Source organism: Collinsella aerofaciens (assembly GCF_019131995.1).
Lineage (GTDB): Bacteria > Actinomycetota > Coriobacteriia > Coriobacteriales > Coriobacteriaceae > Collinsella > Collinsella aerofaciens_S.
On record NZ_JAHONA010000001.1, the window covers coordinates 57,672 to 115,342 of the forward strand.

The following is a 57,671-nucleotide window of genomic DNA, read 5'->3' on the forward strand; positions in this document are numbered from 1 at the left end:
GTGTGGCTCAAGAGCCGCCGCACGAACATCCACGTTAAGCGCAGCGACCTGCGCCCCCAGCCCGAGGTGCTCGGCAGCATTCTTAAGATCGGCGTGCCCGTGGCCGTGCAGGACGGCTGCATCCAGGTGGCGTTTATGTTTATCACCGTCATCGCCAACCACCGAGGACTCGTCGACGCCGCCGCCGTGGGCCTGGTCGAGAAGATGATCAGCTTCTTGTTCATTGTGCCGAGCTCCATGGGCGCCACCGTCAGCGCACTCACGGCGCAAAACGCCGGCGCAGGCAAGGGCGATCGTGCACGTCAGGTACTCAAAGATGCCATGACGATCTCGGTAGTGTATGGCTGCCTGATCACAGCGCTGATGTGGCTGGTGGCGCCGGCGTTTATCGGCTTTTTTGCCAAGGACGCTGCAGTGGTCGCGGCCGGTACCGGCTATATGCGCAGCTACATTTTCGACGCAATCTTTGCCGGCATCCACATTTGCTTTAGCGGCTTTTTCGCTGCGTACGGCAAGAGCTACATCGGCTTTGCGCACAACGTGCTGGCCGTGGCGCTCATTCGCGTGCCGGGCGCGTGGCTGCTGTCGAACGCCTATTCCAACACGCTGTTTCCCATGGGCATCGCCTCGCCGTGCGGATCGATTTTGTCGGCAGTCATTTGCGTGATGGCATTTACCGTACTCAACCGCCGCGGAGCTTTTGACAAGCTGATGGCGTAGAGGATCGTTTGCGTCGTACGACCTCGGCGCCCCTTCCCCGTCCATTGAAAGGAGCGGCGCCATGACCGACTCGCCAACTGAACATACCGAGGGTCTGCTCCGCATTGGCGAGGTGGCGCGCTTGTTTAACCTAAGCGTGGGCACGTTGCGCCATTACGAGCAGATGGGCTTGCTGGACCCGGCACACATCGATCCGGCGAGTGGGTACCGCTACTACGGATCGCGGCAGCTCTCCACTCTCAACACCATCAGCCACCTGCGTGTTCTCGACTTGCCGCTCGCGCTAATCCGTGAGTTTGTGACCACGCGCGACGTGAACCTTATGCAGCGGCAGCTGGCTCAGCAGCAGGAGCTCATCGAGCGCAAGCGCCGCGAGCTGGAGCGCGTGTCGCGCAAGATCGACAACCGGCTTGCCCTGCTTCACAATGCCCTGAACACCGAGCTCGATACCATTTGCGCAATCGATGCGCCCGAGCTTCGCTGCGCCGTATTGCGCGAACGCGTCAAGCCTACCGACGCCTATGCGCTGGAGTGGCAGATTCGTCAGCTGCAGAAGGGCCAGCACGAGACCTTTGTCTTTCTGGGCAACTTGGGCGTTGGGATTAGCGCCGAGCGCCTCGCCGCCGGCGACTTTGATGGCTACGACGAGGTCTTTTTGCTGCTCGATGACACCGATGATTACGTGGGCGACCTCGAGACGCGACCCGCCGCGCGCTGCCTGACCATTAGCTTTCGCGGCACGCACGGGCAAGCAACCCCACGCTATGAGCAGCTGCTCAGCTATATGCGCGAGCGCAACCTGACACCCGCCGGTCCCTCGCGCGAGATCGCCCTGATCGACGACATCATCAGCGACGACCCGGGGGCGTATGTGACGAGGATCGCGATACCGGTCCGCTAATCACTACCATTTATCGAGCAATTCCATCCATTTACCTTAATCCGAATTAGATTGTATTATGTAGCAAATAAAATGACAGCATATTGCCCCCCATAGGCAGGAGACATTATGCCCAGAGTTCAATCACGTCGCTCGTTTCTTCTCGGCCTAGCCTCGATCATCGGCTTATCCGCGTCACGCCCAACAAGAGTATTCGCTGCCGACTCAAACTCATCCGTCGCTTTTACATCAGACCTAGCACAAGACTACGCGCTTTCCCTGTTGCCCATCGTCGACGGATCCGCGAACTTAGAGATCGAGCAAATCGTTCCCGTATGCCAACAAATCGGCCTTATCTGTGGCTATGAAATCAGTGTCACAAGGGAAGGAAGCCCTTACGGTTATTTAATACTTGACGCATCATATCCTGGGCTTCTGAAGGAGATAACCCTCGGCGATACCATTCTTCCGATTTCAGCTTCTCTATCAAACGCCATTTCAACTTATTCCGGCCAACAGGCCACAAACCCAACCGTACTAATTTCGTACAACGATATTGAATATGGAACTTTGGTGCCAGGAACTAGAGACTGTGTAACCAACTATAACAATATACGGTCTGTCCCAATTGTCACCGAAAAGGGTATAGCACCTCAAAGCAATAACCCAACTTCATGGGATGCAGTCATTATCAATGAAGATGACTTGATGTTGCATTTCCAAATAGACGATTTAAACGGAATACCGTTCCGAGGAGTCTCGGAATCATTAGTTGAAGCCCGCACTAATAAGTATGCATGCGTCGTTTCTGCCTTGTACGCTGTATCAATGCATTACGGTCTCACCAGTTCAAACGCTAATCAATTTAATCCCGATTATTATAAAGAAATATGGAACGTCACTGGCACAACAACGTATAAGACCAATGATCAGGGCGTCGAGTACGGAAGCACGATCATCCCAGATGGAATTGTTCCGTTTAAAAGTCTTGCCGCTCAAAAGGGTAGAGCACTTAATACTCAATTTTTCGGTTATCAGCCTCAATTCGCTCAGTACAGAGCAACTATCGATCAAGGGAATATCGGCTTGTATCATATGTGGATCAACAGCCGAAACAGTGAAGGATCCGTCGAGCTATCAGGTCATACAGTCACGGTAACTGCCTATTTTACTGGGCATAATGGAAGCTCTGGCATCGAACTGCAGTGGCTCGAAGTATTCGACGGATGGAACACTTATCCCCGAGCGATTAACTATGCAACGCCCAATATGGTCAAATTGAACGGAACAGTCTTTTGGTAGACCGGATGGCACCATCAAAATGCTATGGCACCACGGCCTTTGCCCTGGTTACGATATTGGTGATTTTCGCTATGTTTGCATCCGTTTCTTCATGCACAGATAGAGCCCGCTATAGCGGAGGAGATGATTACCTTGTCTTTGGAGCCGGCAGCGTTCATTCTATTGAGGGAACGGAACTCGTAATCCAAACAGACAACAGTCCCCGCTACACCGACGCTGGAAAGCAAACCCGGATTACATTCCCCTCATCTGGCCGAATCAAAGACAAGCTTTCCCAAATCAAAGTTGGGACAAGAGTTTCCTACTCACGCTTTGAGTCGGTAGACGCATCTGGATCATACGAGGGAAACGATATCGAAATTGAACAGGCAAACACTATAAGGAGATGTTGAGGAACTGAGCCTCTGCGCAGTTCCTCAACAAATCATTATGCCTCCGGGACCCTACCCGTCGCCAAAATCTGTTCAAGTGCCGCCTCATCCAACACGGGCACACCCAGCTGCTCGGCCTTGGTGAGCTTGGAGCCCGCCTTGGGGCCGGCGACCAGATAGCTCGTCTTCTTCGACACACTGCCCGAAACCTTGGCACCGAGCACCTTGAGCGCCGCGCCCGCCTCGTCGCGGGTGCGGTTGACGAGCGCGCCGGTGAGCACGAAGGTCAGACCCGCAAGCGGCTGTGCGTCGGCGAGCTCGCCCGCCACGCCAGCGTCGGCCGCGGCTTGCGCGTGCGCGGCGCCCAGGTCGACCTCGAGCGACAGGCCCGCCTGGCGCAGGCGCTCCAGCACGGCAAGGTTCTCGGGCACGGCCAGGAACTGCTTGACGCTCGCCGCAATCTTGGGACCGATGCCCTCGCACTCGGCGATGTCCTCTTCGCTCGCCAAGATGAGCTTGTCAATCGACAGGAATCGCTCGGCGATGACCTCGCCCACGCTCTTGCCCACGTGGCGGATGCCCAGGGCAAACAGCACGCGACCGAGCGGCTGGCTCTTGGACTTGTTGAGCTCGGCGATGATTTTCTCAGCCGTCTTGAGGCCTACCGGAATGGGGTCGCCCTTCTTGACGCCCTTTTTGCTGTTGGAGCTGGCATAGGTGCGCCCCGTGTCCAGGCCTGCAATGTCGTCGACCGTGAGCTGGTAGAAGTCCGCGACATCGTGAATCAGCCCGGCGGCGATCATCTTGTCGACGATCTCGTCGCCCAGGCCGTCGACATCCATGCAGCCGCGACTCACCCAGTGGAGCAGGCGCTCCTTGAGCTGCGCGGGGCAGTCGATGGACACGCAGCGGTAGGCGACCTCGCCATCCTCGTGGACAACGGGGCTGCCGCACACGGGACAGACCTCGGGCATGTTCCAGTCGACCGAATCGGCCGGGCGTTTATCGAGCACCGGGCCCACGACCTCGGGGATCACGTCGCCCGCCTTGTGCACGATGATAGTGTCGCCCTCGCGCACGTTTTTGCGACGGATCTCGTCGATGTTGTGCAGCGTGGCGCGCGCGATGGTGGAGCCGGCAACCGTCACCGGGTCGAACTCGGCGACCGGCGTGAGCACACCGGTGCGGCCCACCTGGATGCGAATTTCGCGCAGGACGGTCTGCTTTTCCTCGGGCGGAAACTTAAAGGCAATGGCCCAGCGCGGCGCGCGGGCGGTAAAGCCCAGGTCGAGCTGCTGCTGGAAGCTGTCGACCTTTACAACCACGCCGTCGATGTCGTAATCCAGGTCGCCGCGGTGCTCGAGCGCCTGGGCACAGAACTCATGGACCTCGGCCGGCGTGGCGCAGCGTGCCACGTTGGGATTGACACTAAAGCCGGCGCTGCGCAGCCAATCGAGGAACTCGCGCTGGCTGTGGACGTGGAGCGGGTCGGTATCGGCGATGGCATAGATAAAGGTGGCCAGGTCGCGGCGCGCCGTGACCTTGGGATCCTTTTGGCGCAGGCTGCCGGCGGCGGCGTTGCGCGGGTTGGCGAAGGGGTCGCGACCCTCGGCATCGGCCTCGTCGTTCAGGCGCACAAAGCTGCCCTTAGGCATATAGACCTCGCCGCGCACCTCGATGGTGCGCCCGCGGTCGGCGCCCATGTGAGCGAGCGCCGGCTCGGACAGGTGCATGGGCACGTCCTTGATGGTTCGCACGTTGAGCGACACGTCCTCGCCCGTGGTGCCGTCGCCGCGCGTGGCCGCGCGCACAAAGGTGCCGTTTTGGTAGGTAAGCGCCACGCCCAGGCCGTCGATCTTAAGCTCGCAGGTATAGGTAACGCTGCCGGCACCGAGGGCATCCTCAGTGCGCTGGAGCCATGCGTCGAGCTCATCCAGATCCATGGCATCGTCCATGGAATACATGCGCGCCATGTGCGTGACCGGCGTAAACTGCTCGCTCACATAACCGCCCACGCGCTGGGTATAGCTGTCGGACGTCACCAGGTCTGGGTAGGTGGCCTCGATTTCCTGCAGTTCAACGAGCATTTTGTCAAAGGCGGCGTCCGTGATCTCGGGCGCATCGAGCATGTAGTAGCGATAGGCGTGGTAATCGAGCTCGTGGCGCAGCTCGGCCGCGCGCGCTGCCGCCCGGGCATGGGCGTCGGTCGGTGCGGCGGCATCCGCGCTCGCGGGCGTTTCGGTATCGATGTCCACGCCGTCACCAAACAGGCTCGATTGCTCCATAGCGGCACTCCTTCGCTCGATTTCAAACGGATACAAGAGTACCACCGGTCGCAACGGGGTCGAATAGCGGTCTCAAACCGCACCGAATCGGCAGCCGCCAGACCGGGGTGGACAGCTAGTTCAGATACGTATAATTCTGCAAGCCTGGTCGTGTTCAGACGTCATCATTCCAGCCAATTTGGCCGCCCCGGGGGCTGCACGACCGACTCGTTCCCCCTTCTAGACTCCCATCCGAACCCCTTCCCCATCCCCAAACAGCTCAAAACGCATGCTGAACCGCCTCGGATTTATACGTATCTGAACTAACTGTCCAGGCTCACCCAGAATCGAGCAACTTCATATGCTCCTTTTTTAACTCAATTTATCGCAGTTAATATTTTATATTGTGTTTGCAATATATTTTGGTATTATCAACGTGAGGTGATTGAAATGAAGAATCAGTCCAAACGTTTCCTAACCATCCTCGTCCCCCTTGTCCTTATAGCAGCCGCTTTGCTCGGCTTTTTCTGGAAGGACATTCCCTTTTCGAAAGACCTTTCCTTGCGGGGCGAAGTCGTTGCTGTGTATCACCCTTCCGCCAGCGGGGCAAGCGAAGGCCGCTTCGTTATCGCAAGCGAGCAATTCCAATCCGCACCGCTGCACCTCAACTTCAAAATCGATTCAACCATCCCCATTAAGGATCAGGATGGTAAGAAGGCAGAAGTCGGAGCCATCAAAGAAGGTGTCTACGTTGACGTAACCTGCACCGTCAACACCAGCAGCGATCCCGATCCCACAAAGCTGCCCGCCCTCATAACGCCAACAGCCATCATGATTACGCAAAAGGAATAGCTCGATGTCAGAAAGGAGTTTAAAAAATAATCACCAGACAGTTAGGAGCCAATGATGAAATAGGTTGCTTATTTACTCGCCGTCTGCCTTGTTGGGTTATCGTGCATGACCGCGCAGCCCGCCTTCGCAGCAGAAACCCATTCCTCTATCATTTCACCAGTTGCCGAAAGTCGTTCAATCTACACCGCCGAAACCACCCTCGCCTATTCGAACGGCGTCAGGCTCCATGTTACTTACACTGTTAACGATACCTATGGAACGATAACAGGCATCAAATCCATAAAGAACTGGACCTCCAATTCTCGAGTAAGCAACATCAGCTGGACTTATAGATACGGACTCAGCAACGGAAGCGTCGTCGTAACTGTTACTTACTATTACAACGGCAGTTGGCATTCTGAAGCAAGAACTATCTATGCTTAGGATTTTTTGGCTGCGGCATTGCCGCAGCCTTTTTGGGGTTAATTATGGAAAGCTCAGATAAACGATGCTGTTTTAGCAATGTGATGTTGCTCGCCACTTTGTCTGTCGCAGCAATCATGGCGGCCTTCTCAGCGTTCAGCGTTGCCAACGAGGCGCGGGAGGTGCTCTTTGCACCCACTCCCTTCTATATTAATGGTGAGTCCATTCCGAGCGCCGTCCTTACCGCACTTGCCATCCGCGATGTTCTGGCCCTGGCGCTCTCAATCGCATGCCTGATTGTCTACTTGAACTTCTGCTTTGACGTCGTCAGTACTCAGTCGATATTCACGCGAAAACAATGCCGGCGTTTTCTGGTTGTTGGGCTTCTGCTGCTCATTTCTTCAATTGTCTCGATTACCTTCGATAACCTGTGTGCCGTCCAGCTCCCCAACGACGTCAGTATTACTGCAATTGGTATCTTTGGTTTTAACGCTTGGACACTGGTTCTCGCTTTGTTTGCGCTATCCCTTTCGGCTATCTTTGAGTACGGGCGACTCTTGCAGTCGGACGTTGACGCCATTATTTAGAAGGAGGGCAGCATGCCAATCGTCATGAGACTCGATCGCGTCATGGCGGATCGCAAAATGTCCTCTCAAGAACTTGCCGACATTATCGGCATCTCGCCCGTTAACGTTTCGCGCATTAAAACGGGGCGGCTCAAGGGCATTCGCTTTTCGACGTTGACCGCGATGTGCGAGGCACTTCACTGCAAACCTGGCGACATCATTGACTGGATGTCAGACGAAGAGTACATCGAGGCATTTGGAAGCCTTCCCAGCGACGAAGACTAACCAAAATGATCCGTTTTCCTCCATCCCCAACGGATCGATGAGAAAAGAGGGGGCTGTCCCGCATTGACGGGACAGCCCCCTCTGGCATCGGTATGTGCGGCTCGTTAGTAGCCCTGGCCGTAGCCCTGGCCCTGCTGGCCCAGCAGCTCCTCCAGATACTGGCGCAACTGCTCGTCAGTAATGCCGCCGTTGCCGGTGTCGGTCGCGCTGTCGTCCTGCTGCTGGCTCTGCAGCTCCTCGTCAGAGCCCAGCTCAACCGTGACCTTCTTCTCTTCCTTGCCGCGCATGAGCGTGATCTCGACCTTCTCGCCCACCTCGTGGCTGCGCAGAGCGATGATCAGGCCATCGGCGCTCGTAATCTCATCGTCGCCCAGCTTGGTAATGACATCGCCCTCTTGGATGCCGGCCTTGGCAGCGGGACCGTCCTCGACGACGCTTGCCACGTAGGCGCCGCTATCGGTGCTGAGCTTGTTGGTACGGGCATTGAGCGCATTGACGCTCGAAAGCGTGGCGCCCAGGTACGGATGAACCGGCGTCTTGCCGTCGATGATCTGGTCGGCAATGTTCTTGGCATAGTTGACCGGAATGGCAAAGCCCACGCCCGAGCTGGAGCCCGAATAGCTCTCGATGAGCGAGTTGATACCCACGAGCTCGCCGTTGTCGTTGACGAGCGCGCCGCCGGAGTTGCCCGGGTTGATGGCAGCATCGGTCTGGATCATGTTGGCGTAGATGGTGTTGCCGCTGGTAGAGCTCATGGCCGTGGAGCGATAGAGCGCCGACACGATGCCCGTGGAGACGGACTGCTCGTTGCCGAACGGCGAGCCGATCGCCATGACCCACTCGCCCACGTTGAGCTTGGAGGAGTCGCCGATCTCGATCGGGGTGAGCTTGGAGGCGTCAGCATCCTTGAGCTTGATGACGGCGAGGTCGCTCGAGGCATCGTTGCCCACGAACTCAGCCTCGTAGGTGGTGCCGTCGTCCATGGTCACCACGTACTGGTCGTAGCCGTCGACCACGTGGTTGTTGGTGAGGATGTGGCCCTCGGTATCGAGCACCACGCCCGAACCGACGCTGCCCGAGCTATCCGACTCATCGGCAGACTGCGAAAGCGAGCCATTCTGGCTACCGCTCGAAGTGGCGGTGATGGAAACGACGGAAGGCAGGGCCTTGGCAGAAACGGCCTCGGCCAGCGTGGTGTCCTCGGAGTCGATGGTGATCTTTTGCGTCGATGAACCCGAAGCACCCGCCGTCACGGCATTCTTTCCGCCGCCAATATTGAGCGTGCCACTCATAATGAGCGCGATGACCAGCAGAGCGCCGCACGCACAGCCGGCGAGTGCCGTAATAAAGATCGGCAGCTTTTTGGTCTTGGTCTTGACCACCGTGTGCTTATTTACAACCTGCTGGCTGCCTAGCGGCTGGCCGGTCTGCGTGTCGTAAGCCTGCACGTAGGGAATGTTGCCGTCGGCAGGCGTCGACTCCACCTGCACACGCGGCTGCTGCTGGGTCTCGCCAGCGCTGCCCGCATCCTGGGGACGCTGGGAATCGTTCTCGCTCATGGCTGCGATCCTTTCGTCAAATAACCAAAGGCCCGCCAAACATGTGGCGGGCCATCATTGTTCACGTTGATTTGTACCCCAAGCTGGGCAGTCCCGAGCACTAGATGCCAAGATTTCAGCTTTGCTTAAGTAATGACATGCTTATAAGCCAATTCGTTTTATGCCGTCATGTCTATTCAATATAACAGTCGATAGCAAAATTATATGTTGAATCGTTAATAAAGTCCGTAATCGTCGCACCCATGCCTGATCCGCACGTCCATTTATCCTTCTCCGCGTCGTATGGCGTTGGCCCCCACCCCGTTTCATATGATGCTTCGCTTTCTGTGAAGTAGTTCATCACATATTTATCTTTCTGCATGAGCGCATACCAAGCGTTTGCGTACATCACAAGCGGATCGATTTGGACTATCGAGTACTTTCCGGAACGAATCTCAATTTCTGTTTTATCGTTATAATAAGCGACTGTGAGCTCAATCTTGGCAAGCAGCGGCAACGTTTCATCTGATTCCCTCTGGATTGTTATGACATCACCGGCCATAGCGTCGGCAGACACAGTTTTGCTCTCTGGCGTGAAAATAGTCTCTCTGCTTCTTGTTCGCGTTTTTTCATTGCCATTTTCATCTCTGACCACCGTGTCGACTACGAGCGTCAATCGCTTCTGAGCGTCCGGCAACTCCACGGCTTCTGCCATCCCGGCTCGCATCAAAATAGGAGCCCCCGCCATCAGACCTAAGAACTGCTTTCTGTCAATCATTCTTCATTCCCCTTGTCTACTTGATTTGACTTTCTCAGCTGAATGGGGATACAGAACAGTCCCGTCAAGTTCCTTATCTTCCACAAAAACTAGAATCCATTTATCACCTGCTTTCAACCCTGAGACATATCCGGAACTTGACTTACGGCGCATATCGATTCTCTTACGGCAACCACTTGGCATAAGCGCCTCAAATTGCCCGTTATGAACATCCGATAGAGCACGCACCTCGACTGCAACAACCGTGTCGTTTTCTCCCCCATTAGTCGCCCTTAACAGAAAGAAGCTCGCTGCGGTGAGCAAAGCAAAGGAAAGCACCAATAGGAGCATTGCCCTTCGAATGAACTTGTCGCCGTTCACGAGTACAATCAACCCTTGCAATATGTGCCATCGTGAGACGTGTAAATTGATACGTCATATGGAAGAAACTGTAGCTGGTTTGTCCATCCATTCCAAACAACAAGCAGGTACTTCTTGGCATTCGAGTATGTGTTATGCATTGCCACGTAGCCCACAACTGCCATTGCGTGCCCGCTGCCATTTGACCGGAGCCTTCCAGAGAAAATACTCAGATTCCCCGAGTCGGTATTCACCCTAAAGGAATCCCATGACGGATACCAAACGAATGACGTCTCAAGCTCCTTGCCTCGTCTTGCACAAAACTCCTTTAAGGCCGGAGCGGGTTTGTCAGGAGAAGTCTTGCCTTGAGTAAAGTACAGACCAGTCGCTTGATCATATTTCTTTCCTCCTTCTTCTTCCCATGTCCCCGACAGCCTCCAAAGCTCCGAGTATAAATCGGACAATTTAAGGCGGTTCAAAGTCACATAGTGACTGCTAACTGCAAACATTGCCGAAACAGCGCAAGCATAAGTCCCCGTTTCTTTGATAACTTCTGTTTGCGTTGGCGTTATTATTCCCGAAACCGTTTTGCTCGCATCAACAACATATCCCTGTTTATACAAATCCTTGGCAGATACAAAAACGTCATCGAAATGTTCCGGCGATCCGCTGCGATTGCCTCCCGAGGACAATTTATTTGGTACTTTTTTTCCACTTGCGTCTAAAACAATGTTTTTATCTAAGTCGGCAACGCCAACAGTTAGCTCGTCAATCTTTAACGCAACGACGTTATCCGAGGATGCGAGGAGTGCAATTTCTTCGCTTGCACTCTCGATAGGTAAAAGAGCGTTCGGAGCCAAGCAGTATTCGCTGATCCACCAAGATCGCTCTGAATCAAATACGACGTAGCCATAGTTAACGTCATCCCGCTTCGCGCGAACGATATACCCGATTGATTCCCCATCGGAATTCACCATTTTTACTGGGTCACAAGCGGTCACCGGCTCATCCGATACGTCATCAAAGAAAGCTTGCGCTTGCTCCACAGCTATTTGCGATGTGACACGAACCAAGTCGTCGTCTCCAAAAACCAACCTTGGAGACATCAGGGCGGCAAGCAATACTATGAATCCGACAATCACCTTTCTCGAATAACGCATTTCTTCCTCCATCCGTGCAGTAGGGAGATACGGTAACTAAATGATATTCGTGAGATAGTTATACGTTTGATATTGTTTTTACTGACCCACTTTAAATCGGTGAAAGGTCTTCTTTTCGCCCTAAACGAGAAAAGGGTACTGGAGAAATCTCCGGTACCCTCACATTCCTCTATTTACTTGCTAGTCCTTAAACAGATAGCCCACGCCGCGGACGGTGGTGATGTGCGCCGCGATCTGCGGGCCCACCTTGGAGCGGATGCGTCGAATGTGCACGTCGACGGTGCGCGTGCCGCCGCAGTACTCAAAGCCCCACACGCGGTGCAGCAGCACTTCGCGGCTGTAGGCGCGGTTGGGGTGCGTCGCCAAAAAGCTCAGCAGCGAATACTCCATCAGCGTCAGGTCAATGGGCTCGTTATCGAGCGTCACCTGGTAGGTAGCCAGGTTAATCTCGAGGTTATCGATGTTGAGCACATCGTCGGCGGTGACGGTCTCCTCCTCGCCCATCAGGCGCTGCGCGCGAGCCTTAAGCTCGTTGGGCGTCGCCGTGGGGCATACAAAGTCGGCATGCGCGTGATTCGGCAGGCGCAGGGTGCCGAGCGCCTCGTCGTCGACAATCACCAGCATGGGGACGCCGCCGCGATCGTCGAGCCACTTGGCAATCTGATCGATGCGGTCGCTGCGGATGCCGTCGGAATCGAGGATCAGCAGGTCAAAGTCGTGCGCCGCAGTCGGCGAATCGGGAGTGGCCAGGCTCACCTCGACACCCAGGGTGGTCGTCAAGCTGCGGGCAAACTCGTGGAAGCGCGTCGTGCGCGCCATGAACAGGGCACTCTTTTCGGACATATCGGCCTCCAAAGAAATGAGCTCAATCGTACTGGAACAAGCCAACGCGATTAGGAGTTCGCCAGGTAGTGCTTGATCTCCCACTCGGTGATCGTAGACTCAAACTTATGCCACTCGTCACGCTTCTTTTTGAGGAAGAAGCTGTGGATGTGCTCGCCGAGGGCATCCTTCATAAACTGCGAGTCCTCAAACACGTCGAGCGCCTCTTTGAGCGAACGCGGCAGCGGCGTGTAGCCGGCCTCGACCATCTGGCGGTCGGTGAGCTTGAGCGTCTCGGCCGTGGCCTCGGGCGGGAGCTCCAGCTTGCGCTCGATGCCGTCGAGACCGGCCGCCAGCGTGACGGCGTTGACCAGGTACGGGTTGGCCATGGGGTCGGGGCTACGAAGCTCGATGCGCGTGGACAGCTGTTTGCCGGGCTTGTAGACCGGGATGCGGACCATACTCGCGCGGTTGCGCAGGCCCCACGTGGCGTACTGCGGCACGGAGTCGCCACCCGTGGTGATGCGCTTGTACGAGTTGACCGTGGGGTTAGTGATGGCGCTGATCTCGCGGGCATGCGCCAGAATGCCGGCCATATAGTGCTTGGCGATATCGGAAAGATGGTACTTCTCGTCGTCCTCGCCCCAAAAGACGTTGTTGCCGTCGTGGTCGAATAGCGACTGGCACAGGAACATAGCACTGCCGTCCTCGCCTGCCAACGGCTTGGGCATAAAGGAGGCGTGGCAACCGCTCTCGTAGGCCTGCTGCTTAATGATGAGTTTGGCCGTGGTGATGGCGTCGGACATGCTCAGGGCCTCGGCGTGGCGCAGGCTCATGCCGTGCTGCGAGCGGCCGGCGGCGTGGAAGGTGTACTCCACGGGTACGGACATCTTCTCGAGCGTGAGGACCGTGTTGCGACGCAGGTCGCGGGCGGCATCGCTCACCGAAAGATCGAAGTAGCCCACGTTGTCGAGCGGCTCGGGGGTGTGCTCGTCGGGGAAGTAGTAATACTCCAGCTCGGCGCCCACGTTGAGCAGGTAGCCAGCCTTCTCGGCCTTATAGAACATGCGGCGCAACGCATCGCGCGGATCGCCGGCGAAGGGCTTGCGGTCGGGGGTGCACACATCGCAGAACACGCGGGCGACGCCGTTGTGGCTCGGGCGCCACGGCAAAATCTGGAAGGTCGAAGCATCGGGAAACGCCAGCATGTCGGCTTCCTCGGGCGTGGCAAAGCCCTCGATGGCGGAGCCGTCAAAGCCGATACCCTCCTCAAAAGCGACTTCGAGGTCCTCGGGGCTAATGGCAAAGTTCTTGAGGCGGCCGAGAATGTCGACAAACCACAGACGCACAAAGCGGATGTCACGCTGCTCTACGGAGCGGAGTACGTAATCGATGTTCTGCTGGTTCATGTCGCTCCCCTTTCTTTCGGGCGGGTTTCGACTGTTCTATATCGCAGATACTATCGCAGAAAAATGTTTCCGCAGGGTTAAAGCGTGTCAGGCGTTCAAAAAACGTGCGAGGGCGGGTGACGATGGCAAGTAACTAACGCTCGGATTCGGAGACAATTTGCCTACAGGCTCGTTCCAGTGCGGGAAACTCCATCGTCACTGCATCCCAAACAACCAAGCGGTCGACATTGCCGTAATCATGCGCAAGATAATTTCTCATGCCGATAATTCCACGCCACTCAATTTCGGGATGAAGACGCTGCGAGCGCTCCGACAGCTTGCCCGCTTCTTCCGTCACCCTAAGCGCACACATCAAAAGGGAGTCCGCCAACGCCCTCGTCCGCACATCATTCGCATGCAGAAACTGGTCCTCGGTGATATCAAAAGCCTTGATGCGCTCGTTCGTTTCGAAGATAGCCTCCAAGACCTCTTGCGCGCGAAGGCTGTCTGACTTACGCGCGATCATAAACAATCACTCCTTCGCGCTCGATTGCCGCGGCAAGATCGCTATCAAGATGATCACTCGAGACGAGGTCAACCTGCCTTCCAGTTTCTTTGCGCACCGCCTCACCAAACGCCGACAACGCGAAAAGACCAAAGCCATGCTCGCGATCGACCTCGAGACGCAAATCGATATCGCTATCGACACGCGCCTCACCACGGGCATACGAGCCAAAAAGGACCACGGTTTTGATGGCGGGAATCGGGCTGGCCGCCTCGCGGACGGCGGACTCAATCTGAGCAATATCCAAAATGTCTGCAACGACGTTTTCGCTCGCTTGGTTTTTACCAAGTGAAGGAACAAACGGCAGCGAACGCTCGCGCAGCATCTGCCTCATAAACATATTGACCGCAACAGACGAAGTCATGCCGAGTTCTTCGCATAGCTCGGCAAATGAATCTTTAATTGACGAGTCCACTCGCACACTCAGTACAGACGCAGCCATGGATACCTCCTGTATGACATTGTCTATATATTATCACACAGGCTAGCGTGAGGTTGAGGCGCGGTGTTCGATATGGCCGGGGATCTCGATGCGCCTAGGCGCCAGTCTTGCTGCCTCGCCTACCGTGGTGGTGACGACGTCGATGCGCTCGGACAGGCGCTCGACCACGCGCTCGGCAATTGCCTGGGTGTCCTGCGCGGCTGTAGTCACGCCGCCAAAGAGCACGTGGTTCCAGGGATAGTCATCGAACGTCGCGATCTTTAGGCCCGCCGGCAGCGAGGGGCCAAGCTGGGCCAGCGCCTCGGTCAAGCGCAAAAAGACCAAACCGTTGACGGCGATAAGGCCGAGCTTTTTACCTGCGTAATCGCGGATGGTCTCGTCCAGGCGACTGATACCCTCGGCGCCACCGTCGGTGAGGGTGACAACCTCGCCGGCAAGACCGCGACGAGCGAGCTCGTCGGTAAAGGCCTCGGCACGCTCGCGACGGACAGGACTGTCATCGCTTGCCTCGGTGAGCAGGCACAGGCGCTCACTGCCCGCAGCAGCCAAGGCGTCGACCAGCCCGGCGACGAGCTCACGGTTGTTAGACGTCACCAAGTCGATGCCGCCGTCCTCGATGTCGCGGTCGAGCAACACGACCGGCAGGCGCCCCGCAGCCGCAGCGATCGCTGCATCGTTGCCGCCGCAGGTGTTGACGACCAAGCCATCCACGCCCGCATCGATAAGTCTGGTAAGCGATTCGGCCTCCTTGGCGGGGTCGTTGCCGCTAATGGCCGTCATGAGCGAGCAGCCGCGTGCGGCGGCGCTGGCGGAAAGGCCCTCGAGCATGGCACTCGAGAACGGGTTGGCGATATCGGCGAGGATGACGCCGATGAGGTTGGTGCGCGAGCTGCGCAGATTGCGCGCGGCGGCACGCGGGCGATAGCCGGTGCGCTCGATAACCGCTGCGATGCGAGCACGGGTTTCCTCGGTCATCTGCCCGGGGCGGTTATTGAGATAGCGCGAAACCGTGGCCGGACTCACGCCCGCCTCGGCGGCAATGTCCTTGATTCTCATCTGCGCCATAGCGCACCCCGTTTCCCAATTGTCGGCAGCCTGAGCCATTTTAGGCATTTTTTTAAAAATCTCGGTTGCAAAACGCTGTAGGTGAGTATACTACAACTCGAAACGAAACCGATTTCGTAAACCGATTTCGGCGAGCGTTGGCACGGAGGTGCAAAGATGTACCCTACCGTCTTGGCACCTCCGTGCCAACGCCATATCAAAGGTGTACGCACGAGTAAGAAGGAGCTGCGCGACCATGGGTAAAACGGTTCTTACCTTCGGCGAAATCATGATGAGACTCTCGCCCAAAGATCACCTGCGTATTGAGCAGGCGACCGAGTTTGACGTTCGCTATGGCGGCGCCGAGGCCAACACTGCGCTTTCCCTGGCCTACCAGGGCGACAAGGCCGCTTACGTCTCCGTTGTCCCGGCCAACCGTCTGGGCGAGTGCGCCCTGCGTTCGCTGAAGGCCTACGGCGTCGACACCACGCGCGTCGTGCGCCAGGGCGACCGTCTTGGCTCCTATGTGTTTGAAGTCGGTGCCTCGCAGCGCGGCAACGGCTGCGTCTACGACCGCAAGTATTCCGCCATCAACATGGCCAAGCGCGACGTCTTTGACTGGGACGAGATCCTCAAGGGCATCGATGTCTTCTATTTCTCCGGCGTGACCCCCGCCGTCTCCGACGAGATGGCCGCTGCGTGCAAGGATGCCCTCACCGCTTGCCGCGCCAAGGGCATCACCACCGTGTGCGACGTCAACTATCGCGGCAAGATGTGGTCGCCCGAAAAGTCGCAGGCCACCATGAAGGAGCTCCTGCCGCTCGTCGACATCTGCATCGCCAACGACGAGGACGCACCCGCCGGCCTCGGCATGACCTGCGTCTCCGGCTCCCTTGCCCACGGCATCGAGGAGCGCGACACCTACGTCGAGATGGCCCGCCAAATCTGCGCCGAGTACGGCTGCAAGAAGGTCGCTTCGGTCGTCCGCAACATCTCCTGCGTCGAGCGCTCCATCTGGATGGGCATGCTCTATGACGCCGAGAGCGGCGAGCACTGGTTCTCCCCTGCTCACGACGTTCACGTGCTCGAGGGCGTTGCCGCCGGCGACGCTTTCAACGCCGGTTTGGTCCATGCCCTCATCAACGACTTTGGCCCGCAGGACGCCGTCAACTACGCGATTGCAGCCTCGATCCTCAAGCTCACCATCAAGGGCGATTCCAACTTGGTGACCGCAGGCGAGATCGCAGCCGTGGCATCCGCCGCCGACGGTGGCACCCGCGTCGCGCGCTAGTCCGTCTCCATTCCGCGGGCCGCAGCTTTCCAATCCCATACCCCTGCGACCCGCTCCCCGATTCCTCCGGCCGGGCAAAACCACCAGTCCCATTCCGGTTTTGTCTGGCATTCCCTACACGACTGGTCGAGCAGCCGGTTTTGGAATTGCTTGAACCCCAAGCAGTGCCTCCGATAACCAATCCAAAATCGGCTCCTGACCAGCATATTTGGCAATCACGCGCCTATGCGCGCCATACATCGAAAGGAACATTATGTTCGATCAGTTCTACACCACGCTTGAGTCCCTGGGTATCGTGCCGGTCGTTGTGCTCGACAAGGTCGAGGACGCCGCTCCGCTCGCCCACGCCCTTATGGCAGCCGGCATGAAGTCCGCCGAGGTCACCTTCCGCACCGCCTGCGCCGCCGAGTGCATCGCCGCTATGGCCGAGGCCGAACCCAAGATGTGCGTTGGCGCCGGCACTGTCCTGACCGTCGAGCAGGTTGAGCAGGCCCGCGCAGTCGGTGCCAAGTTCATCGTCTCCCCGGGCTACAACGAGGACGTCGTGAAGCACTGCATCGACATCGACCTGCCTGTCCTTCCCGGCACCGTGACCCCCTCCGAGGTCACCGCAGCCGAGAACCTGGGCCTCAAGGTCACCAAGTTCTTCCCCGCGTCCCAGTATGGCGGCCTGAACACCATCAAGGCCCTCGCCGCTCCGTTTGTCGGTCACCGCTTTATGCCCACCGGCGGCGTGAGCACCGCCAACGTCGAGGAGTACCTGAGCTCCTCCGCCATCATCGCCTGCGGTGGCACCTGGATGGTCAAGCCGGCCCTGTTTGCCGACGGCGACTTCTCCAAGGTCGAGCAGATCGCCCGCGAGGCCATGGACGTCGTCAAGAAGGTCCGCGGCTAGATTTAGCTCTCTATCGTGAAGGGGGGCGTGCCCTAGACCTCGCCCCCTTTCTTTTAAAGCGGCTCGGAAGCGCGCCGTTTCCGTCACGAACAAGAACCAAAACCGTCTTGTATGCTGATAGAACGTGACGGAAGCGACACGCCCCCGAGCCGCTTTGCCTACTCGACTGGCAACCGCGCCCAGTTGAGCCACATCGACAAAAACCGAGCCATCAAAACAGCTGCGTTGCCGTCTGAAGGAATGGACCCTTGCTTCCGGTCTTTTCCTCCAAGCGGCGCCGTAGCTTTTTTGTGCCCCGGTAGCGTCTCGCACTTGCGGTGAAATACGGACTGTTTACGCCACCTAGGCCGCAAAAGGGGGTGCGGACTATTTCTTGGACCGCGCCTAGGCGTATCCAAGCTTCCTGCGGTACTCCGTCGGGCTCAGCCACCCGAGGGACTTCTTGATGCGCCCATCCCGATAGTACACGAGGTAGGCCTCGAGCCTCCCCATGAACTCCTCGGCCGTCACGCCCTCCCAGTCCCTGTAGCGGAAGAACTCGTTCTTGAGGCGCCCGAAGAAGCCCTCGCAGGCCGAGTTGTCCGGGCTGCAGCCCTTCGCGGACATGCTCCTGACCAGGCCGTTCTCCTCGCAGATCCCGATCCACTCCGGCCAGCGGTAGTGGCCGCCCCGGTCCGAGTGGATCGTCGTGCGCGCGCCCGCCGGCCTCGCCGCGCAGGCCTTGAGCAGGCTCGAGTTCGCGAGGCGCTTGTCGGGGTGCAGCCCGATCGACCAGGCGACGGGCATCCCGTCGAAGCAGTCGATGACCGGGCTCAGGTAGACCTTCTCGCCGCCCGGTAGCCTGAACTCGGTGATGTCGGTGAGCCACAGCCGGTTGGGCTCGTCGGCGCGGAACTTCCTGTTCACGAGGTTCTCCGGCGCCTTGGAGACCTCGCCGGCGTAGGAGCTGTAGCCCCGGGCGCGCCTCTTGTTGTAGACGACCTCGAGGCCCTCCTCGCGCATCACGCGGGCCACGCGCTTCTCGCTGGCGCGGACGCCCTCGCGGCGCAGGCGCGCCCAGACGGTGCGGTACCCCCAGCACCCCGAGCCCTCGCGGAAGATGCGCACCACGCGGCCGCGTATGTCGGCGTCGCGGTCGCGCGGCGCGGCGACGCGGGGCCTCCAGTACTCATAGGAGCTCTTCGATATCCTCAAGAAACCTGTGATCGAGCGGAGGGGCAGGGCGGTCGCCAGCCTCAATCTCTCGCCGAGCTCGCACTTGCTCCTGTTCGAGATCGAAGCCGGGTCCCACCCTTCCGCTTTTAGGTCGGCCAACACCGCCCTGAGCAGCAGGTTCTCTATCTGGTCCTCGTTGAGCCCGGCGAGCGGGCCGGTCGCGGGCGGGGCGTAGATCGACTTGTCGGGGCCCAAGCTGGCCTCCTTCCGTGGCGGCTTCCTCGACACGATTCTACAGCCCCCGCCGGTGTAGCTGCGCGGGAGGTGCCCCGTCGCCCACTTCTTGGCCGCGCTCACCGTGACCCCCGCGAACTCCGCGGCGGCGGTGGGCCCCATGCCGTCCTCCGTCGCCAGGAGGAAGAGCTCGACCTTCTCCCTGCTGTACATGCGAACCTCCAGTCCGGACCGCCCCGCGGTCCAACTTTCTGTCCGCACCCCCAAACAGTCCCTATTTCACCGCAACTTTATATGGGGATTGATTAGATGAACGAGTCTTTGGACAGCTCAAAATAGTCGGGATGCAAGGCGATAACCGGGCCCTGCTCCTCGGGCATCAGATGCAAGTGCGTCTCGGCCAGATAGCTCGCCGTATCGGTGTCGCCTTCCTTAATGGCCTCCAAAATCCGACGGTGCTGACGACGAATCGGCTCCCAATCAAGGTCCTGAGATACCGCGCGCAGCCAGTTATACCGCTCAAAATGCGTATTGACGCTCCTCATCCAATCCCACAACATATGGCGGCCGGCAATCTCAAAGCACGTCTCGTGGAACAGGTTATCCAGGTCAAAGAAGCGACGCGTCTCGCTGTGGTCGAGCGACTCAGACTCGGCAAGGATCTGCTCAAGCTGGCGCTTTTGCTCGGGCGTGGCAGCCGAGCAGCATTTGATCAGCACGCTTCTCTCGAGCTTTTCGCGCAAAAAGCAGGCGTTCTCGGCACGCTCCATGCTAATTTTTGAGACATAGGTGCCGCTCTTGGGGCGCGTTTCCACCAGCTCTTGCTCGCGCAGGCGCACAAAGGACTCACGAATGGGCGTACGCCCGATCCCCGTCTCCTTTTCCAAGCCAATCGCCGAAAGGCGCGTGCCGGGCTTGAGCTCGGCATAGATGATCTTGGAGCGCAATGCGTTGTATGCCTGGTCTTGCAGGCTCTGATAATGCTGGTGTTGTTCCATAAAGCCCTCGGATAAACCCTCGGTTAATCGAATACCACCATGCAATACTATCGCATCCCCCGCCCCCTCATAAGTTGCGGTGAAATACGGACTTTGGAGCCAGCTAAGCCGCTAAACAGTCCGTATTTCACCGCAACTTATGGGGGACGAAGGGGTTTTACAGGTTGGCGATGATTGCTTGGGCGATTTCGTCGTACTGAGCCGGCTCGAGCGTGACGCGACCGGGGTTCATGGCGAACACGTCACCAAACTCAAACGGGTCGTCCTTGTACTTGGGGACGATATGCACATGCAGATGATGCATGGTGTCGCCATAAGCGCCAAAATTGATCTTGTCAGGGTTGAACGCCTTGTGCAGCGCGGCTGCGACGTGACGAACATCAGCCATAAAGGCAGCTGCGTCCTCCTCGGACATGCAGGAGATGTCGTCGACATGCTGCTTGGAGGCCACGATCACGCGGCCTTTGTGGCTTTGCTCCTTAAACAGGATAAGCTTGCTGGCGGGCAGGTCGAGCATGGGGATGCCAAAGGCATCGACGAGCGTGTTGTCGGTCCCGCACATGCAGTACGAGCAATCGGTGTGCTGTTCCATGGTGATCCTTTCGATCTGGACAATGATGAATGCCGCTTTTGCGGCAGGTGTAACCCCTCGTTTACACCACCAGATAATGGACAGATACAACGCATGCGTAGTCGATACGAAATCGGTTTCGTATCGACTACCGCCATGATACAGCCAACGAGTTGTTACGATTAGGTGAACGTTCACTTTTTATTGTTTTTCTCTTTGCAAATAGAATCCCGTGCGTATACTAAGGCTCAAACGAAACCGATTTCGTCGAGCGTGAGCAATAGGATGCTAAGACGCACCCTACCATCTTGGCATCCTATTGCCCACGCAATGTCATTTGCTTTCCTCCCGTCTCGCTGGCTCTTCAGTCCGATTCCGGCACAGCGAGACACTTCCTAGACAACTGACCGTGGGGCCGGCTTTTCTGCTTTAACAGCAGTGCCTCCGATAACCCTCTTTTGCCGGTCCGGGTCAGTTTTTTCACACAACCGAAAGGACGGGTAGCAACATGCGACCGCTCATCATCATGAATGGCGAGAAGATCGATTGGTTCCATACCGTCATCAGGATGCTGATGTATCTGGCGGGCGTTGCAGTACTGGCACTCGGCATGAGTCTCCAGACGGCATCCGGCCTGGGCATCGCCGCGCTCATGTGCTTTGCCACAACCCTATCCATGCTCACGGGCAAGACGCTCGGCTTTTGGATCACTGCTACCTATGTCGCCTACATCGTGGCACAATTCACTATCTTGCGACGCGAGTTCCAGCCGCGCATCCTGCTCGAGCTGTGCTTCTCAACGCTCATTGGCGGCTTCACCGACTTCTTCATGGCGGTCAACCCGCTGCATCCCGCAGCACTCCCCATACAGGTTGAGACCATGCTGCTCTCCCTCGCTGTCACTGCATTTGGCGTAAGCCTCGTCGTCAACATGGGCGTTGTCCCCAACGCGCCCGACGGCCTGGTGCAGGTCATTGCCGAAAAGATTAAACGCCGCTTTGGCGACGTAAAAGTCGTGTTCGACTGCTCGCATGTCGCCGTGTCTCTCGTTCTGTCGCTCGCGCTCATGCACAACCTGGGCGGCTTTGGCGTGACCACCGCCATCTCGGCGCTGTTCTTGGGCCATGTCATCAACATCGCTAATAAGCTGTTCGCCCAGCGCTTTGTGCGCGCGGCATTCGGGAAATAGCACCACCGTAAGAACCCGCAAACAGCGCTATACGTTGCTATATCTCACTATACTTTGCTATATCTTGCTATACTTTGCTATATCTTGCTATACTTTGCTATATCTTGCTATATCTTGAGCAAAGGTGGCTCACATGCAAACAAACCCTTTTAAGCCCACAGCAGGTAAAACACCTCCCACGATTATCGGCCGCGAAGATGTGCTCGAAGAATTCAATGAGGGCCTCACCAACGGGCCTGGTGCCCCTGGGCGCCTAATGCGCATAGCCGGCGTCCGTGGAACGGGCAAGACGGTCCTCCTTGACGAGTGCTCACGTTTGGCGCAAAGCCGTGGCTGGACGGTCATAAAAGAGGTCGCAACCGAGGGACTTTGCCAGCGCATTCTCGAACAGCTGCAGCCCAAATTCCAGGCCAAGCACGCCAGATTTGAGCCCACCGTAGCTGGCATATCCATCGGCAGCATAGACATTGAGCGAATCGGCCCATCGCTACGCGACGCCATGAGACAGACAATATCCAAGAATGGAAATGGCCTGCTCATCACTCTCGACGAGGTTCAAGACGCAGAGCTCGATGAGGTCCGAACGCTCTCCATTGCGATTCAGCAGGTTATCGGCGAAGACCTTGATATCGCCTTTGTTTTTGCTGGGCTGCCTTCGATGATTGAAAGCATCATCAACGGAAAGACACTTACGTTTTTGCGCCGTGCCCTCCCCTTTGACCTGAAGGCTGTGGCAGTAACCGAAGTGTCGTACTCCCTCGAGGAAACCATTGAAGCGTCTGGCATGGAGTTGCAGCCAGGTATTGCCGGCCAACTTGCCGAGGCAACGCAAGGCTATCCTTTCATGATCCAACTCGTTGGATACTACGCATGGCAGTTGGCAAGACGCGCACATACAGCGATTATTGGAGAAGAAGAAGCCGAGCGTGGCATTGCAACGGCACGCGAACGCTTCTGCGGCATGGTGATTGAGCCCGCGCTGCAGCGCATTCCGCCCACGTGCATCGCTTATCTGCTGAGCATGGCGTCTTTGGGGCAGACGAGCTCGACCAGCATGGTTGCCGACGCCCTAAACAAAACGCCTCAACAGGTGAGCTCCGTCCGCAGCCGCCTGTTAAGAGAATCGATTATCGAGGCTCCTTCGTACGGCAAGGTCTCATTTGCCATCCCCTACATGCGCGACTACCTCTACGAGCACAAAGCCGAACTGGAAGCTGAACTGTAGAGGCGCCAATATCCCAGAGGACAGCAGGCCCCAAGCCGGTGTAGGCTTGGGGCCTGTTTTGTAGCTTTGCTCTTTTGAGCTATGCGCGCTCGTATTTCGTGGCGCGTCCTGTCCCCCGCCTTACGATCGAGTTTCGGTTGAGCAAAGATTCAAGCGCCGTCAACGTGCGCGTGCGGCTCAATCCTGTCTGTTGCTCAATCTCGCCCCGCGACAGTATTCGTCCGCCTGACAAAGCCTTGAGAACCTGGACCTCTTCCTCAGACCCTTCAAAGGCATCGATAACGGGCAATGTGACGGCCACCATGCCGCCGCGAACATCAAATACCGGCTGGCTCAAAGAATCTCGATACGCACGCCTGATTCGCGCGATTCCCGTACCAAATTTCTCGATGTAATCCAGCTTTAGAAAGACCTCAGCGACAATTGGGTTTCTGAGCACGGATATCTGCCCATACAGGTATTGTTCCGTCGTCAAACCGGCGGGCAGCGGTCCGGGTGAAGTCACAACGACGCGATCGTCGTACAGGGCAATTTGAACGTTCGCCCGAACGTCCCATGTCCGATGCACCAAAGCGTTTGCGACAGCTTCGCGGAACGCCTCAAGAGGAATTCGATCGGTTTGGACGCGTTCCATCCCCTCGATACGTTCATAACGGTAGTAGCGTGCAAACATAGCAACCGCCCTGTCCACCTGCTCAATTGCGGATAGACCTGTCGCCGTCTCGCGATCCAAGATCACATCCTCGGTATCGCCAAAACGGACGCAGTCAATGCCCGGAAAATCATTCTTATCCGCCAAAATCGCCGCGGCATTGGTATAGCCATCCTTGCCGAGCAAGCGGAGCGTACGCATGATATCCGGCGTTAGCTCGGAAATGCCGAGGTGTTCAACACACTTATGCTCAAGCGTGTGAAAACTCAAGTCCTGGCGAGCCGACGCGAGCGCGTCGAACGTTACGTTGCTGCCTTCGAGCGTCAGCCTGCCATACTCAAACCGGTCGACCTCCACCGTCGCCGAATCGTTTCGTCTGTAGGCCTTTCCCTTGCTTCGATAGGGTTTGTCCTGGCCCTCATAAACCGTAAGGATTACGGTCCCGTGTTTCTCATCGGGCTCAAGCGAGTAACGGGGCGCGGGATCCAAGCTGTCATTAATCATATTTTCGATGCGCAGACATTCAGCAACCGGATCTGCAAGACCGACGGCAATACCCTCGTCATTAACGCCAAACTCAATCTTGCCCGTCCCGTAGTTTGCATAGGCGCTCACCGTTTTAAGAAACGTCGGCGTAACGCTTTCCTTGTATTCGACTGTAGGGCCCTCTCTAACAACCATATGCATAACCCCTTCGTTTCGTACTTTTCACGACCGTATTATAAGACGAAAACCGTTTGCGTACGGATTTAAGCCAGACGTAAACGGTTTTCGTCTTGATTTGCGTCCTGATTTAAGACGCAAATTGCGCTTTCGTACGATTTTACCCCAGACGCAACACGCTTTCGTCTGGCAATACGTCTGCAATCCAAACGAAAAGAGCCCCGAGCTCGTATGAACTCGGGGCTCTTTGTGCCACGCATCTATGAGAGGAAAAATTCGATGCGCACGGGCGCTACTCCATGTAGCCACCCTGGATGGCGGAAACTGCATGCTCGGTAAAGAGCTTGAGCGTGCCGAAGGTATAGCGGTTAGCCTTGGGCTTCCAAGCGGCGCGGCGCTCGGCCAGAACGGCGTCGACCTCGGTCGGCTCCATCTCCTTACCGGCGATGCCCACGATGGACAGCGAGCGCTCGGGGATGTTGATCTGGATAAGGTCGCCCTCCTCGATCAGGGCAATCGGACCGCCCACGGCAGCCTCGGGCGAAACGTGACCGATAGCCGGGCCCTTGGAGGCACCGGAGAAGCGGCCGTCGGTGATCAGGGCAATGGAAGCGCCGAGTTCGGGGTCGCTGGCGATAGCCTCGGTGGTGTAGAACATCTCGGGCATGCCGGAACCCTTGGGGCCCTCGTAGCGAATGATGACGGCGTCGCCGGGCTTGACCTCGTGCGTCAGAACGGCGTGGATAGCGTCCTCCTCACAGTCGAACGGACGGGCCTTGAGCGTAGCCTGGAACATCTCACGCGGAACGACGGTGTGCTTGACGACGGCGCCCTCGGGGGCAAGGTTGCCGTGAAGGATGGCGATGGAACCATCGGTGCCGAAAGCCTGGTCGAACGGGCGGATGATGTCCTCACGCTTGAGGTTCCACTTCTCCAGGTAGCGGCCGCACTTTTCGTAGTAACCGTTGTTCTTGAGGTCCTCGAGGTTCTCGCCGAGGGTCTTGCCGGTGACGGTCATGACGTCGAGGTGGAGCATCGACTTGATCTCCTCCATGATGCGCGGCACGCCGCCCGCATAGTAGAAGAACTGCGCCGGCCACTCGCCTGCGGGACGAACGTTGAGCAGGTAGTGGGCGCCACGGTGCAGACGATCGAAATCGTCAGCGGACATCTCGATGCCAAACTCACGGGCGATCGCGGGTATGTGCAGCAGCGAGTTGGTGGAGCCGGAGATGGCACCGTGGACCATGATGAGGTTCTCGAAGGACTCCTTGGTCACGATGTCGCGCGGGCACAGGTTGTGCTCGGAGAGCCACACGGACTGATGACCGGCCTCGCGGGCGAACTCACGCAGGTCGGAGCTGGTGGCAGGCAGCAGAGCCGTGCCGGGGAGCATGAGGCCCAGAGCCTCGGCCGTGACCTGCATGGTCGAGGCGGTGCCCATAAAGGAGCAGGCGCCGCAGCTGGGGCAGGCGTTGTGCTTAGCGAACTCGAGCTCCTCGCGGGAAATCTCGCCGCGCTCGTAGCGGGCCGAGATAGCGCCGAGCTGCTCCAGGGTCAGCAGGTCGGGGCCGGCGTCCATGACGCCGCCGGTGACGACGATGGAGGGGATGTTGATGCGGCCCATGGCCATGAGGTTCGCGGGCAGACCCTTATCGCAGCTGGCGACAAAGACGCCGGCGTCGAACGGGGTGGCCTTGGCGTGGATCTCGATCATGTTGGCGATCATATCGCGGCTGGGCAGAGAGTAGTTGATGCCGTCGTGGCCCTGGGCCTCGCCGTCGCAGATATCGGTGCAGAAGTAACGGGCGCCGTGGCCGCCAGCCTCGGCAACGCCGGCGCGCACCTCCTCGACCAGCTCGAACAGACCGGTGGAGCCCGGGTGCGAGTCGCCGAACGTCGACTCGATGATGACCTGCGGCTTGTCCAGGTCCTCGATGCTCCAGCCAGAGCCCAGACGCAGCGGGTCCATCTCGGGGCTGATGGTGCGGAACTTACCGGAACGCGGCTGCAGCTTGGCAACCAGCTCGGCGGCCTCCTGCTGAATCTGCTCTTTAGTCTTGTCGTCCATGGTGTACTCCTTTGGTTCAAGGCTTACTTGGTTTGGTATCGATTGATGTACGTGCTGATGTAAAGCGTTTGCTTGCGATTAGGCGAAGAACGAGATCACCAGGGCGCAGGCGAGGCCCGAAAGACCGATGATCGTCTCCATGATGGTCCAGGACTTGAGGGTGGTCTTCTCGTCGATCTCGAGGAACGAGGAGCACATCCAAAAGCCGGCATCGTTGACGTGCGAGAGCGCCGTGGCGCCACCGCAGATGGCAAGGCAGATGGCAGCACGCATGAGCACCGAGGCGCCGGCGACCGCGGGCATGGCGGCCATAATGCCCGAGGCCATAGTCATCGAAACGATGGAGCTACCGACCGAGGCGCGAACGAGCGCGGCGATGAGGAAGCCGACGACCACAAGGGGCAGCGGGCAGCTCTCGAGCACGGGCCCGATAACCTGGCCCAGACCGCAGTCCTGCAGCATCCAGCGGATGACGCCGCCACAGGCAATAACCAACAAGATCATGCCGACGGGCTTGAGCGAACGGTCGAGCAGGGCTTTGAGTTCGGCACCGGTGTAGCCGCGACGAGCGCCCAGCAGGTACATGGCGACAAGTGTGGCGATGGTGAGCGCGACGAACGGCTTGCCCAGGAAGGCGAGAATCGAGGCGACCTCGGCGGGCATGGGGATGTACGAGGACAGCGTGCCCAGCAGAATCAGACACAGCGGGGTGAGCACGATGGCAAGGACCATGCCAAAGGAGGGAAGCTCCTTGTCGTCGCTCGCGCCCTCGGCGGAGGTGAAGTGCTCGGGGACGTCCGTGAAGATGCGGCCACCCACGTTGCGGCCCCAGACGACACCGGCGACAGCCATGGCGATAAAGGCGGTGGGGATGCCGACGAGAATCATGGTGCCCAGGTCGACGCCGAGCGTACCGGCGACGAGGACCGAACCGGCCGAAGGCGGCACGAAGGCATAGCCGGCTGCCAGTCCCGCGAGCAGGGCGATGCCATAGTAGAGGGTCGACTTCTTGGTCTGCGATGCCACGCTAAACGCAAGCGGGATCAAAACGACCACGCCGGCCTCGAAGAACACCGTGGTGCCAATGACCAAGCCGGTGATGCCCAGCGCCCAGCTGGAGTGACCCTGACCAAAGGTGTCAATGAAGGTCTGGGCGATCTTCTTGGCGCCGCCGCTCTCCTCCAGGATCTGGCCGAACATCGAGCCCAGGCCAATGAGCAGTGCGATGTTTTGCAGCGTGGTGCCCACGCCCTTGGTGACGGTATCGGCCACCAGGTCGAGCGGCATGCCGGCACCGATGCCGATCGCAAGCGCCGAAACCATCATCGACAGCACGGGGTGCAGCTTGAACTTAATGATGAGCGCAAGCAGCAGCGCGATACCCACGATGGCGGCGATGACCAACCTGGTGGGATCTGCCATAAACGTTGGGTCTGACATCTTTCCTCCAATTCATCAGACCTTTTGAATTCGTCTGATGACTATAGCGTGTTTTGGAAAGGTCTGACGTTTCATTTTGAAATTTATTCGAAATACGTCTGATGTATTTGGCGAACGGTCATCTTTTCGCTGTAAACGGTATATCTGAGCCGTTCGATTCGGTCCCAACGGCCAATACCGTGCCCGTGGTGCGCTAAAATAGCTCAGATGTATTTTGTAATGAGAGGTATAGCTATGGCCCGCGCCGAATCGGGGCTCCCCGAGCAGATTTCCGAGAAAATCATTCAATTGATTCTTGATGAGCACCTTGAGCAAGGCGATCGCCTGCCCAAGGAGGCCGTACTCGTTGAGCGCCTGGGCGCCGGCAGGAGCACCGTGCGCGAGGCCATGAAGCTGCTGCAGTCGCGCAACATCGTGCGCATCAAGCAGGGTTCGGGCACGTACGTGGCCTCGAACCCCGGCGTTGCCGACGATCCGTTGGGCTTTACCTTTATCGGCGACAAGCAGCGCCTGGCGCGCGACCTGCTCGAGGTGCGTTTTATGATCGAGCCGCAGATGGCGAGCATGGCCGCCGAGCACGCGACCGAAGATCAGATTATGTGCATCCGCGAGCTCTGCGATGAGTCCCAGCGCCTGGCCGAGGCCGGCGAGGACTACTCCGCCGCCGACACCGCATTCCACAACGCCATTGCCGAGAGCTGCGGGAACCTCGTCGTCCCTCGCCTGATGGGTGTGCTCAAGGCATCCGTTCCCCTCTTTATCGACGTAACGGGCAAAAAGCTCGTCGAGGAGACCATCCGCACGCACCGCGGCGTGGCCGACGCCATCGAGGCGCGCAACCCCACCGCCGCGCACGACGCCATGTATCTGCACCTGGTCTACAACCGCAACATGATCGCGGAAGGCGCGATGGCGAAAAGCGAGTAAGGGCATCGCGACAACCGATTTCAACCGTTCACCTTTTAAAAGTGAACGTTCACCTATTTTTAGGAGAATAGGGGCGTCAATTCCTCCGTTTCTCCTATACTGAGCTTGTATTAAAAGCAAGACTTATATAGATGAACGTTTCTTTTGAAAGGATCGCTATGTCTGATCTTATGGACAGCTTCCGCCTGGATGGCAAGGTCGCACTTGTGACCGGCGCCACCTACGGCATTGGCATGGCCATTGCCGAGGCGCTCGGCGAGGCCGGCGCCAAGATCGCCTTTAACGCCCGCCACGCCGACAAGGTCGCCGAGGCCGAGAAGCACTACCGCGAGCTGGGCTTTGAGGCTCACGGCTACGTGGCCGATGTCACTGACGAGGCCGTCGTCGCCGAGCTCGTCGCCAAGATCGAGGCCGATTTTGGCACCACGCCCGACATCCTGGTCAACAATGCAGGTGTTATCCAGCGCACCCCCATGCTCGACATGAGCGCCGAGGACTTCCGTCGCGTCGTCGACATCGATCTTAACGCCCCGTTCATCGTCTCCAAGGCCTGCCTGCCCGGCATGATCGCCAAGGGTCACGGCAAGATCATCAACATCTGCTCGATGATGAGCGAGCTTGGCCGCGAGACCATCGCTGGCTACGCCGCTGCCAAGGGCGGTCTGAAGATGCTCACCAAGAACATCTGCTCCGAGTTTGGCGAGGCCAACATCCAGTGCAATGGCATTGGGCCTGGCTACATCGCCACGCCGCAGACCGCGCCGCTGCGCGAGACGCAGCCCGACGGCAGCCGTCACCCGTTTGACCAGTTCATCATCGCCAAGACCCCGGCCGCCCGTTGGGGCACGCCCGAGGACCTGAAGGGCCCCGCTGTGTTCCTGGCCTCCGATGCCTCGAACTTCGTCAACGGCCACATCCTCTACGTCGACGGCGGCATCCTGGCATACATCGGCAAGCAGCCCCAGTAGGCGCTGCGCGGGCTTGAGACGGGCATCTTGCCTTTCAATCGTCGGTCGCGTACCCAAGTACGCTTCCCTCCTCTTTCAAGGCAACCTGCTCCGTCTCAAGCCCGCTCGCTCACCGCGCTCCCACATTTAGGTTCATTTAGTAGTTGCGGTGAAATAGGGATTGATTTTGACTTCTACCAGGCAAGACGGTCCGTATTTCACCGCAAGTTAGAAATAGGAAAGGTATTTCGCAATGAAGATCGCTCTCATCAACGAGAATTCTCAGAACTCCAAGAACCCCATGATCGAGGCTGCCCTTAAGAAGGTTGTCGAGCCCATGGGGCACACCGTCTTTAACTATGGTATGTATGCCGACGCCGACTCCAAGCCCCTCACCTACGTGCAGAACGGCATCCTTGCCGCCGTGCTGCTCAACTCCGGCGCTGCCGACTACGTCGTGACCGGCTGCGGCACCGGCGAGGGCGCCATGCTCGCCTGCAACTCCTTCCCCGGCGTGCTGTGCGGCCACGTTGCCGACCCGCTCGGCGCCTACACCTTTGCCCAGGTCAACGATGGCAACGCCGTCGCCATGCCCTTCGCTCTTAAGAACGGCTGGGGCCAGGAGCTCAACCTCGAGTACACCTTCGAGAAGCTCTTTGGCTTTGGTTCGGGCAACGGCTACCCCGCCGAGCGTGTTGAGCCCGAGCAGCGCAACAAGAAGATCCTCGACGGCGTGCGCGCTGTGACCATGCGTCCGCTCGTCGACGTCCTGGGCGAGATCGATCAGGACCTGGTGAAGGGCGCACTTGCCGGCGAGCACTTCCAGGAGTACTTCTTTGCCAACGCAACCGACGAGGCCATCATCACCAAGGTCAAGGAGATCCTGGGCCTCTAATCGCACGACTCATTGCAGCTAACGCAAGCGGCGGTCGTCCCACGTACGGGACGACCGCCGCTTTTTGCTATCTACCGACTGACGCCGCGGGGATAGGCCTCACATGCACCAAGGGGTTGACTAGAGCTCGCAGGCAACCTTGTAGCCATCGCCGATGGCATCGCGGATGTTGCCACACTTCTGGGCATCGCCTAGCACGTGGACAGCAACACCGGCAGCGGCAAGGTCGTCGACCAGCTTGGTATTGGGACGATAGCCCATGGCAAGCACCAGCGTATCGGCATCGGTGATGGTGTGGACCTCGCCATCCTTCTCGTAGCTGATGGTGTCCTCGGTGATCTCGGTCACCTTGGCCTCGGTCAGAACATGGACGCCCTTGGAGAGCATGCGCGTGATGAGCACCGCGCGACCGGCACCGCCCTCGTTGGCAGCGAGCGTCTTGGTCATCTCTATGACGGTCACATCGCGATTGGCCGGCGACAGGTCGTTGACCAGCGGGGCCAGGTAATCGGCCGTCTCGCAGCCAACGGTACCGCCGCCCACGATGACGATCTTCTTGCCCGGGAAAGCCTTGCCGCTCAGCAGGTCGTCAGCCGTCATAACCTGCTTAAAGCCCTGCATAAAGGCCGGGGCGATGGGCTCGGCGCCATAAGCCAGGACAACCTCGTAGCCGGCGTAGTCACGCTGAATGTCCTCGGCAGTAAGCTCGGTGCCAAATACGCACTTCACGCCGACCTCGGCCAGGCGACGGTACTGATACTTGATCACGCGGGTGAGTTCCTGCTTTGCCGGCGGAACGGCCGCGATGCGCATCTCGCCACCCGGCTCGCCCTGCTTATCCACGAGCACTACGTTGTGGCCGCGCTTGGCAGCAATGTAGGCTGCCTCCATGCCCGCAGGACCAGCGCCCACAACCAGCACGTTCTTAGCCTCGGCGGCAGGCTCGTAGCCGGCCTCGTCGCGCTCAACATCGGGATTGACGGTGCAGGAGATGCGCTTGCCAAACATAATGCCGTTCAGGCAGCGCAGGCAGCCAATGCAGGGGCGGATGTCGTCGGCGTTGCCGGCGGCTGCCTTGTTGCAGAACTCGGCATCGCACAGATTGGCGCGGCCCATCATGCAGATGTCGGCAGCACCGTCCTCGATCAGCTCCTCGGCAATCCATGCCTCGTTAATGCGGCCGACCGTGGCAACGGGAATGTTGACGTGCTTTTTGATCTCTCGCGAGCAGGCGGCATGCGAGGCCTGCTGCGTGCCGGCGGCGGGAATGGCAGAGCCGCGCTTGATAGTGGTGCCGCCCGACACATGAATCATGTCGACGCCGGCCTTCTCCAGGCGACGCGAGACGTAGATCATGTCGTTGAGGGTCAGGCCGCCATCGGTGTATTCATCGCCCGAAATGCGGACGTCGATGATAAAGTCCTTGCCGCAGCGCTCGCGAATCTCGGCAATGACCTCGAGCAGGAAGCGCATACGCGCGTCGAGCGAGCCGCCGTACTCATCGGTACGCTTGTTGTAGAGCGGGGTCAAAAAGCCGCCGAGCATGCCGTGGGCGTGCGCCGCATGGACCTCGACGCCATCGACGCCGGCCTTCTGCATACGCACGGCAGCGTCGCCAAACTGATGCGTGAGCTCGTGGATCTCATCGACCGTGATAGGACGCGGTGCCTCGCGGGCATAGGACGGTCCCACGAAGGACGGAGCGATCAGGCGCGGCGTGCCCGGAATGTTAAAGGCCATGTAGGCGGGGTGGAAGAGCTGCGGCATGATCTTGCAGCCGTACTCGTGGACGGCTGCGGCGAGCTTTTCCCAGCCGGGGATAAACGTGTCGTCGTAGCAGCACATGTCACCCGGCAGATAGGTATAGGTGGGCTCGACCGTCACGACCTCGGTGATGATGAGGCCCACACCACCCTTGGCGCGGGCGCGGTAGTGGTCGACCAAGTCGTCGGTCACATAGCCATGATCGGCCAGGTTCGTGGATACCGGCGGCATAAAGACGCGGTTCTTGACCTCGGTCGTACCGACCTTGATCGGGCTAAAGAGCATCGGGTAGGCGGATGACTCCATACAGGCTTCCTTTCGTTTGAGCCGCTCGGCGGCAGTTGCTAACGTACCTATCGTATCAGTATCCGCCGCATTCGCACTCGCTCGCACTCCCCACCTTCAATCCCGACCCTCACAAAAAAGTTGCGGTGGAATACGGAGTAGATGAGGCTTTTGACAGGCAAAACAGTCCGTATTTCACCGCAACTGATGGGCGGAGTGGAATTGAGGGCTCAGGTAGTCAGTCATGCCCTCATCCGCCACTCCCTCACCTACAGCGCGCCGTCCAGCATAAGGTTCACCTTGAGCACGTTGACCGTGGGCTCGCCGAAGACGCCCAGGAATCGGCCCTTGGTGCACCGGGCGATGATCTCGCACACTTCGCCTTCGCTCTTGCCCGTGGCCTTGGCAAGGCGCGGGACCTGGTACTCGGCGGCATCCGGAGAGATCTCCGGGTCGAGGCCGGACCCCGAACACGTCACCAGGTCGACGGGCACAGCGTCCATATCGGCATCGGGGTTGGCGGCGCGGATCTTCTTCACGCGCGCATCCACAAGCTGCCGATACTCATCACTCGCCGGGGACAAATTGGACGGGGCACCATACGCCATGAGCCCGCCATCTTCGCCTTCGACAATTGACACGTTCTGGATACGACCCCACATGTGGGCTTCGTCATCGAAGTTCTGGCCGATGAGCTCGGAACCCACAACCTTGCCGTCGACCGTAATGAGCGAACCGTTCGCCTGATACGGGAACGCAACCTGGGAGATGCCGGTCACGACGAGCGTATAGCCCAGGCCGCAGACAACGGTAAACAGCGCGAACACGCCAAGTGCGCGCGATGCGATACCTTTGAACATACATACCTCCGTCTACATCATGCCAATGCCGAACAAGGCCAGCAGCATGTCGATAATCTTGATGAATACGAACGGCGCCACAATACCGCCCAGGCCCCACACCAGCAGGTTGTGGGTCAGCAGCTGGCCGGACGAAAGCTCGCGGTACTTCACGCCTTTCGGGGCGGCAGGAATCAGCGCGACGATGACCAGCGCGTTGTAGATAATGGCGGACAGCACGGCAGTCAACGGGCTGGTGAGCCCCAGGATGTTGAGGGAGTCCAACCCGGGGTAGATCGGCGAGAATAGCGCCGGGATGATGGCGAAATACTTGGCGACGTCGTTGGCGACCGAGAAGGTCGTGAGCGAGCCGCGGGTCATGAGCAGTTGCTTGCCGATACGCACGATATCGATGAGTTTGGTGGGGCTGGAGTCGAGGTCGACCATGTTGCCGGCCTCCTTGGCAGCCTGGGTTCCCGTGTTCATGGCCACGGCGACATCCGCCTGCGCCAGTGCCGGCGCGTCGTTGGTGCCGTCGCCGGTCATCGCGACCAGATGGCCCTCATGCTGGAACGCGCGGATCTTATCGAGCTTGCCCTCGGGCGTCGCTTCGGCCAGGAAGTCATCCACACCGGCCTCGGCGGCGATTGCCGCGTCCGTCAGCGGATTATCACCCGTCACCATTATGGTCTTGATACCCATGCGGCGCAGGTCGGCGAACTTTTCCTTCACGCCAGACTTGATGATGTCCTTAAGGTAGACGACACCCAGCACACGTCGGTCCTTTGCCACGACCAACGGGGTGCCACCCACCTTCGCAATGCGTTCGACGGCCTCGTCGCACTCCTTCGAGAACACTCCTCCGGCAGCCTCCACATAAGCGCGAACGGAATCGGCCGCACCCTTGCGAATCTCGCTGTCGGCGTAGTTCACACCGGACATGCGGGTCGCCGCGGTGAAGGGGATGAACTCCATGCCCTTATCCTCGAGTGTGCGGCCGCGCAGCCCAAACTGCTCCTTGGCGAGCACGACGATAGAGCGGCCCTCGGGGGTCTCATCCGCCAGAGAGGACAGCTGCGCGGCATCGGCCAGCTCCGCGGGATCGACGCCGTCGACCGGGATGAACTCGGCGGCTTGGCGGTTACCCAGGGTAATGGTGCCGGTCTTGTCGAGCATGAGGATGTCGACGTCGCCGGCGGCCTCGATGGCGCGACCGGACATGGCCAGCACGTTGGCCTCGTTCAGTCGGCTCATGCCGGCGATGCCAATGGCGGACAGAAGGGCACCGATGGTTGTGGGAGCCAGGCACACGAGCAGCGCCACGAGCGTGGTCACGGCCGTGGGGTTCGCCATACCGTTGAGCCCTGCAGAGAAACTCGAGTAGCAGTACAGTGCGAGCGTCACGAGGATGAAGATGACGGACAGAGCAACCAGAAAGATCTCGAGCGCGACCTCGTTGGGGGTCTTCTTGCGGGCGGCGCCCTCGACCATGGCGATCATCTTATCCAGGAAGCTCTGGCCAGGCTCGCTGGTAATTTTCACCACAATCCAATCGGAAAGCACGGTAGTGCCGCCAGTGACGGTAGAACGGTCACCGCCAGCCTCGCGAACCACAGGTGCAGACTCGCCGGTGATGGCCGACTCATCAACCGAGGCGGCACCCTCGATGACATCGCCGTCTCCCGGAATCTGCTCGCCGGCGCGCACGACCACCAGATCCCCGCGTGAGAGCTCGGTACCGGGAACGACCGTGAAGCGGTCCTTATCCTCAACGGACTCGATGCGATGGGCCTCGACGTCCTTTTTCGCCGCGCGCAGGGAGTCTGCCTGCGCCTTACCGCGGCCCTCGGCAAGTGCCTCGGCAAAATTTGAAAAGAGGTCGGTCAGCCAGAGAATGACGGCAATGGCGATCACATAGTACGTGGGGACGTCGGCGTCCTGTACCCCAAAAATAGAGGCGATGGCCAGAATGGAGGTCATGGCGGCCGACAGCCACACCAGGAACATGACCGGGTTTTGGACCTGGACACGGGGGTCAAGCTTGGCAAATGAATCGCGCACCGCGCGGCTCATCATGTCTTTTTGCATAGCCATAAATCTGCGACTCCTTTACGCAACCATCTGGAAGAATTCGGCAACGGGACCAAGCGCCAACGCCGGGAAGAAGCTCAGGGCGCCAATCAGCAGAACGACGAATACCAGCAGGAACACGAACATGGCATTGGTGGTGGAAAGCGTGCCGGCGCTCTCGGCGACCTTGCCCTTCCCGGCCAGCGAGCCCGCGATGGCGAGCGTGCCTACAATCGGTAGGAACCGCGCGAACAGCATCTCGATACCCAGCAGCACGTTGATCCACGGGATGTTGCAGTTCATACCGGCGAATGAGGAGCCGTTGTTGCCGCCAGCCGAAGTAAGGGTGTACAGGACCTCGGAGAAGCCATGCGCCCCACCGTTGTTGAGTTGATCGACAAGACCGGGCACCATGCAGGCGATAGCGGAGCTCACCAGAATGGCAAACGGGGTGGCGAGACACAGAACCACCGCCCAGCGCATCTCGGTCGGCTCGATCTTCTTGCCTAGGAACTCGGGCGTGCGGCCGACCATGAGGCCGGCGATAAACACCGTGAGGATGGCGAAGCCGATCATGCCGTACAGGCCGCAGCCAACGCCGCCGAACACTACCTCGCCCAGCGCTATCTGGAGCATCTGGACAAACCCGCCGAGCGGGGTGTAGGAGTCGTGCATGGAGTTGACCGAGCCGTTGGAAGCAGCCGTCGTGAAAGCGGACCAGGTGGAAGAGGAGGCGATGCCAAAGCGGCTCTCTTTGCCCTCCATGTTGCCGCCCGCCTGGCCATCGGTCATCTCGATGTTGACCGCGCCGCCATCTGCCAGCTGCGGCGTACCCATATGCTCGTTAACGGCGATGATGCCGGTAAAGACCACAAGCAGGATAAGCATCGCCGCGAAGATGGCCTTGCCCTGCCCGGCATTCTTGACACCGATGCCGAAGGTGAAGCAGCAGGCGACCGGAATCAGCAGCAAGCTGGTCATCTCGATGATGTTGGTGAAGGCATTGGGGTTCTCATACGGATGCGCAGAGTTCGCGCCAAAGAAGCCGCCGCCGTTGGTGCCGGACTGTTTGATGGCAACCTGGCTGGCCGCAGGACCCTGAGGCAGGAACTGCTCGGTGATCACGCGCGCGCCCTCGACAACCTTGCCGTCGACCTTGACCGTGTCGCCCTCGATCTGGGCGCCGTCGATGACGCTCCAGCCGCCGTCTGCATTAGGCTGGACAGCGACGGGCTCTACGAGCTCAGCCTTCTGAGCCGGCTGGAAGTTGGAGATGACGCCACCGGCAGCCAGGCAGATACCAAACACGAGGTTCAGCGGGATGAGCACATACAGGACGGTGCGGGTGAGGTCGACCCAGAAGGAACCCAGACCCTGCTCCTTGACCTGACGGAAGCCGCGGATCAGCGCGAACATGACCGCGATACCGGTACCAGCGGAAACGAAGTTCTGCACAGTGAGACCCATGAACTGCACAAGGTAGGACAGGGTGGTCTCACCGGAGTAGGACTGCCAGTTGGAGTTGGTTATGAAGGAAGCAGCCGTATTGAACGACAGGCCCCATGACACACCCGGCAGGTGCTGGGGATTGCCTGGCAAGAAGGACTGAAGCGCCTGGAGTGCCACAAGAGTCACGAGGCCGATCCCCGAAAAGACCAGCACGCTCGCCAGATAGCGCCTACACCCCATCTGTTCTGCCGCGTCGATGCGAAGCAGACGATAGACGCCACGCTCCACAGGAGCAATCACAGGCGACAGGAACGTATGCTCACCATCCATGATATGGGCCATGAACCGACCGAGCGGAACGGCCAGGACGACGAGTACGGCAAAGTACAAGATGTACTGAATCGCAGCGTCCATAGTTTACGAATCACTCCTCATCAGAATGTAGATGTAATAGATAAGAAGTCCAATGCAGACGACTCCGATGATGGGAATGAGGATGTCCATTTACCGCCCCTTTCACACGCGGTCCGATGTCTCGGACGCCTGCCCTCGCAAGCGTCTGGGGACAGTAAACGCTTCTAGGGATTAAAGAGGCGTGAGGGCCGGGGCTCACGTCCTTAAGATGCCGTAAAGATGCAGGTAGAAAGCACTATTGCAGCTGCAGTGCGCCTATACTCGACCTCGCGAGCATACAGTGGTGTCTTCACCGCGTATGCACGCATGGACAACGCTTCAGAAAGGCTACGCTATGCAGCGCGACGCATCGGACACTCGCGTCAATCCAGACCTCATCCTCAAGGCAATTGAGAAAGACGGGGTCGCCGATGACACTCGAACCAGCCGGGGACACCTCAAAATTTTCTTTGGCTACGCTGCTGGCACAGGCAAAACCTATGCGATGCTTCAAGCCGCCCACGCCGCCAAGCGGCGAGGTGTCGACGTCGTCGCGGGATACATCGAGCCGCACGAACGTCCGGCAACTGCCCATCTTGCACAAGGGCTTGAGAACGTGCCCTGTAAACTCATCGAGCACAACGGCATTGCGCTCAGCGAGTTCGATCTAGATGCGGCTATCGAACGCGCCCCTCAGCTCATCCTTGTCGACGAGCTCGCCCATACGAATGCGCCGGGATCTCGCCACGACAAACGCTATCAAGACGTCGAGGAACTTCTACATGCGGGCATCGACGTCTATACGACCGTGAACGTTCAGCATATCGAGAGCCTAAACGACATGGTTGCATCCATCACCGGCGTTGTCGTGAGCGAACGAATCCCCGACCGTATCTTCGATGATGCCGACCAGGTCGAGCTCGTCGACATAGAGCCCGAAGACCTACTTGAGCGCCTTCGCGCCGGCCTCGTCTACCGTCCCGCACAAGCCGACCGAGCGCAACAGCATTTTTTTACCGTCGAGAACCTCACCGCACTCCGAGAAATCGCGCTGCGCCGCTGCGCCGATCGCACCGGTCACCTCACAGACGCCACACGCGTGCTGGGAAACCGTGACTACTACACCAGGGAGCGTATCTTAGTCTGTGTCTCCCCGGCGCCGACCAATCCCCGCATCGTCCGTGCCGCCGCACGTATGGCGAAAGCGTTTCGCAGCGAGCTCGTCGCCCTGTTCGTAGAGAGCCCGCGCACGCAAGCCATGAGCGATGATGAGCGCGCCAAGCTTGCAGCCAATATCGCCCTAGCCGAGCAGCTCGGAGCACATATGGAAACCGTCTATGGCGACGACATCGCGTTTCAGATCTCCGAGTTCGCACGCCTGTCGGGTATTTCGAAGATCGTCATGGGGGGCGCACGGGCGAGCGCAGCAGCGTCCGTCAGGCCCTCTTCGGCCGCAAATCTCTCGTAGAACAGCTCATAACATTCGCCCCGAACCTCGACATTTACATCATTCCAGAACAGTCGACTCCGCCCTCCCGACCCAAAGGACGCCGCCATGCGCTCGCCCTGCAGCCGCCCAGCAGCCGAAACGTGCTTCGCACGCTGGCCCTCTCTCTTGCCGCCACGGCGATCGGCACGGCTTTCCGCCATCTGGGATTTGCCGATTCCAGCATCATATCCCTCTATATCTTCACGGCCCTGTTGACCGCCGTCACCACGACGGGGCGTATCTGCACGATCGTATCGAGCGTGCTCTCTGTAGTGCTTTACAACTTCTGCTTCGTCACGCCTCTGTTTTCGCTCGCCAGCTACGACCGAAGCTATCTGGTCACGTTCGGCATCATGTTCGCCACCGCTATGGTCGCCGGCGAGTTAACTGCGCGCATCGCCGACAACGCCCGTACATCCGCCGAGAACGCATTCAAAACGCGCGTACTCCTCGAAACGAACCAGCTCTTGCAGCAAGCCCATAGCGCGGAGGAGTGCGCCCGCGTCGCCATGAACCAACTCGTCAAACTGCTAAAACTCGACGTGGTCTTCTACCCCGCCGAACACGGCACGCTCGGCAAGGCGCTCTATGAGTCCGCTGGCACCGAAAACCGATCCGCGTCGCTGCTCACCGACTACGAGCGCGCCGTTGCAACCTGGACCTACACCAACAACAAGCGTGCGGGCGCAAGCACGCGGACCCTGCCTGAGGCGCGCTGTCTCTACCTCGCGGTTCGCACCGGCGACAAGGTATTCGGTGTCATCGGCATCGCCCTGGAGGGGCGCGAGATCGAAGCCTTCGAGCATTCGATCGTCCTATCTATCGTAGGTGAATGCGCCTTGGCGCTCGAAAGCGACCGGGCGGCGCAAGAGCGCGAAGAGGCTGCGGTCTTGGCGAAAAACGAGCAGCTGCGCGCCAACCTTTTGCGCTCCATCGGCCACGATTTGAGGACACCCCTCACGGCTATATCCGGATCTGCGGCAATCCTTCGGAAGAGCGACGAGAAGCTCAGCCTCGAACAACGCTGCGATCTTGCCGATGCCATCTACGACGACTCCCTCTGGCTTATCGATACCGTGGAGAACCTCCTCGCCATCACACGCGTCGAGGACGGCACCATTCGCCTCAACTTAACATCCGAGCTCATCGACGAGGTCATCGAGGCCGCCCTCAGCCATGTCGCCCAAGCATCGCATGGACGTGCCGTCACCATCGAGCACACTGACGACATCCTGCTGGTGCGCATCGACGTCCATCTCATCATGCAGGTGCTTACGAATCTCATCATGAACGCCTTCAAATACACGCCCGAGGACTCGACTGTCACCATCAGCGCACGTCGCGAGGGCGCGTTCGTCGTGGTGGACGTCGCAGACGATGGGCCGGGTGTGGCAGACTGCGACAAGCCTCATATCTTTGAGCGCTTCTTCACCTCAGGCAATACGCGGCCCGTGGATTCGCGTCGAAGCATCGGCCTTGGCCTGTCGCTCTGCCGCTCCATCGTGGAGGCGCATGGCGGCGTCATCGAAGTTCGCGACAACCACCCCCATGGGGCTGTCTTCCGTTTTACCCTGCCCGCCGAGGAGATTGAGATTCATGAATAATGCCGCTAAGCCACGCATCCTCCTGGTCGAAGATGACCCGACCGTTCAAAACCTCGTTTCGACCGCGCTTGACCTCCACGGCTATGTCGTGAGCAAGGTTTGCAACGGCCAAGCCGCCATCATGGATGCGGTGTCGCACGGCCCCAGCCTCATCATGCTCGACCTCGGCCTTCCCGACATTGACGGTATCGAGGTCATCACGAAGATCCGAAGCTGGTCGGCAGTCCCCATTATCGTCATTTCGGCGCGCACCGAAGATTCCGACAAGATTGCAGCACTTGACGCGGGGGCAGACGACTACCTCACCAAGCCCTTTTCTGTGGATGAGTTGCTCGCGCGCGTCCGTGCGAATTTGAGGCGCTCCTCGATGGCGTCGAGCGAGTCGACAGAAGCGAGCACGTTCGACAACGGTCCGCTGCATATCGACTACGCCGCGGGATACGCGACGAAAGACGGACGCGAGCTCTCGCTCACCCCAACCGAGTACAAATTGCTCGTCCTTCTGGCGAAAAACGTCGACAAGGTGCTCACCCACACCTTCATCACCCGCGAGATATGGGGCACGAGCTGGGACAGCGATCTGGCGAGCCTGCGCGTGTTCATGCGTACCCTGCGCAAGAAGATCGAGGCAGATCCCTCTCACCCCAAGATGATTCAGACGCACATGGGTGTCGGGTACCGCATGCAGCGTCTCTAGCCCACCCCACAAAAAGTTGCGGTGGAATACGGAGTAGATAAGGCCTTTGACAGCCAAAACAGTCCGTATTTCACCGCAACTGATGGATGGAATGTGTTAGAGGCCCAGGTAGCTGGTCATGCCTTCGACGGCGAGCTTGCCGCCTGCCACGGCATGAACCACCGTGAGCGGGCCGTTAACCACGTCGCCGGCGGCAAAGACGCCAGGCACCGTTGTCATGCCGTTCTCGTCGACCGAAAGCAGGCCACGATGGTCGGTCTCCAGGCCGCCCGTCGTAAGCACAAGCTTGTCTTTGGGCACCTGCGAAGCCGCAATCACAACTGTGTCGGCAGACACATGGTCGAGCTCCTCCTCGTAGCCCACCACATTGTTGTCCTCGTCAAAGATAGCCGTCTCGAACACCGGACCGTTATCGTCGATGGCGCAGATCGCCTTGCCGCACACAATCTCGGCACCGTCAAGCTCGGTCAGCTCGACCTCGTCGTCGATGGCCGAGATATGGCGCGAGCGTGCATACACAGTGACCTTGCGAGCACCCGAACGCAGCGCCGTGCGGGCCACATCCATGGCCACATTACCGGCACCGATGACCGCCACGTTCTGCCCGATAGCCACGCTCGTGGGATCGACCAGGTAATCGATACCAAACAGCACGTTGCCGCGCGACTCGCCGGGAATGCCCAGTTTGCGGGCACGCCAGGTACCGGTACCAACAAAGACCGCATCGTAGCCGTCGCGCAGCAGGTCGTCGATATGCAGCGCGCCACCAATGGTGGTCGAGGGGCGCACGCGCACGCCAAGCGAGCACATCACGTGACGGTACTTTTGTACGAGCGCACGGGGCAGGCGGAACTCGGGGATACCGTATTCCAGCACACCGCCGATCTCGGGGCGCTGTTCAAATACCGTGACGGCACAGCCCAGCTGGGCCATCTTAATGGCCACGGTAATACCGGCGGGACCGGAACCGACCACAGCAACCTGTTTGCCACACGACGGCGCGGGCGTCCACTCCTTACGATCTAAATACGCTGTGGAGATGTAGTGCTCGATGCTCGAGAAATGTACGGGTGCGCCCTTGCGGCCCTGGATGCAAGCACCCTCGCATTGGCCCGAATGGTTGCACACCATGGAGCAGACCGCGCTCATGGGATTGTTCTGGAACAGCAGCTCGCCCGCCTCTTCTAGACGACGCTGTTTGAACAGGTCGATGACCTGCGGAATAGGCGTCTGAACTGGGCAGCCCTTAATCTGACAGAACGCCCTTTTACAACCCAGGCAACGATTCGCCTCTTCGACAATGTGGATAGCCACGCAACTCCCCTTTTTAATGCAATCCAATGGGGCGACGATAAAGACCCTTCACCGCCGCCCCCATACAGGTAATCTCAATCTGCCGACACGACAAAAGCCAATGCTATAACTCGCGATGCAAAGCCCCGCAGCGAGCGGACATGTGCTCGAGTGTCGCCAGGCAGTCAGCCCCCGTCGCCGGCACACTGTTCTCGACCACGCAGGGAATCCCAGGGCAGGCGGCAGCCGCCCAGGCCACCACGGGCTCAAAGTCGTATCGTCCCGTCTCGCCCACGCCATGGCACACCAGGCGCGAACCCGTACCGTCGCACCAACCGGCTTCGTCCTCGTTGTCGACGACCTCATAATCCTTGGCGTGCAGCACGCGGATCTTGCTGCCGCATAAGTAGAGCATGCGCGCGGTAATTTCCTGCGCTTCGTCAACGACGCTGGGGTGCAGCAGCGACACTGGGTCATAGATCACGCCGAGCGACGGGCTCGAGACGCGCTCCAGCACTTCACGGCAGCGATCTGGCGTGTTAACGGTCTCGTTCCAACCAGGCTCGATCAAAATTTGCCCACCCACGGCCTCGGCCCGATCGCAGATGTGTGCAAGCCCGTCTGCAAACGCATCGAGTGCCTCATCGGTCATGCGGTCGTCGGCAACGCGGTTCTGCGCATTGGGGCGACCGGTCTCGGTACCCACCGGGCAGCCGCCGAGCATCTTGGCAAAGTTCAGGCACGCCTCGTACTCGGCAAAGTTATCCATGAGCTGTTGGCGATCGGGCGTCGCCAAATTCTTATAGCAGCCGAGCACGGCGACCGAAACGCCCGACTCATCGAGCACGGCACGCAAATGGTCGGCAAGCTCGCTGGTCAGGCCGCCTCGATCGATCCCCATCGATGCGTAGAGCACCTTGCTCGGCAGCTGAATGCACGAAAAGCCCAGCTCTCCCGCCATGCGAATGCGTTCCTCGACGGTCCCCTGCGGAAGGTCGTGCAAACGTACACCCGGAGTAATAGCCCCCACGTTATTCACATCCCTTATGAGCGTTGATGCCCGGGGTGTATCCGCCAAACGGGTCCTCGATGGAGCACACGCCCGAGGGGGCGAGCGGATCGCGCTTACCGGCCAGCTTGTCGTGATGCATGGTCTCGATATAGGCAAGCACCAGCGGCGCCACACCCTTTGCATCATTTTTGACCACGGGCTCGCTCATGTAGTAATCAAACGTGCCCTCGCGGTGCGCGGTGTTGCCCAAGCCCGCGACCAGGCAGATGTTGTCGAGCGCCAGCTGGCCATCATGCTCGGACAGGCAGGTCTCGCAGATGCCGTCGAAGGCGCGACGGCCGTACTGGTAGTAACGCTCGCCCAGCACGCCCAGACGCACGCCCTTCATGATGGCATTGGCAAAAATCGCGCTACCAGACTCCTCCAGGTAGTTGGGGGCGATATTGGGCAGGTTGATGACCTGATGCCACATGCCGGTCTTCTCGTCCTGATACGGCAGCATGGCGTCGATCAGGTCGTGGAACATCTTGCGAATCTCGTCCTTCTCGGCTGACATCGAAGGCGGCATGAGCTCCCAGGTATCGATGAGTGCCATGGCAAACCAGCCCTCGGCGCGCAGCCAGAAGTTAGCCGAAAGGCCGGTGACCGGGTCGCACCAGAACTGTTTGCGGCTCGCGTCGTAAGCGTGATAGTACAGACCGTTGAGGGGGTTGCGCATCAGGTCATGCACGACCTGGAACATATGGAAGCTGTCCGAGCAGGCACGACGGTTGTGGAAGCTCAGCTCGTACTGCATGTAGAACGGCTGGGCCATATACATGCCATCGAGCCAGATCTGGTTGGGATAGACGGCCTTGTGCCAAAACACGCCTTCTTTGGTGCGCGGCTGGGTCTCGAGCTGGCGGTAGATGGTGTCCATGGCGGCACGGTACTTGGGCTTGCCCACCAGGTCATAGAGCTTGTAGAGGGTCTTGCCCGCATTGACGTTATCGAGGTTGTAATCCTGCGGGTTGTAATGCTTGATGGTACCGTCGTCCTGGACAAAGAAATCGATGTAGTCATCAGCAAAGGTCAGGTAGCGCTGCTCACCCGTGATCTCGTACAGCTCGATGAGCGCCTTGATCATGCAGCCGTCGATATAGTTCCAGGTGTTCTCCTTGCCGGCGCGAATCTTTTCGATATTCCAAGCCGGCGCCTGCGGCGTAGAGGTTTCGATCAACTGCTCGATATAACGGTCCAGGATTTGATTGCAACCCATTGCTGTCCCCTCTGACATAAACGATAGGTGAACGTTACCCCTAGTGTAACGCGAACGGGGAATATAGGGTGAACGTTAACCCTATATTCCCCGCAAACGGCAGACTTTTAGCGGCAAACGGCGGTGAGACCCGCGGCGATGCGCTGCGCCAGGCGCTCATAGCCGGCAGGACTGTAATGCAGACCGTCCGGCATATAGAGCTCGCGGTGCTCTGGCAAAAACGGGCTGATGCCACTTTGCGCATACAGGTCAATCACCGGAACGGAGTAGCGGTCACAGACCTCGAGCATCGCCTTTACGTAGGCGACCTGCGTCAACCCCAGGTGATTGAGCTCATCGCTTGCCGGGATATCCTTCTCGTGCTTACCGCTCGTCTTGCACGGCGTCATAAACACGAGCTTTGCCTGGGGCGAACGCGCCGTGATGGTGCGGATCAGGTAATCGAGTGCACCATAGAACTCGTGCACATCGGTACTGCCCAACTCGCCAAGCGGCACGTTGCGGCTAAAGTCGTTGACACCGCCAAAGACGATGTAGATATCAGCCGCATTGTCGATGCCGTCCAGGCGCTCGACAAACGAATCGCTGCGGTCGGCCTTGATGGCGATACGCGAACCCTTGATGCCAAAGTTCTCGATGACCGCGCCTCCCAGCAACGCGCCCAAATGCGAGGTCCACGAGATGTCGTTGCCTCCCCCACCGCAGCCGTTGTCGCCCCAGGTCGTTGAGTCGCCAAAGCAGCAAATGGTCGATTCACTCAAGCTCTTCGTTTCCATAATCTTCTCCTCATCCGCCCATCGGCGGTCATACAGGAACGTACCGTTTATTCGCAGCATGCCGAGGGGCTATGCACGGGGGCGCATTCCGCAACGTGCGAATCGAGCCATTCGATATCCTCGGCAAGATGTGCCACGCCCAGATGGTGTTCACCCGGACACACCTCGTGCCGCAGGCCATCTCTGCGACCCAGCAACTTGTAGGCATCGCGCACGATCTTGAGCTGCTCGTCAACATTTTTCAGCCCGCGCGCACCGTTCAGATGATCCTCTTCGCAGCTCTGCACCAACAGCGGGCGCGGCGCGATGAGCGAGGCAATATCGCCCATGTCGAGTAAGCGCCAAAGTCCGGGTGTGTAGTTGCAGCTGCAATTGCCATTGAGGTGCAGCAGTGAATCACCGACACCGTACAGATAGCCCGAGACAAACGCCTTGCGCACACGCGGGTCGAGTGCGGCCAGGTACAACGTCATGTAGCCGCCACCCGAAAAACCAAAGCAACCCAGGTCATCCATGGCAATATCGCCGCGTGTCGCCAGGTAATCAATCAAGCGCATGTTGTCCCAGACGTTGAGGCCCGCGACCGTAAGACCCAGTGGCTCGGCCATACGTGCCTGGTTTAGGCACGTCCCTCGCAAGTAGTTGTTCTCGTCATCGCCCTGGCCCTTCCAGTCACGACGGTATCCCCAGCCGCGAGCGTCGGGGCAGACGGCCACGTAGCCCATGCGCGCTAAACGCAGACCGTAGTCGTAATTGAACTTACGCACGGCATCATCGACCGCCGGCACGCCCGCAACACCGGCTACGCTAGCAGCGCCCGCTCCCTGATGGCCATGCGGGCAGATATAGCAGCACTTGCGGCCGCGCGCATCGAGCTTAGGCGACTGCGGCTCGAGAAGGTAGAACGGCATCCAAACGTCGCGCTCCACCTGCAGCATCGCATGGGTGCGCACGATGCCGCCGGCAACCCGCACACGGCTGAGTTCACGAATCTCAATCGGGGCGCGGTCCATAAGCGAAAGGCCCAAAACATCGCACAGGCGAGTCCTGGTCGCAATCTTCCATGCCTCAAAATCTGCAGGAGTCTGGCCCGCAAATGCGGCAGAGCGCCCCTCGCGCTTCAGCCGGGCACGCAGCGCAGGCTCGTCTTCGCAGTACGTCTCGATGTGCACGGTGCGACCATCGGCAGATAGCCCAGCCGTCTCAACCGCATCACCGGTGCCTCCCTCGGGATCCCAGCCATCCGCACCGGCAAGCACCTGTTCGCGGGCGTACCCGGCAGCAGCCATCACATCGAGTTCATTCGCCCACGGCACCCAGCCGGTAGCATCACCCGCCGGCCCATGCAGGATCGCGCCAGCATACTGCACGCAGTTGTGCGCCGCCGGCTTATTCCAATCCCACCAGCCTTCGCGCTTGATATGTCGCCCCAGCCAGCAATCGATCAGCGCAGTTTGCGCCCATTCGCGCCAAGGACGACCCAGGTAGACCGAATCCGGCGCCACGCCATCCGGAGCTGTAAACGAACAGCCGTGGAACACAAAGCCGTGCGGCTCGCCTTCGGGCGTCGACGCCGCCGTCACGTAGCCGTTCACGTCCATATCGCGGTTGAGCGAGCGAATCTCGCACCCCTCAAAGTAGGCACGCGCGCCGCCAAAGATAAAGTCGACATCGCCCTCGATCCGGCAACGTCGAAAATACTGGCGCCCCACCCGGCGCGGCGCATACTGTTTGGGTCCTATGAACCCGCCCGGTTTGGCCTCATGCGGCGGCAGCGGACCCAAAAACAGTGTGTCCTGGTGCCCCTTAATGCAGCAGGCATCGACAACCAGACGGTCGCCATCGGCATACAGGGCAATCGCCTGACCGACCTCGCGCCCATCGCCCGCATCGTTTTCGATCGTGAGGTTCTCGAGCCGTACGTCGTCGGCATCGACCAAAACGGTATAGGTCCTAAACGTGCCGAGCATTCCGTCGATGCCCGATCCGTCCCCCGAGGGCACCTTGGCGCCCAAGCCGCCCACGATACGCACGCTATCGGCCGTCTCTCCCTCAATCGTCACATGCGAGCGATGAATCTCGACCCGCTCGCGATACTCGCCCGGATCGACGCGAATCATCACCGGTTGCTCGGCATCCGGATAGAGCTGATCGGCTGCCGCCAAGGCATCGGAAATCGTTGGATACGCTCCTGCCGCAGCCCTCGAAACGCGCAGCGTATAGATACTTTCGCTCATCGTCCATCACGCTCCCATGCAACGAACTGTTCAGGCCAGCCCTGAACTTGTGGCTGAATATGCTCGGCGCAGCCCTTAAATGCCGTTAGGGCCGTGGCGAGCGATGCCCCATGCTTTCCATGCGGAAAGACATGTAGGCTAAAGCCAATCCCGTGGTCGGCAAGAGCCTGCGCAAGAAGGAGGCTATTTTGAACTGGTACCGATGCATCCTCGGCGGTATGCCACAAGAACGTACGGGGGAAACCCTCGCCCACCATATTCTCGATCGACAACTTTTGAGCCAAAGCGCCATCGGCACCCGTTAGGTGTTCAAATGAACCACGATGAGCATAGCCCCCCGAGCTTACGACCGGATAGCCCAAGCAAAGTGTGTCAGGCCGAATCGACTCAGGCGATGCCGCAATCGACTCTGCAAGCCAGGGTTGGTCCCAAAGCGCCCCGAGCAAGCCAACTAGATGCCCACCGGCCGAAAAACCCATGACCGTAATCCGATCAGGATCGACACAGTACTCTGCCGCATGGCTTCGGACGGTATCGACCGCCCGCGCGAGTTCTTGCAATGCCAGCGGATAGACAGCCGGAGCAACCGAATAGTTCAGTACAAACGCTTGGTAGCCCATCGCCAACAAACGGAGCGCTACCGGCTCGCCTTCGCGCGGCGAAACGTGATCGTAGCCGCCTCCTGGCACGACCACAACTGCAGGCAGCGGTTTTAAAGCATAAGCATCTTCGGTCGGGGCAAAAACATAAGACGTAATCGTGGCAGACGAGCCATCGACCCCGACAGGAATCGTTTTATTGAGCATGTATTCCCTTTCACCATGATGCGTAGCGCAGCGCACACGGCCGTATCGCACAAGGGCTGCATTGCCGATTTATCCGACAATGCAGCCCTGGTCATCAACCCGAGTTAGGAACGGACAACCTTGTCGGCGTTCTGGAGCTGCAGCTCCTCGCCGTCCTGGCCCTCGATTACCACATTTTGCAGGTCGAGCACCTTGACGTTTTGCGCAATGATGCCCTGACGCACCATGGTCTCAACGCCGCAGGCCATGGCCGGGACAAAGGGCTCGGCATCGTCGGCAAAGGTCACGTGAACGTCTTGGAACGTCAGACGCGTCACCTTGCTCTCGGGCAGACCCGTGATATAGGCCGCGGCAGCATGGCAGTTGGTGGCCTCGATATCGCAAAACGTCGTGGCACCAAAGCCGGGCGTGCGGTCGTCGACGGGCAGTGCCTCGCGAGACTGCACGTAGTCGGTCTTGCCGTCCTTGTCGCAGAAGTAGAACGAGTTGACCACGAAGGGCGTGAGCACCTCGTCCATGCGAATGTGCTCAAAGGTAATGCCCTCGTTGACGGCATCCTTGCCGCGCCCGCGGCGGGTCTTGACGCGCAAGCCGCGGTCGGTGCGTTCAAAGAGGCACTTGCTCACGGTGAGGTCCTTGATGCCGCCGGCAGCCTCGGACCCCAGGACCACGGCGCCGTGACCATCATGCATGTAGCAGTGAGAGATCAGCACGTCGTGCGTGGCGGGACGAAGCTCGGGCTCAATGCCCAGTTTGCCGCTCTTGATGGCGATGCAGTCGTCACCCACTGAGAACTGACAACCAAGGATGCGAACAAAACCGCAGCTCTCGGGATCGAAGCCGTCGGTGTTGTGGGAGTTCTTGGGACCCTCGATGGACAGGCAGAGCGCATCGACGTGCTCGCACAGGATGGGGTGGATGTTCCACGCCGGGCTGTTGCGGACGGTGAAGCCGGCCAAGCTCACGTTTTGGCACTCGGACAGGAAGATCATGCGCGGGCGGGCGACCTCGCGGCCCTCCTCCGGGCGAAAGATGTTCTTAAAGTCCTTGTTCCACCAGTTGTCCTCGGCAAAATCAGTCTGACCGTCGATGGCACCACGACCATAGATGCACACGTCGTGCACGCTCAGACCCGTAAAGGTAGAGCAGTAGGTCGAGAAACTCTCGCCCTCCCAGCGGCCCAGGGGCAGCATATCGGTGCCGGCATACCCGGCGCCCTCGTCGCCTGTGACCGTGCCCGGAATGTAGGCAAGCGCCGCGCGATCGTGACGGGCCAACAGCACCGCTCCCTCGGCGAGCTCGATGTTGATATTGCTCTTAAGGAAGAGGGACTTGATGCGATAACTACCGGCGGGGATCAGCACGCGCCCGCCCTTGGGGCAGGCCATGATGGCAGCCTGGATGTTGGTGGTGTCGTCGTGCTCGGCATCGCCCTTGGCGCCACAGTCGCGAACGTTGATGGTAAAGGGCTCAGCCGGCGTGGTGACACCTACGCTCAGCTCACGCTCGCCACAAACAAAACGAACCAGGTTGCGCTTGCCGGGGATCAGGCCGTCGACATAGGTCTCGACCGTATTCGTGGTACCGGCGGGCTCGTCGTTGACAAAGATCTCCCACGTATCGGCGCAGGTAAAGTAACCGCCGTCGTCAAGCTCGATAACCGCCGCGCGCGCGTTGCGCCAGATAACGTTCGTCTCCATGGGTTTCTCCCTCAAAAAGATGCTCTAAAGGCAAATTGTACGCTGTTGAAAAAGGGCCGTGCCTGCCGGCGGAATTCCGGTGGCACGGCCCTGTGATTTGGACGATATGTCGGCCTTACTCGGCGGGAGTTACGCTACCGTCCTGGAAGCCAACGTTGTTGTGGGCAAAGCAGTCCTCGTACTTAAAGCCGGAGAGCTCCTCGCAAAGCGCCTTGACCTCGGGCTTGACGTCGGCCATCTTGCCACCCTCCTTGACTCGGTGAATCTCGTCGCAAAGGACGTCGCACTGCTCCTTGTCGATCTTGATGCCGCGGGCAAGGACGGCCGCAAGCAGGAAGAAGCCGGCGCAGCCGATGATCATGTAGCCGCAGATATACAGAGGCACGGTAGCGGGCTGGGTCACGGCGTCGCTATTGCCGGCGGTCTGAATGAAGCCGGAGGCAGCAAGGACGATAGCCCACACGTTGACGGCGATAGCCTGGGCGATCTGCTGGCAGAGCTGCTGCGCGGAGCTGTAGATGCCCTCGCGACGACGCAGGGTGATGAGCTCATCGACATCGGGGATGTAGTTGAGCAGAACATCGGGCAGGTACCGGAAGCCGACGTAGAAGAACTTCCAGATGGCGAAGATGATGGGGTAGGCGATCATGGCGATGGCGACCGTGGAGGTGCCGTTGATCTGACCAAAGGCGAAGTAGTTGTAGGCAATGATGCACGCAGCGCAACCGACATTTGCGAGGTACCAAGACTTGTGGAAGCCCTTCTTGGCCATGAGGGCGACCCAGATGGCGGTGCAGACGATAGCGACGACCTTGCCAGGCATCTCCATCACGGACTCGTAGGACTTAGGAATCTGCAGGCAGTAGACGATGAAGAAGGACAGGCAGGCAGACCAGCAGGCGGCGGCGAGCTTTGTGGAGACCTGTGCGTACAGAACCTTGCGGAAGGACTTGTTGCGGAAGGTGGAGATAACGTCGATGAAGAACTTCTTGATACCCTCGCCGACGCTCTCGATCTTCTCCTGAGCGACCTCCTCGGGGGTGTGCTCCCACGTGGACAGGTACACGCAGAGCAGCGAGATTGCCATGACCGAAGCGTTGACCGTAGCGATGATGAAGTAGCTGAACGGGTTGGTCTCGCCGAAGGTGCCAAAGCCGAAGCCCACAAGTGCAGCCATCAGGAAGCCGGCGGCGTTACCAAAGAGATGCTTGTAGCCGGTGAGGTACGTACGCTCCTTGAAGTCGTCGGTCATCTCGATGGTAAGCGGCGACAGGTTGGCGGTGCAGAACGTGTACGCGACGTTGTAGATCAGGTACAGCACAAAGTAGTACGGGAAGCCAAACGGCGTAGCCACGAAGATGAGCGGCTCGGCGATCATCATCGGGATGGCCAGCAAGATCCAGAAACGACGACGACCAAAGATGCGGCCAATCTTGGTGGCATAGAAGTTATCGGCCACAAAGCCCATCAGCGGGCAAAGAATGGCGTTGACATAGATGGCAAACGAGCTGATCAGTGCAGCCTCACCTGCGGACAGGCCACACTCCGTGGACAGGAACAGCACCATGTAACTGTGCGTAAAGGTCAGGGCACCGGAATTGAGCATACCGCCCATACCAAAGCCCAAGCGCGTCCAGAATGTGATCTTGCGCTTTTTTCCGATCTTATTAGTCATCGAGCTCCCTCTCTTTTCTCGATTGTCTTGTAACAAGACATTTGAGTCCATACCGACGTCTGTCTGCATGCCGTTCAGGGTGAACGTTTAGCTAGATTATGCGCGATTGCTTATGATAGGTGAACGTTCACTTGTATATTATCCTTGAACGCCCGTTTTTTGCCGTTGAACGGGCCTGAAAATGAAAAAATCCCTGCATTTTTGATTATCAAGTCGATTCAGCACCACGCAACAACTAGGTGAACGTTCATTGTTCTCTGGAGATGAGGGAGGTGCCGGGCACCCTTCCCCAAAAAAGCCGTGCACGACAACGCAACGAGAAACGAAAAACGACCCCGCCGAAATTGTCCTCGGCGGGGTCGCCCAGTCTTTGCAGCAGCTTATTCAATCACGCGCTCAACGTGTCATCGCTACAGGCAGACTCCGTCCTTCCAGATGCTGATCTCGTGACAGCCGCGACGCTCGGCGCTGGTAAGCTTGCCGCTCGCCGTGTCCAGCACCAGCTGATACAGATCGCCGGCAGCCTCATCGAGCGTACGCTCGCCCGTAGCCACCACACCGGCGTTAAAGTCCATCCAGTTGGCCTTGTGGTCGCACAGACGCTGATTGGTGAACACCTTGAGCGTAGGCGCCGGCGCGCCAAACGGTGTGCCGCGGCCGGTCGAGAACAGAATCACGTGGCAGCCGGCAGCCGTCAACGCCGTGGTGGATACCATGTCGTTGCCCGGACCGCACAGCATGTTCAGGCCGTGTTTAGTTGCCCGGCCGGCATACGGCAGCACGTCGACGATGGGGGCAGACCCGCCTTTTTGCACGCAGCCGCAGCTCTTGTCCTCGAGCGTGGTAATACCGCCGTCCTTGTTGCCGGGGCTCGGGTTCTCGTAGACGACCTCGCCGTGGCTAATAAAGTAGCCCTTAAAGCCATTGAGCATGTCGGAGGCAGCGTTAAAGACCTGCTCGTTCTCGCAACGGTCGAGCAGGATGCTCTCCGCGCCAAACATCTCGGGCACCTCGGTAAGCACCGACGTGCCGCCGCGGGCGACAACCATATCGCTCACGCGACCGATCGTGGGGTTGGCGGTAATGCCCGAAAGGCCGTCGGAGCCGCCGCACTTAAGTCCAATAACCAGCTCGGAGGCCGGAATGGGCTCGCGCTTGGCCTGCTTGGCGAGGTCTGCCAGCTCGGCCAGAATCTTGTGGCCCTCGATCTGCTCGTCGGCTACATCCTGGCAGGTGAGAAAACGAACGCGCTCGTGATCGAAGTCACCGAGCTCGTCGAGCACCTGCTGATGCGTGCAGTTCTCGCAACCGAGCGACAAGAACAGCACGCCCGCGGCGTTTGCGTGACGCGACAGTGCCACCAGCAGACGACGGGTCTGGGCATGGTCGGCGCCGGTCTGCGAGCAACCGAACGGATGCGGGAAGTAGTAGACGCCCTCCAGCGAGCCATCGACCAGATCCTGGGCCTGCTCGCACATGGCACGGGCGACTTCGTTGACACAGCCGACCGTGGGGATGATCCACAGCTCGTTGCGCGTCGCGGCACGACCGTCGGCGCGGCGGAACCCCATAAAGGTCTCGGGCTCAACCGACTCAACGACCGGATGCGTGGGGTTGTAGGTGTACTCGACCTCGCCCGAAAGGTTGGTCTTCACATTGTGCGTGTGGAGCCACTGACCGGGCTGGACATCGCCCGTCACGTGTCCGATAGGAAGGCCGTACTTAATGACGTCCTCGCCGGCGGCAATCGAGCGCACAGCCATCTTGTGGCCTTGCGGAATATCCTCCGCGGCCACGACCTCGCCCACCCCGGGAACCGCGACGGCGGTGCCCTTGGCAAGCGGCGACAGCGCGACGATCACGTTGTCGGCCGGATTGATCTGGATAGTGTTCATTGCAAATGGTCCTAACCCTACAGGTTGAGCAGAAGTCGAGACGCGGGCACGCCGTCCCGCGCCCGCGTCTGCGCCGGAAATTTACGCCTGAGCGTTGGCGAAGGCCTGCTTGGCACCCTCGGTGCGCACGACGGCGAGCGCACTGACGACAAACTCCTCAAGACCTGCGATCTGCGTAAGGTCCTCGCCCCACATCTGCTCGTTGGTGAGCACGTCGTGCACCAGCTGGGCATCGTCGGCGCCGGCATGGGCGGCGTAGAAGTCGAGCACGAAGGCGTCGTCCTGAGCGGTGTACTCGGTGCCGTCGGAGCGACGCAGGTGCAGGCCGTCGCCCTCGCGGGACACGAGCTCCTGCGTGTAGAAGGAGATGAGCGTAGCGAGGCTCGTCGCCAGGCACTTGGGCAGGTTGCCGGTCTCGGCAACGTAGTCCTTGAGCGTGGGCAGGTCGCGAGCGCGCCACTTAGCCGTGGAGTTGAGGCAGATGGAGAGCAGCGCATGATCAATAAACGGGTTGTCGAAGCGGTTTTCGACGGCGGCGGCAAAGGCTTTGCAGTCCTCGACATCCAAGTCGGCGGCAAGCGTCGGAATGACCTCGTCGTAGAGCATGGTGTTCATGAAGCCGCGAATGGTCTCGTCATGCATGCAGTCGCGCACGATATCAAAGCCGGCAACCCAGGAACCCGGAACGAAGGCGGTGTGGGCACCGTTGAGGATGCGGACCTTGCGCTTTTTGTACGGGGTGACGTCGGGAGTCACGAAGACGCCGGGGAGACCGGCCTTCACAAACGGCAGGCGCTCCTTGAGCGACTCGTCGCCCTGGATACCCCACATCTGGAAGGGCTCGCGCACGGCCAGGAAGGGGTCCTCGTAGCCCAGACGCTCGGCAACCGCGGCGGCCTCCTTAGGATCGCGGATGCGGCCGGGGACGATGGTGTCGACGAGCGTGGTGCAGACGGTACAGTCGTTGGCCATCCACTGCGCAAACTCGTCCTCCCAGCCCCAATCGCTTACGTACTGGTTCATGATGCGCAGCAGCTCCTCGCCGTTGTGATCGATGAGCTCGCAGGCGAGCACGATAACGCCCGACTTACCGGCGGCCCAGCGGGCGTGAAGGACCTGGACAAGCTTGGCAGGGAAGCTCGCGGGCGGCATGTCGTCGGCCTTGCAGGACGGGTCGTAGGCGATACCGGCCTCGGTGGTGTTGGAGACGATGATCTCCAGGTCGTCGGAGACAGCGACCTCCATCATGGCGCGATAGTCGTCCTCGCGATACGGGTTAAGGCAGCGGCTGCAGGCGCTGATTACACGAGACTCGTCAACCGTGTTGCCGCTCTCCTTGCCACGCACCAGCACGGTGTACAGGTCGTCCTGGGCATTGATACCGTCGGCGAAGCCAAAGGCGCCACTGATGGGCTGCACCATGACAACCTTGCCGTTCCATCCGGTGGCCTCGTTGCCCATGTCAAAGAAGCGATCGACGAAGGCACGCAGGAAATTACCCTCGCCAAACTGCAGAACCTTCTCGGGAGCGTCCTTGGGCAGCAGGTAGCCCTTGTAGCCGATCTTCTCGAGCGCATCGTAGCTGATGTTCTCCATCTATGTCTCTCCTTAGATAACTGTTAGCGTGCAAGCAAAACGGGGCGCCGTGTGTGGCAACGGCGCTCCCGAGTTCGATGTGATTCGATGCGGGCTTAGGCCTCGACGGTGTCCAGGTCAAAGCCAAAGTAGCGGACCGCATTGTTGTAGCTGATGTCGCGCACGATACTGCCCAGCAGCTCCATGTCGGCCGGGTACTTGCCCTGCTCGACCCACTCGCCGATCACGCTGCACAGCACGCGACGGAAGTACTCGTGGCGCGGATAGGACAGGAAAGAGCGGGAGTCGGTAAGCATGCCCACAAAGTTGCCCAGGACGCCCTCGTTAGTCAGAGCCGTGAGTTGCTCGCGCATGCCGACCTCGTTGTCGTTGAACCACCAGGCGGAGCCGTTCTGGATCTTACCGGCGGTCGGAGCCTCCTGGAAGCAGCCCATGACGGTATCGATCATGGTGTTATCGATGGGGTTCAGGCTGTACAGAATGGTCTTGGGCAGGCCGCAGGTCTCCTGAATGGAGTTGAGGAAATCGGCAAGCTGGTCGGACGGCGTGTAGTTGGAGATGCAATCGTAGCCGGTATCGGGACCGAGCTTGGCAAACATGGCGCGGTTGTTGTCGCGCTTGCAGCCAAAGTGCAGCTGCATGGCCCAGCCCAGACGGACATACTCGCCGGCAACGAACTGCATAAAGGCAGTCTTGTACTTGAGGACCTCTTCCTCGGTAAGCGGCTCGGCAGCCAGACCCTTGGCAAAGATAGCCTCGATCTCGTCGGCGGTAGCCGGGACGTACATAACGTAGTCGAGTGCGTGGTCGGAGGCGCGGCAGCCCAGCTCGTGAGCAACGTCGTAGCGCTTGGAAATGGCAGCCTTCATGCCCTCAAAGTCGCTGACCTCAACGCCGGCAACCTCGGAAAGGTGCTTGCAGTAGTCGGCAAACTCCTGGCCGCGCTCGATGCGCAAAGCGGCATCGGGGCGCATGGCGGGAACGACCTGAACGTCAAAGCTGTCGTCGGCGGCAATCTTCTTGTGCCACTCAAAGCTGTCGGCGGGGTCGTCGGTAGTGCAGATCATGCGGACGTTGGACTGCTTGATCAGGTTACGGCAGGTAAAGCTAGCCTCAGCGAGCTTGGCGTTGGCAAGGTCCCAGACCTCCTGGGCAGTCTTGCCGTTGAGGACGCCCTCGTAGCCAAAGTAGCGCTTAAGCTCCAGGTGGCTCCACTCAAAGACGGGGTTGCCAACGCAGCGACCCAGGGTCTCGGCCCACTTTTGGAACTTCTCGCGAGCAGGGGCGTCGCCAGTGATAAAACGCTCGTCGACGCCGTTGGCACGCATCAGGCGCCACTTGTAGTGGTCGCCGCCCAGCCAAACCTCGGTGATGTTCTCGAAACGCTTGTCCTCCCAAATCTCCTTGGGAGAAATGTGGCAGTGATAGTCGACGATGGGCATGCCCTCGGCAAAGTTGTGGAACAGCTCCTCACCGGTCTTGGTGCTCAGCAGGAAATCCTGATCGTCCATAAAGTTTTTCATCAAACAGCCCCTTTGCTGGCAACGCGGGCGCACGGCGCGCTCGTTATCCTTTAGGTGAACGTTCACCATACTAATCCATTACGACTCAAAAGGTGAACGTTCACCTAACAACCATGGGGTGAACGGTAGGTTTTGCCCGTTCAACGGTTGCCGGAGCTGTGACTTGCATGCATTGCGGACCGGTTGGCGTCCCCGAACACCGAACTTGAGCGCTTTTGCTCAGGTGGGTCATGTCCCGACGTACATTTTTGGGAGTATTCAGCATTGGAGCGCGCCGTGCGCCATCCTCAGCGTCCTATTTGGAACGCAGATAGCGCCCGATCGGCATAAAAAGTGCCCCCGATGGCAAATTACGCCATCGGGGGCACTTAAAACAATCGTTCTGCACCTCATTCAGGGCATGCCAATGCTGAATACTCCCAAAAATGCACGTCGCAAG

At 59.1% G+C, this 57,671-nt stretch carries 47 protein-coding genes (1 of these 47 only partly in view); 16 read left to right on the forward strand and 31 right to left on the reverse strand.

Annotated elements, in window-relative coordinates; translation table 11 throughout:
• The 3 genes from KSY82_RS00220 to KSY82_RS00230 all read left to right on the forward strand — a co-directional run.
• A protein-coding gene (locus tag KSY82_RS00220; RefSeq protein ID WP_217749790.1) for an MATE family efflux transporter crosses the window boundary here: on the forward strand, positions 1-720 show its 3' portion. 627 nt of this gene lie to the left of the window's left edge; 720 of the gene's 1,347 nt are visible here — the last part of the coding sequence; its start codon lies off the left edge, out of view; the stop codon is at positions 718-720.
• A gap of 61 nt (positions 721-781) precedes the next feature.
• Complete coding sequence (locus KSY82_RS00225) at positions 782-1,621, forward strand: MerR family transcriptional regulator (protein WP_217749791.1); 840 nt, start codon at positions 782-784, stop codon at positions 1,619-1,621.
• A gap of 108 nt (positions 1,622-1,729) precedes the next feature.
• A complete protein-coding gene (locus KSY82_RS00230) occupies positions 1,730-2,902 on the forward strand; it encodes a hypothetical protein (RefSeq protein WP_217749792.1) in 1,173 nt (390 codons plus the stop codon).
• A 427-nt stretch (positions 2,903-3,329) separates the two neighbouring features.
• Here KSY82_RS00230 and ligA read toward each other — a convergent pair whose 3' ends face one another.
• Positions 3,330-5,558 carry an NAD-dependent DNA ligase LigA gene (gene ligA, locus KSY82_RS00235; protein WP_217749793.1) on the reverse strand — a complete coding sequence of 743 codons (2,229 nt, stop codon included), beginning with the start codon at positions 5,556-5,558 and terminating at the stop codon, positions 3,330-3,332.
• Between the two features lie 429 nt (positions 5,559-5,987).
• On the opposite strand from ligA, the gene KSY82_RS00240 reads away from it, so the two are divergent.
• The 3 genes from KSY82_RS00240 to KSY82_RS00250 all read left to right on the forward strand — a co-directional run bounded on the left by KSY82_RS00240 (position 5,988) and on the right by KSY82_RS00250 (position 7,642).
• Positions 5,988-6,389, forward strand: a complete 402-nt coding sequence (locus KSY82_RS00240; RefSeq protein WP_195443933.1) for a hypothetical protein — start codon at positions 5,988-5,990, stop codon at positions 6,387-6,389.
• A 467-nt stretch (positions 6,390-6,856) separates the two neighbouring features.
• Positions 6,857-7,378 (forward strand): hypothetical protein, encoded by a 522-nt coding sequence (locus KSY82_RS00245; protein WP_195443937.1) that lies wholly within the window; start codon positions 6,857-6,859, stop codon positions 7,376-7,378.
• Positions 7,379-7,390: 12 nt separating this feature from the next.
• The gene (locus tag KSY82_RS00250; RefSeq protein WP_161115503.1) at positions 7,391-7,642 is read left to right on the forward strand and encodes a helix-turn-helix domain-containing protein; all 252 of its coding nucleotides are present in this window, start codon (positions 7,391-7,393) and stop codon (positions 7,640-7,642) included.
• Positions 7,643-7,746: 104 nt separating this feature from the next.
• Here the strand turns inward: KSY82_RS00250 and KSY82_RS00255 are convergent, their stop codons facing one another.
• The 9 genes from KSY82_RS00255 to KSY82_RS00295 form a co-directional block, all read right to left on the reverse strand.
• On the reverse strand, positions 7,747-9,201 hold the full coding sequence (locus KSY82_RS00255; protein ID WP_217749794.1) for a S1C family serine protease: 1,455 nt from the start codon (positions 9,199-9,201) through the stop codon (positions 7,747-7,749).
• Between the two features lie 172 nt (positions 9,202-9,373).
• Positions 9,374-9,958, reverse strand: coding sequence for a hypothetical protein (locus tag KSY82_RS00260; protein ID WP_217749795.1), 585 nt, complete (start codon positions 9,956-9,958; stop codon positions 9,374-9,376).
• 3 nt (positions 9,959-9,961) lie between these two features.
• Positions 9,962-10,318, reverse strand: coding sequence for a hypothetical protein (locus KSY82_RS00265; RefSeq protein WP_117648531.1), 357 nt, complete (start codon positions 10,316-10,318; stop codon positions 9,962-9,964).
• Positions 10,319-10,326: 8 nt separating this feature from the next.
• Positions 10,327-11,457: a hypothetical protein gene (locus tag KSY82_RS00270; protein WP_217749796.1), complete on the reverse strand. Its 1,131-nt coding sequence runs from the start codon at positions 11,455-11,457 to the stop codon at positions 10,327-10,329.
• A 180-nt stretch (positions 11,458-11,637) separates the two neighbouring features.
• Positions 11,638-12,300, reverse strand: a complete 663-nt coding sequence (locus KSY82_RS00275) for a response regulator transcription factor (protein ID WP_006234733.1) — start codon at positions 12,298-12,300, stop codon at positions 11,638-11,640.
• A 50-nt stretch (positions 12,301-12,350) separates the two neighbouring features.
• A complete protein-coding gene (locus tag KSY82_RS00280; RefSeq protein WP_195246047.1) occupies positions 12,351-13,688 on the reverse strand; it encodes a glutamine synthetase family protein in 1,338 nt (445 codons plus the stop codon).
• A gap of 133 nt (positions 13,689-13,821) precedes the next feature.
• A complete protein-coding gene (locus KSY82_RS00285) occupies positions 13,822-14,193 on the reverse strand; it encodes a HepT-like ribonuclease domain-containing protein (RefSeq protein ID WP_217749797.1) in 372 nt (123 codons plus the stop codon).
• A complete protein-coding gene (locus KSY82_RS00290; protein ID WP_217749798.1) occupies positions 14,180-14,674 on the reverse strand; it encodes a type II toxin-antitoxin system RelB/DinJ family antitoxin in 495 nt (164 codons plus the stop codon). Before KSY82_RS00290 ends, KSY82_RS00285 begins: the two co-directional genes overlap by 14 nt.
• Positions 14,675-14,716: 42 nt before the next feature.
• Positions 14,717-15,739 carry a LacI family DNA-binding transcriptional regulator gene (locus KSY82_RS00295; protein WP_217749799.1) on the reverse strand — a complete coding sequence of 341 codons (1,023 nt, stop codon included), beginning with the start codon at positions 15,737-15,739 and terminating at the stop codon, positions 14,717-14,719.
• Positions 15,740-15,974: 235 nt separating this feature from the next.
• On the opposite strand from KSY82_RS00295, the gene KSY82_RS00300 reads away from it, so the two are divergent.
• Both KSY82_RS00300 and eda read left to right on the forward strand, forming a co-directional pair.
• The gene (locus KSY82_RS00300) at positions 15,975-17,009 is read left to right on the forward strand and encodes a sugar kinase (protein ID WP_217749800.1); all 1,035 of its coding nucleotides are present in this window, start codon (positions 15,975-15,977) and stop codon (positions 17,007-17,009) included.
• Between the two features lie 253 nt (positions 17,010-17,262).
• Positions 17,263-17,904 carry a bifunctional 4-hydroxy-2-oxoglutarate aldolase/2-dehydro-3-deoxy-phosphogluconate aldolase gene (gene eda / locus KSY82_RS00305; RefSeq protein WP_217749801.1) on the forward strand — a complete coding sequence of 214 codons (642 nt, stop codon included), beginning with the start codon at positions 17,263-17,265 and terminating at the stop codon, positions 17,902-17,904.
• 384 nt (positions 17,905-18,288) lie between these two features.
• Here the strand turns inward: eda and KSY82_RS00310 are convergent, their stop codons facing one another.
• From KSY82_RS00310 to KSY82_RS00320, 3 genes are all read right to left on the reverse strand, one after another.
• Entirely contained in the window at positions 18,289-19,506 is a 1,218-nt protein-coding gene (locus tag KSY82_RS00310; protein ID WP_217749802.1) for an IS3 family transposase, read from the reverse strand.
• A gap of 92 nt (positions 19,507-19,598) precedes the next feature.
• Complete coding sequence (locus KSY82_RS00315) at positions 19,599-20,291, reverse strand: GntR family transcriptional regulator (RefSeq protein WP_217749803.1); 693 nt, start codon at positions 20,289-20,291, stop codon at positions 19,599-19,601.
• Between the two features lie 157 nt (positions 20,292-20,448).
• Entirely contained in the window at positions 20,449-20,883 is a 435-nt protein-coding gene (locus KSY82_RS00320; protein WP_217749804.1) for an HIT family protein, read from the reverse strand.
• A 487-nt stretch (positions 20,884-21,370) separates the two neighbouring features.
• On the opposite strand from KSY82_RS00320, the gene KSY82_RS00325 reads away from it, so the two are divergent.
• Positions 21,371-22,051, forward strand: coding sequence for a YczE/YyaS/YitT family protein (locus KSY82_RS00325; RefSeq protein WP_217749805.1), 681 nt, complete (start codon positions 21,371-21,373; stop codon positions 22,049-22,051).
• 133 nt (positions 22,052-22,184) lie between these two features.
• Positions 22,185-23,276 (forward strand): ATP-binding protein, encoded by a 1,092-nt coding sequence (locus KSY82_RS00330; protein WP_217749806.1) that lies wholly within the window; start codon positions 22,185-22,187, stop codon positions 23,274-23,276.
• A gap of 79 nt (positions 23,277-23,355) precedes the next feature.
• On the opposite strand, the gene KSY82_RS00335 is transcribed toward KSY82_RS00330, so the two are convergent.
• From KSY82_RS00335 to KSY82_RS00345, 3 genes are all read right to left on the reverse strand, one after another.
• Positions 23,356-24,609, reverse strand: a complete 1,254-nt coding sequence (locus KSY82_RS00335) for an ATP-binding protein (RefSeq protein WP_217749807.1) — start codon at positions 24,607-24,609, stop codon at positions 23,356-23,358.
• Positions 24,610-24,883: 274 nt separating this feature from the next.
• Entirely contained in the window at positions 24,884-26,662 is a 1,779-nt protein-coding gene (gene ilvD, locus KSY82_RS00340) for a dihydroxy-acid dehydratase (protein WP_217749808.1), read from the reverse strand.
• 78 nt (positions 26,663-26,740) lie between these two features.
• Positions 26,741-28,102, reverse strand: a complete 1,362-nt coding sequence (locus KSY82_RS00345; RefSeq protein ID WP_254881632.1) for a GntP family permease — start codon at positions 28,100-28,102, stop codon at positions 26,741-26,743.
• Between the two features lie 234 nt (positions 28,103-28,336).
• On the opposite strand from KSY82_RS00345, the gene KSY82_RS00350 reads away from it, so the two are divergent.
• The 3 genes from KSY82_RS00350 to KSY82_RS00360 all read left to right on the forward strand — a co-directional run bounded on the left by KSY82_RS00350 (position 28,337) and on the right by KSY82_RS00360 (position 30,871).
• Positions 28,337-29,029, forward strand: a complete 693-nt coding sequence (locus KSY82_RS00350; protein WP_254881633.1) for a FadR/GntR family transcriptional regulator — start codon at positions 28,337-28,339, stop codon at positions 29,027-29,029.
• Positions 29,030-29,187: 158 nt separating this feature from the next.
• On the forward strand, positions 29,188-29,997 hold the full coding sequence (locus KSY82_RS00355) for a gluconate 5-dehydrogenase (protein WP_195535999.1): 810 nt from the start codon (positions 29,188-29,190) through the stop codon (positions 29,995-29,997).
• A 232-nt stretch (positions 29,998-30,229) separates the two neighbouring features.
• Positions 30,230-30,871, forward strand: a complete 642-nt coding sequence (locus KSY82_RS00360; RefSeq protein ID WP_217749810.1) for an RpiB/LacA/LacB family sugar-phosphate isomerase — start codon at positions 30,230-30,232, stop codon at positions 30,869-30,871.
• A 120-nt stretch (positions 30,872-30,991) separates the two neighbouring features.
• On the opposite strand, the gene KSY82_RS00365 is transcribed toward KSY82_RS00360, so the two are convergent.
• The 4 genes from KSY82_RS00365 to kdpA form a co-directional block, all read right to left on the reverse strand.
• Entirely contained in the window at positions 30,992-32,941 is a 1,950-nt protein-coding gene (locus KSY82_RS00365; protein WP_217749811.1) for an NAD(P)/FAD-dependent oxidoreductase, read from the reverse strand.
• A gap of 248 nt (positions 32,942-33,189) precedes the next feature.
• Complete coding sequence (gene kdpC, locus KSY82_RS00370) at positions 33,190-33,780, reverse strand: potassium-transporting ATPase subunit KdpC (RefSeq protein ID WP_217749812.1); 591 nt, start codon at positions 33,778-33,780, stop codon at positions 33,190-33,192.
• A 12-nt stretch (positions 33,781-33,792) separates the two neighbouring features.
• The gene (gene kdpB, locus KSY82_RS00375) at positions 33,793-35,853 is read right to left on the reverse strand and encodes a potassium-transporting ATPase subunit KdpB (RefSeq protein WP_217749813.1); all 2,061 of its coding nucleotides are present in this window, start codon (positions 35,851-35,853) and stop codon (positions 33,793-33,795) included.
• Between the two features lie 15 nt (positions 35,854-35,868).
• Complete coding sequence (kdpA, locus tag KSY82_RS00380) at positions 35,869-37,692, reverse strand: potassium-transporting ATPase subunit KdpA (protein ID WP_217749814.1); 1,824 nt, start codon at positions 37,690-37,692, stop codon at positions 35,869-35,871.
• A 334-nt stretch (positions 37,693-38,026) separates the two neighbouring features.
• On the opposite strand from kdpA, the gene KSY82_RS10310 reads away from it, so the two are divergent.
• The 3 genes from KSY82_RS10310 (at position 38,027) to KSY82_RS00390 (ending at position 41,461) form a co-directional block, all read left to right on the forward strand.
• Positions 38,027-39,139: a universal stress protein gene (locus KSY82_RS10310; protein ID WP_254881634.1), complete on the forward strand. Its 1,113-nt coding sequence runs from the start codon at positions 38,027-38,029 to the stop codon at positions 39,137-39,139.
• 122 nt (positions 39,140-39,261) lie between these two features.
• Positions 39,262-40,764, forward strand: coding sequence for a sensor histidine kinase (locus KSY82_RS10315; protein ID WP_368042011.1), 1,503 nt, complete (start codon positions 39,262-39,264; stop codon positions 40,762-40,764).
• Complete coding sequence (locus tag KSY82_RS00390; RefSeq protein WP_161160344.1) at positions 40,757-41,461, forward strand: response regulator transcription factor; 705 nt, start codon at positions 40,757-40,759, stop codon at positions 41,459-41,461. The genes KSY82_RS10315 and KSY82_RS00390 overlap by 8 nt, the downstream gene beginning before the upstream one ends.
• Positions 41,462-41,557: 96 nt before the next feature.
• Here the strand turns inward: KSY82_RS00390 and KSY82_RS00395 are convergent, their stop codons facing one another.
• The 11 genes from KSY82_RS00395 to uxaC all read right to left on the reverse strand — a co-directional run bounded on the left by KSY82_RS00395 (position 41,558) and on the right by uxaC (position 57,232).
• On the reverse strand, positions 41,558-42,775 hold the full coding sequence (locus tag KSY82_RS00395; RefSeq protein ID WP_368042012.1) for an FAD-dependent oxidoreductase: 1,218 nt from the start codon (positions 42,773-42,775) through the stop codon (positions 41,558-41,560).
• A gap of 103 nt (positions 42,776-42,878) precedes the next feature.
• A complete protein-coding gene (locus KSY82_RS00400) occupies positions 42,879-43,784 on the reverse strand; it encodes a sugar phosphate isomerase/epimerase family protein (RefSeq protein ID WP_217749815.1) in 906 nt (301 codons plus the stop codon).
• A gap of 1 nt (position 43,785) precedes the next feature.
• Positions 43,786-45,024, reverse strand: a complete 1,239-nt coding sequence (locus KSY82_RS00405; RefSeq protein WP_254881636.1) for a glycoside hydrolase family 88/105 protein — start codon at positions 45,022-45,024, stop codon at positions 43,786-43,788.
• A gap of 107 nt (positions 45,025-45,131) precedes the next feature.
• Entirely contained in the window at positions 45,132-45,800 is a 669-nt protein-coding gene (locus KSY82_RS00410; protein ID WP_254881637.1) for an SGNH/GDSL hydrolase family protein, read from the reverse strand.
• A 47-nt stretch (positions 45,801-45,847) separates the two neighbouring features.
• The gene (locus KSY82_RS00415) at positions 45,848-48,037 is read right to left on the reverse strand and encodes a pectinesterase family protein (RefSeq protein WP_217749818.1); all 2,190 of its coding nucleotides are present in this window, start codon (positions 48,035-48,037) and stop codon (positions 45,848-45,850) included.
• Positions 48,034-48,843: an alpha/beta hydrolase gene (locus tag KSY82_RS00420; protein ID WP_217749819.1), complete on the reverse strand. Its 810-nt coding sequence runs from the start codon at positions 48,841-48,843 to the stop codon at positions 48,034-48,036. Before KSY82_RS00420 ends, KSY82_RS00415 begins: the two co-directional genes overlap by 4 nt.
• A gap of 104 nt (positions 48,844-48,947) precedes the next feature.
• Entirely contained in the window at positions 48,948-50,543 is a 1,596-nt protein-coding gene (locus KSY82_RS00425) for a glycoside hydrolase family 28 protein (RefSeq protein ID WP_217749820.1), read from the reverse strand.
• 115 nt (positions 50,544-50,658) lie between these two features.
• Complete coding sequence (locus KSY82_RS00430; RefSeq protein WP_217749821.1) at positions 50,659-52,218, reverse strand: MFS transporter; 1,560 nt, start codon at positions 52,216-52,218, stop codon at positions 50,659-50,661.
• 410 nt (positions 52,219-52,628) lie between these two features.
• Positions 52,629-54,113 (reverse strand): UxaA family hydrolase, encoded by a 1,485-nt coding sequence (locus KSY82_RS00435; protein ID WP_217749822.1) that lies wholly within the window; start codon positions 54,111-54,113, stop codon positions 52,629-52,631.
• A gap of 81 nt (positions 54,114-54,194) precedes the next feature.
• Positions 54,195-55,709 carry a tagaturonate reductase gene (locus KSY82_RS00440; protein ID WP_217749823.1) on the reverse strand — a complete coding sequence of 505 codons (1,515 nt, stop codon included), beginning with the start codon at positions 55,707-55,709 and terminating at the stop codon, positions 54,195-54,197.
• Between the two features lie 95 nt (positions 55,710-55,804).
• Complete coding sequence (gene uxaC, locus KSY82_RS00445; RefSeq protein ID WP_217749824.1) at positions 55,805-57,232, reverse strand: glucuronate isomerase; 1,428 nt, start codon at positions 57,230-57,232, stop codon at positions 55,805-55,807.
• Positions 57,233-57,671: the final 439 nt, after the last annotated feature.

Bases quoted from the DNA above. Each gene is read 5' to 3' on its own strand.
- KSY82_RS00225 (WP_217749791.1), top strand. From the start codon at position 782: ATGACCGACTCGCCAACTGAACATACCGAGGGTCTGCTCCGCATTGGC.
- KSY82_RS00275 (WP_006234733.1), bottom strand. From the start codon at position 12,300: ATGTCCGAAAAGAGTGCCCTGTTCATGGCGCGCACGACGCGCTTCCAC.
- KSY82_RS00290 (WP_217749798.1), bottom strand. From the start codon at position 14,674: ATGGCTGCGTCTGTACTGAGTGTGCGAGTGGACTCGTCAATTAAAGAT.
- KSY82_RS00315 (WP_217749803.1), bottom strand. From the start codon at position 20,291: ATGGAACAACACCAGCATTATCAGAGCCTGCAAGACCAGGCATACAAC.
- KSY82_RS00280 (WP_195246047.1), bottom strand. From the start codon at position 13,688: ATGAACCAGCAGAACATCGATTACGTACTCCGCTCCGTAGAGCAGCGT.
- KSY82_RS00360 (WP_217749810.1), top strand. From the start codon at position 30,230: ATGAAGATCGCTCTCATCAACGAGAATTCTCAGAACTCCAAGAACCCC.
- KSY82_RS00260 (WP_217749795.1), bottom strand. From the start codon at position 9,958: ATGATTGACAGAAAGCAGTTCTTAGGTCTGATGGCGGGGGCTCCTATT.
- KSY82_RS00300 (WP_217749800.1), top strand. From the start codon at position 15,975: ATGGGTAAAACGGTTCTTACCTTCGGCGAAATCATGATGAGACTCTCG.
- KSY82_RS00355 (WP_195535999.1), top strand. From the start codon at position 29,188: ATGTCTGATCTTATGGACAGCTTCCGCCTGGATGGCAAGGTCGCACTT.
- KSY82_RS10310 (WP_254881634.1), top strand. From the start codon at position 38,027: ATGCAGCGCGACGCATCGGACACTCGCGTCAATCCAGACCTCATCCTC.
- KSY82_RS00440 (WP_217749823.1), bottom strand. From the start codon at position 55,709: ATGGAGAACATCAGCTACGATGCGCTCGAGAAGATCGGCTACAAGGGC.
- KSY82_RS00365 (WP_217749811.1), bottom strand. From the start codon at position 32,941: ATGGAGTCATCCGCCTACCCGATGCTCTTTAGCCCGATCAAGGTCGGT.
- KSY82_RS00255 (WP_217749794.1), bottom strand. From the start codon at position 9,201: ATGAGCGAGAACGATTCCCAGCGTCCCCAGGATGCGGGCAGCGCTGGC.
- KSY82_RS00320 (WP_217749804.1), bottom strand. From the start codon at position 20,883: ATGGAACAGCACACCGATTGCTCGTACTGCATGTGCGGGACCGACAAC.
- KSY82_RS00425 (WP_217749820.1), bottom strand. From the start codon at position 50,543: ATGGAGACGAACGTTATCTGGCGCAACGCGCGCGCGGCGGTTATCGAG.
- kdpB (WP_217749813.1), bottom strand. From the start codon at position 35,853: ATGGCTATGCAAAAAGACATGATGAGCCGCGCGGTGCGCGATTCATTT.
- KSY82_RS00410 (WP_254881637.1), bottom strand. From the start codon at position 45,800: ATGGAAACGAAGAGCTTGAGTGAATCGACCATTTGCTGCTTTGGCGAC.
- KSY82_RS00345 (WP_254881632.1), bottom strand. From the start codon at position 28,102: ATGTCAGACCCAACGTTTATGGCAGATCCCACCAGGTTGGTCATCGCC.
- KSY82_RS00330 (WP_217749806.1), top strand. From the start codon at position 22,185: ATGCAAACAAACCCTTTTAAGCCCACAGCAGGTAAAACACCTCCCACG.
- KSY82_RS00350 (WP_254881633.1), top strand. From the start codon at position 28,337: ATGGCCCGCGCCGAATCGGGGCTCCCCGAGCAGATTTCCGAGAAAATC.
- KSY82_RS00335 (WP_217749807.1), bottom strand. From the start codon at position 24,609: ATGGTTGTTAGAGAGGGCCCTACAGTCGAATACAAGGAAAGCGTTACG.
- KSY82_RS00430 (WP_217749821.1), bottom strand. From the start codon at position 52,218: ATGACTAATAAGATCGGAAAAAAGCGCAAGATCACATTCTGGACGCGC.
- KSY82_RS00245 (WP_195443937.1), top strand. From the start codon at position 6,857: ATGGAAAGCTCAGATAAACGATGCTGTTTTAGCAATGTGATGTTGCTC.
- ligA (WP_217749793.1), bottom strand. From the start codon at position 5,558: ATGGAGCAATCGAGCCTGTTTGGTGACGGCGTGGACATCGATACCGAA.
- KSY82_RS00390 (WP_161160344.1), top strand. From the start codon at position 40,757: ATGAATAATGCCGCTAAGCCACGCATCCTCCTGGTCGAAGATGACCCG.
- KSY82_RS00270 (WP_217749796.1), bottom strand. From the start codon at position 11,457: ATGCGTTATTCGAGAAAGGTGATTGTCGGATTCATAGTATTGCTTGCC.
- KSY82_RS00325 (WP_217749805.1), top strand. From the start codon at position 21,371: ATGCGACCGCTCATCATCATGAATGGCGAGAAGATCGATTGGTTCCAT.
- KSY82_RS00310 (WP_217749802.1), bottom strand. From the start codon at position 19,506: ATGTACAGCAGGGAGAAGGTCGAGCTCTTCCTCCTGGCGACGGAGGAC.
- KSY82_RS00415 (WP_217749818.1), bottom strand. From the start codon at position 48,037: ATGAGCGAAAGTATCTATACGCTGCGCGTTTCGAGGGCTGCGGCAGGA.
- KSY82_RS00420 (WP_217749819.1), bottom strand. From the start codon at position 48,843: ATGCTCAATAAAACGATTCCTGTCGGGGTCGATGGCTCGTCTGCCACG.
- KSY82_RS00250 (WP_161115503.1), top strand. From the start codon at position 7,391: ATGCCAATCGTCATGAGACTCGATCGCGTCATGGCGGATCGCAAAATG.
- KSY82_RS00295 (WP_217749799.1), bottom strand. From the start codon at position 15,739: ATGGCGCAGATGAGAATCAAGGACATTGCCGCCGAGGCGGGCGTGAGT.
- uxaC (WP_217749824.1), bottom strand. From the start codon at position 57,232: ATGAAAAACTTTATGGACGATCAGGATTTCCTGCTGAGCACCAAGACC.
- KSY82_RS00240 (WP_195443933.1), top strand. From the start codon at position 5,988: ATGAAGAATCAGTCCAAACGTTTCCTAACCATCCTCGTCCCCCTTGTC.
- eda (WP_217749801.1), top strand. From the start codon at position 17,263: ATGTTCGATCAGTTCTACACCACGCTTGAGTCCCTGGGTATCGTGCCG.
- ilvD (WP_217749808.1), bottom strand. From the start codon at position 26,662: ATGGACGACAAGACTAAAGAGCAGATTCAGCAGGAGGCCGCCGAGCTG.
- KSY82_RS00285 (WP_217749797.1), bottom strand. From the start codon at position 14,193: ATGATCGCGCGTAAGTCAGACAGCCTTCGCGCGCAAGAGGTCTTGGAG.
- KSY82_RS00230 (WP_217749792.1), top strand. From the start codon at position 1,730: ATGCCCAGAGTTCAATCACGTCGCTCGTTTCTTCTCGGCCTAGCCTCG.
- kdpC (WP_217749812.1), bottom strand. From the start codon at position 33,780: ATGTTCAAAGGTATCGCATCGCGCGCACTTGGCGTGTTCGCGCTGTTT.
- kdpA (WP_217749814.1), bottom strand. From the start codon at position 37,692: ATGGACGCTGCGATTCAGTACATCTTGTACTTTGCCGTACTCGTCGTC.
- KSY82_RS00405 (WP_254881636.1), bottom strand. From the start codon at position 45,024: ATGGGTTGCAATCAAATCCTGGACCGTTATATCGAGCAGTTGATCGAA.
- KSY82_RS00435 (WP_217749822.1), bottom strand. From the start codon at position 54,113: ATGAACACTATCCAGATCAATCCGGCCGACAACGTGATCGTCGCGCTG.